The following is a 50,321-nucleotide window of genomic DNA, read 5'->3' on the forward strand; positions in this document are numbered from 1 at the left end:
CGTCGCGGGGGTGCCCTCGGCGAACCGGACCCGGAAGACCAGGTCCCGCTGTTCCCCGGCGGCGTACTCGCCGCCGTAGCCGAAGATCCGGACCTTGCCGTCCTCCTGGCCGACCTCGACCGGGTGCCAGTAGGACCGGCCGTCGACGGTGGTGGCGAAGTACTCCACCTCGATCTGGCCCGCCCGGATCCCGGGGCCCTGCGAGACGAGGTCGACGCCGAGGTAGAACTCGTTCGTGCCGGGGCGACCGGAGTTGTCCACCTTCAGGGTCAGCGGATGCCACGCGTCGCCGCCGGCCTTGAACCCGCCCTGGGGCAGCCCGGCGAGGCTGAGCGCGGGGGCCTTGGCGGCCTGCTGCTCGCGAGTGGTCTTCGAGGTGTACGAGGCCGTCTCGGAGTCGACGTCCGTGTGGTTGGTGCCCGTGACCTGGATGCGGAGCGGGGCCGCGGCGGCCTCGGCCGCCACGCGTACGCGCACCGGGATCTGGATGGACTTGTCCTGCGCGACCGGTATCCCGGCCAGCACGTCGAACACTGCGGTCTGCGGGCCCGGGCCGGCCTTCCGCTCGGCGGCCTGCCAAGCGCCGGCGTAGCGGTGCTCGACCTCGATGTGCGCGCCCTTGACGGGGGTGGCGGTGCCGGAGAAGAACAGCCCGAGGTCGTAGCTCGACAGGTTCTTCCCGCCGCTGTTGTCCATGCGCAAGGTGAGTTCGGTCCACTCCCCGCCCGCCTTGAAACCGTCCTCCGGCAGGCCGTCGAGCGCCAGCTTCGGCCCGTTGTAGACCGTCTGTGAGCCCGAGGCCTCGCCCTTCGGGTCGCTGTCCGGGGTGGTCACCGCCGGGTTCTTGACCTCGTCGGCCACCGCCGGGGTGGCCATGAGGACGCTGGGACCGACCACTGCCGCGGCGGCCACGACGGCCATGCGCTTGAGCTTCACGTGTGCTGCTTCCCCTTCGTGCGGCCCCGGGCGCGCGAGGGCGCATCCCCCCAAAGCCTGGTCACCCGTCATTTTCGAACAGGCTGAGACTAATTCAGCGGTTCAAGGCTCCAGAACCGTCCGGCGTCACGGATCGACGCCCGGCCGCGGCCTCGGAACAGCGCATACCCACCACAGTCCCCGGATTCCGGACAGCGGGTCCGCCACCGGGGCCCCGGCGGCGGCCATGAGGAGGGCGCAGGCGTACACGGCCCGGGCGGGCGCGTACACGGCCCGGGCGGGCAAGCGCAGAGTCCGGCCGAGGTCCGCGAGCAGCCGGCGACCCGCAGCGGGTGGTGCCCACCGCGGGTGGTGTCCGCAGCGGCTCCCGTGTCGCAGGTGCCCTACGGCACAGGGCGCGGCGGCGGCGTCCCCTGCTCCTGCCGGCCGGCCCGCGCCGGCCGGAACACGGCCACGGCCACCCCTTCCGCCGCCTCGCGGAAGGTGACCTCCAGCCCCATCCCGATCCGCAGGTCGGCGGGTGCGCAGTCGACGACCTCGGTCATCATCCGGGGGCCTTCCGCCAGGTCGACCACCGCCGCCGCGTACGGGACGCGCGCACCGAAGGGCGGCAGGTCGTTGCGGTGGATCACCGACCAGGTGTAGAGGGTCGCCCGGCCGGCGGCCGTCTCCCAGGTCACGCGGTCCTCGCCGGCCCAGCAGAACGGGCAGAACTCCCGCGGGTAGTGGTGCGCCCGTCCGCAGTCCGCGCAGCGGCGCAGCAGGAGGCGGCCCTCGGCCGCCGCGTCCCAGTAGGGGCGGGTGAACTCGTCGGCCTCGGGGAGGTCGTACCGCACGCCGGTCACAGGAAGAGTCCGAGCACGGCGTCGAGGGACCAGGCCTGCCAGGACATGGCCATCAGGGCGACCAGCGAGATGAGCCCCATCATCGCGTTCTGCCCCTGCTCCGCCCAGTCGTGGATCATCAGGACGAGGTAGAGCAGGTTCAGCAGCAGTCCGGCGGCCAGGGCGACGGGGGTGAGGAAGCCGAGGACGAGGCCGAGCCCGAGGGCGAGTTCCGCGTACACGACGACGTACGCCATGAGCCGGGGACGCGGCTGCACGATGCGCTCGAAGCCGCCCTTGACGAAGCCCCAGCGGTGCTTGCCCGCGACGTCGGCGGCCCAGGCGATGCCGGTGCCGCGTTCGAACCAGCCCTTCTTGTCCTTGTGCCGCCAGCTCTCCAGCCACCACAGGCCGAGTCCTATCCGGAGCACGGCGAGCCATTCGGCCCCGCTGAGCCAGACGGTCTGCATCGGCAGCCTCCACCCTCGCACGCTTGATCTGACGGTACGTCAGTTCAGCGGATCCGGGACGATCACGCAAGGCCCCGGCATGCGCGAAGGGCGCGGAACCCCGCCGCCGACGGCCACCGTGATCGATCCGCAATCGATTCCCTCCTTGACCGAGACCCATCAACGCTGCGTGGCGATACGATCACTCCTCATGTCCGGACTCCCCACACCACTCGACCTGACCACCCAGCCCCGCCCCGTGTACGTCATCGGCGCGGGCCCGGCCGGCCTCGCCGCGGCCGCCGCACTGCGCGCCCGAGGCGTCCGCGCGGTGGTCGTGGAGAAGTCCGACGCGGTCGGCACGTCCTGGCGCCGCCACTACGACCGGCTCCACCTGCACACCACGCGCCGGCTCTCCGCCCTTCCCGGCCTGGCCATGCCGCGGCGGTTCGGGCGCTGGGTCTCGCGCGACGACCTGGTGCGGTACCTGGAGAAGTACGCCGAGGTCCACGAGCTGGAGCTGGTCACGGGCGTCGAGGTGACCCGGATCGAGCCCGCGGCCGACGGCGACGGGTGGACCCTGCACGCCACCGGCGGGCGGATCATGGCGGCCGGCGCCGTCGTCGTCGCCACCGGCTTCAACCACACCCCCGCCCTGCCCGACCTCCCGGGCCGCGAGGCGTACACCGGGCGGCTGCTGCACGCCGCCGACTACCGCAACCCCGAGCCGTACGCGGACCAGGACGTCCTGGTCGTCGGCGTGGGCAACACCGGCGCCGAGATAGCCGTCGACCTCGCCGAGGGCGGGGCGGCGCGGGTCCGGCTGGCCGTCCGCACCACTCCGCACATCGTGCGCCGCTCGACCGCGGGCTGGCCGGCGCAGCGCACCGGGATCCTGGTGCGGCGGCTGCCCGTACGGCTCGTGGACCGGCTGGGCGCGCTCGTCGCGAAGGCCTCGGTGCCGGACCTGTCGGCGTACGGGCTCCCGCGCCCGGCCACCGGCCTGTACAGCAGGGTCCGGGAGGGGGCCATCCCGGTGCAGGACGTCGGCCTGATCGAGGCGGTCCGCGCCGGCCGCGTCGAACCGGTCGCCGCCGTCCAGGCCTTCGACGGCGCGGAGGTGGTGCTCGCGGACGGCTCGCGGATCACCCCGGACGCCGTGATCGCGGCCACCGGTTACCGGCGCGCCCTGGAGGGGCTGGTCGGCGACCTGGGCGTACTCGACGAGCGCGGGCGGCCCCGTACGCACGGCGCGCAGACCCTGGAGCAGGCTCCCGGCCTGTACTTCACCGGCTTCACCAACCCCATCAGCGGGATGCTGCGGGAAGTGGCCCTGGACGCCGCGAAGATCGCCAAGGCAGAGTCCCGCCGGATGCGCACGCCGGCCTGAACCGCGCTCTGGACCCGCCCGGACGGGATCTGACACCGTTCATCACATCTCCTCCACCAGCTTTCCTGCGCAGCCCTGTTCCTGACGACACGTCAGTTCAGTAATCTGACTACACGTCAGTTATTGAGGTTCCATCGAGGTTCATCGAGCAGGAGCGGGCGGAACGATGCTTGGATCTACTCACGGCACCCTCACCACCGACTTCCGCGCACGGGTCGAGGCCTGCGGGGAGACTCCCAGGACGGCCGTCCACTCGACGGCGGCGCCGTCCACCGAGGACGCGGTCCCGCTCGACGTCAGCGGACGGCCCCTGCACGCCGACGTGCCCGACCTGGACCGGTTCTTCCGACCCGAGTCGGTCGCCGTCATCGGCGCCTCCGACGCCGACGGCAGACCGAACACCGGCATCACCCGCCAGCTCATCGCCTGGGCCGAGCGCGTCGGCGCGCGCATCCACCCGGTGCACCCGACCCGCGGGACCGTCTTCGGCCTGCCGTGCGCGCCCACGGTCTCCGACCTGCCCGAACAGGTCGACCTCGCCGTCCTCCTGGTCGCCGACCCGCTCCCCGTCATCGAGGAACTGGCCGGGACCAAGGTGAAGTTCGCCGTCGCCTTCGCCTCCGGCTTCGCCGAGACCGGCGACGAGGGCGCCGCCGCCCAGGCCCGGCTCACGGCCGCCGTGGGCCGCTCGGGGCTGCGCCTGCTGGGCCCCAACACGAACCTCAACGCCTTCGAGAGGTTCCGCGAGGACCTGGACGGACCGGCCATCGCCCTCATCACCCAGTCGGGCCACCAGGGCCGGCCCCTCTACACCCTCCAGGAGCTGGGCATCCGCCTCTCCCACTGGGCGCCCACCGGCAACGAGGCGGACCTGGAGACCTCCGACTTCATCTCCTACTTCGCCGAGCAGCCCGAGGTCGGGGCCATCGCCTGTTACGTGGAGGGCCTCAAGGACGGTCGGTCCTTCCTGCTGGCCGCCGACCGTGCGGCGCGGGCCGGGGTCCCCGTCGTCGCCGTCAAGGTCGGCCGCACCGAGACCGGCGCCCGTACGGCCGCCTCCCACACCGGGAAGCTGACCGGAGCCGACACCGTCGTGGACGCCGCCATGCGGCAGTTCGGCGTCATCCGCGTCGACGGGCTGGACGAGCTCCAGGACACCGCCGCGCTGCTCGCCCGGGCCCGCAGGCCCCAGGCCGAGGGGGTCGTCGTCTACTCCATCTCCGGCGGCACCGGCGCCCACTTCTCCGACCTGGCCACGGAGGCGGGCCTGACCCTGCCCACCCTCTCGCAGGCCAAGCAGGACGAGCTCCACCAGTGGATCCCCCCGTACCTGGACGTCGCCAACCCGGTGGACAACGGGGGCCACCCCGTCGGCGACTGGCGCGGCCACAAGATCATCGACGCGATCCTGGCCGACCCGTCCGTCGGCGTCCTGATCTGCCCCATCACCGGGCCCTTCCCCCCGATGAGCGACAAGCTCGCGCAGGACCTGGTGGACGCGGCGGAGGCCACCGACAAACTGGTCTGCGTGATCTGGGGCTCCCCCGTCGGCACCGAGGACGCCTACCGCACCACCCTCCTCGGCTCCTCCCGGGTGGCCACCTTCCGCACCTTCGGCAACTGCATCACCGCCGTACGGGCCTACCTGGGCCACCACCGCTTCACCACCGGGTACCGCTCCCCCTTCGAGGACGCACCCCGCACGCCCTCGCCCTCGTACCGCAAGGCGCAGGCCCTGATGCGCCCCGGCCAGCAGCTCAGCGAACACGGGGCCAAGCAGCTGCTGCGCGCCTACGGCATCCGGGTCCCCCGCGAGCAGCTCGTCACCAGCGCGGCGGCCGCCGTCCGCGCGGCGGGCCTGGTCGGCTACCCCGTCGTCATGAAGGCCTCGGGCCCCCAGCTCGGCCACAAGACGGAACTGGGCCTGGTGAAGATCGGGCTGACCTCGGCGAGCCAGATCCGTGACGCGTACCGGGAACTGACCGACATAGCCCGTTACGAGAACGTCCCGCTCGACGGGATCCTGGTCTGCCAAATGGTCGAACGCGGGGTGGAGATGGTCGTCGGCGTCACCCGGGACCACCTCTTCGGCCCGACCGTGACGGTCGGCCTCGGCGGGGTCCTCGTGGAGGTCCTGCACGACGCGGCGGTCCGCGTGCCGCCCTTCGGGGAGGACCAGGCCCGGGCCATGCTCACGGAACTGCGCGGCCATGCGCTCCTGGAAGGCGTACGGGGAGCACCCCCGGCGGACGTCGACGCCCTCGTGGAGGTGGTCCTGCGTGTCCAGCGGATGGCCCTGGAACTGGGCGACGAACTCTCCGAACTCGACATCAACCCCCTGATGGTCCTCCCCCGCGGCCAGGGCGCGGTAGCCCTGGACGCGCTGGCCATCTGCCACTGACGCTCGCACTGGCCCAAGAACCACCCCCGGCCCAAACCCGGCCACCCCATCCCCACCGCCCCGGGCCCAAGACCGGGCCCCGCCACCCCAGCCCCGCCGCGGCGTTTGAGGCGCGGGCCCAAGACGGAGGCTCCGCCATTCCAGCCCGCCGGCGATTGAGGCGCGGGTCCAAGGCCGAGGCCCCGCGCCTCCAGCCCCGCCGGCGTTTGAGGCTCGGGGTCCCGGGCGGAACCCCGATCCTTGACCCGCGGCGGGGGCCCGGGCCGGCCCGACCACCCCAACCCGCCGACACTCGCCGCACGGCCCAAACCCAGGCCACCGCCCCTCCAGCCCCGCCGGCGATTGAGGCGCGGGGTCCGGGGCGGAGCCCCGGTCTTCGACCCGCGGCGGGGGCCGGGGCCCGGGCCGGGTTCCACAGCTCCGCGCAGCGCCACGGCACCACCCACCACCCCCGAACGGGAGTTCACCCCATGACCGGCACCCCCGAGGACGACATCCTGCACCGCACGGAGAACGGCGTCTCCTGGATCACCCTCAACCGCCCCGAGGCGATGAACGCCGTCACCTGGACCCAGCGCGACCGCATCATCGCCCTGCTCGCCGAAGCCTCCACCGACCCGGCCGTCCGCGCCGTCGTCATCACCGCCACCGGCAAGGGCTTCTGCGCGGGCGCGGACCTCCGCGGCGCCCCGGCCACGGGCGACCGGATCGCGGGCGACGTGGCCCGCATGATCCGCCTCGGCGCGCAGCGCCTGATCACGGCGGTGCTGGACTGCGAGAAGCCGGTCCTCGCCGCCGTCAACGGCACGGCCGCCGGCATCGGCGCCCACCTCGCGTTCGCCTGCGACCTGGTCGTCGCCGCCGAACCGGCCCGGTTCATCGAGGTGTTCGTACGCAGGGGCCTGGTCCCGGACGGCGGCGGCGCCTACCTGCTCCCCCGCCTGGTCGGCCCGCAGAAGGCCAAGGAGCTGATGTTCTTCGGCGACGCCGTCCCCGCCACCGAGGCCGAACGCCTGGGCCTGGTCAACAAGGTGGTCCCGGCCGACGCCCTGGAGGCGACCGCCCGCGCGTGGGCGGAGCGCCTCGCCCAGGGCCCGACCCGCGCCCTGGCGATGACCAAGCAGCTGGTCAACGCCTCCCTGGACGGCGACCGGGCGACCGCACTGGCCGCCGAGGCCACCGCTCAGGAGATCAACATGACCACGGCCGACGCGATCGAGGGCGTGGCCGGCTTCGTGGAGCGCCGTACGCCCAAGTTCTCCGGCCGCTGACCGCCCGGCCTACATCCGCGGGTCGGGCTTCAGCAGCGCGAAGACCGCGCCCGCCGGGTCCGCCAGCCAGGCGAGCCGCCCCACGTCGGGCACGTCCGCGCCGGGCATGAGGACCGACCCGCCGTTGCGCTGGGCGGCGGCGGTGGTGGCGTCGACGTCCGGCACGTTGAAGTACGGCACCCAGCGGGCCTCCTCACCCGCGCCCTCGCCCAGCGGCGCGACCCCTCCGAAGGAGCCGTCCTCCTGGTCCCCGGCGGCGACGCTCAGCACGCGGTAGGTCATCCCCGGCGCCTGCATCTCGGCGTGCCGCCAGCCGAACACCCCCTGGTAGAAGGCGATGCCCGCCTGCGGGTCGGGCACGTGGAGTTCCGCCCACACCAGGGTGTTGTCGGCGGAGGCCAGTCCCAGTCCGGCCGTCCTCCCCGGCTGCCAGCAGGCGAACTCGGCGCCCTGCGGGTCGGTGTACTGCGCGAGCCAGCCCTCCCCCATGACGTCCATGGGCTCCATCCGGACCGCACCGCCGCCCGCCCGTACGGCCTCGGTGGTCGCCTGGATGTCGGGGGTCATGAAGTGCACCATCCAGGCGGAGTGTGCGCCCTCCTCGGTGAGCGGTCCGAGGGCCGCGACGGTCTTCCCCTGGAGCTGGAAGAAGCCGTACCCACCCGCCTCGGGGCCCGCGGCGACGAAATTCCATCCGAAGAGGGCCCCGTAGAAACGCGCGGCGGCGTCGGTGTCGGGGCTGCCGAGGTCGAGCCAGTTGGGTGAGCCGGTGCTGAAGTCGGTGCCGAGCATGGGGTCCTCCGGGGTAGTGCGGGCGGTACGGGTCCGCCGGTCACGATGCCCACCCTCCGACGGGCCGGCCCGCGTACGGGCCCCCGGGGGCCGGGGTTTCACCCGTGTGGCGTCACCGGCCCCGAGGGGAGCCGGGACCGGGCGGCCCGGACGGGCAAGCGGACCATCAGGCAGCCGCACGGACGCCCGCCCGTCCAGATGCCGGACGCACGGGCGCACGCGCCACCCACCCTCCCCCACCCCTTCCTATCTGACGAACCGTCAGGTTCAATCGTCGGTGTGATGGGACACGCAGGGATGGCGGCCACCGTCGTCCGATACCTCAGATCAGCCGGCTCCCCCACGTCCGCCGCGCCGGCCCGGGACCCCCTGCTCGACGCGGCACTGCCCCGCCCCGACCTGCGGGCCGTCGGCGAGGACGAGCGCGCACCGGTGGGCGCCGCCGAGTTCCGGGCCGTCCTCGGGAACTTCGCCAGCGGGGTCACCGTCATCACCGCGCCCGCCGGCGCCGGCGAGGAGGGGCCGGCCGGCTTCGCCTGCCAGTCCTTCGCCTCGTTGTCCCTGGACCCGCCGCTGGTCACCTTCATGGTGGCCCGTACGTCGACCACCTGGCCGCGGATCGCCCGCGCCGGGGTGTTCTGCGTCAACATCCTCGGCGCCGGACAGGGCGAGCTGTGCCGGTCCTTCGCCGTCAGCGGCGCGGACAAGTTCGCCGGGGTCGGCCACCGCCCGGCCCCCGTCACCGGGTCTCCGCAGATCGACGACGTCCCCGCCTGGATCGACTGCCGGATCCACACGGTCCACACCGGCGGGGACCACCTCATCGTGGTCGGCCGGGTCGAGGCCATGGGCGCGGCCGGCGAGGGCGACCCGCTCCTCTTCCACAAGGGCCGCTTCGGACGCTTCAGCGCCTGACCGGGCCGCACCCGGCCCGGTCACCCGAAGGTTCCGCCCCGTGGTGACGAAGGGCCCCGCTTCCGCGGGACCCTCGGGTCGTCCCGGTGGTCAGAAGGTCAGTACCCCCCGGGCCACCCGCCCGTGGTGGGCGTCGTCGGCCGCCTTGGCGAAGTCCTCCACCGGGTAGACCTCCGTGACCAGTTCGTCCAGCAGCAGCCTGCCCTGCCGGTACAGCTCCGCGTACAGGGCGATGTCGCGCTGCGGGCGCGAGGACCCGTACCGGCAGCCCATGATCGTCTTGTCCAGGTACAGGGACGAGACGAGGAAGGAGGCCTCCTCCCTGAAGCCGGGCACGCCGAGCAGGACCGCCTGCCCGTGCCGGTCCAGCAGGTCGATCGCCTGCCGGATCAGCTTGACGCTGCCCACGCACTCGAAGGCGTGGTCGGCGCCCGCCGGCAGGATCTCGCGGACGGCCCCCGAGGAGTCCGCGACGGCGGAGGCGTCGATGAAGTGCGTGGCGCCGAACCGCCGGGCCACCGCCTCCTTCGCCGGGTTCGCGTCGACCGCCACGACGGTCGTGGCGCCCGCGATCCGGGCCCCCTGGAGCACGTTCAGCCCGATCCCGCCGGTGCCGATGACGACCACCGACTCGCCGCGGTCGACCTTCGCCCGGTTCAGGACCGCGCCCACGCCCGTCAGGACCCCGCAGCCGATCAGCGCCGCCGAGGTGAAGGGGATGTCCTCGGGGATCTTCACCGCCTGCACGGCCTTGACGACCGTGCGCTCCGCGAAGGCGGAGTTGGAGGCGAACTGGAAGAGCGGCTTCCCGCCGCGCGAAAAGGGCTGCGCCGGCATCCCGATCGCCTTGCGGCACATCGTCGGCCGGCCCCGGTCGCAGTCGGCGCACGCCCCGCAGTTGGCGAGGGTGGACAGGGACACGTGGTCCCCGGGCGCCACGTGCGTGACACCCGCCCCGACCGCCTCGACCACCCCCGCGCCCTCGTGCCCGAGCACGACCGGCGGCGGGAAGGGAATCGTCCCGTCGATCACGGACAGGTCGCTGTGGCACAGCCCGGCCGCCCGGACGGCCACCAGCACCTCCCCCGGCCCGGGATCGCGGATCTCCAGGTCGTCGACCACCTGGGCCTGCTTGCCGTCGAACACGACGCCTCTCACCTGGACTCCTTGGGCAGGCCGAGCACGCGCTCGGCGATGATGTTGCGCTGGATCTCGTCCGAGCCGCCGTAGATGGTGTCGGCACGGGTGAACAGGAACAGGCGCTGCGCCCCGTCGAGTCCGCGCTCGTACGGGAGGTCCGGGGCCCAGGACGCCGGTCCGGCCGTCGCCGCCGCCCCGCGGACCTCCACCGCCAGCTCGCCGAGCCGCCGGTGCCAGCCGCCCCACAGCAGCTTGGCCACGCTCGGTGCTCCCGGCCCGCCCTCGGCGCCCAGCGTGCGCAGGGCGTTCCACCGCATCGTGCGCAGCTCCGCCCACTGCCGTACGAGGCGCTCCCGCAGCGCCGGGTCCCCGGCCCGCGCGGAGCCGGCGTATGCGGCCAGGACCCTGTCCAGTTCGGCCGCGAACCCGATCTGCTGGACCAGCGTCGAGACCCCCCGCTCCAGGGCGAGCAGCCCCATGGCCACGGTCCACCCCTCCCCCTCGCCGCCGACCGCCTCCGCGGCCACCGCCCCGTCGAAGAAGACCTCGTTGAACTCCGAGGTGCCCGACATCTGCCGGATCGGCCGGACCTCGATCCGGCTCGGCTGGTCCATCGGTACGAGGAGGAAGGACAGGCCCCGGTGGCGCCGGGACCCCGGCTCGGTGCGGGCCAGGACGAAGCACCAGTCGGCGTCCTGGGCCAGCGAGGTCCACACCTTCTGCCCGGTGACCCGGTACAGCCCGTCGGCCGGGTCCCGTACGGCCGAGGTCCGGATGCCCGCGAGGTCGGAGCCGGCGCCCGGTTCGCTGTAGCCCTGGCACCACAGCTCCTCGCCCCGCGCGATGCCGGGCAGGAAGCGCTCCTGCTGCTCCCGGCTGCCGTACGCGATCAGCGTCGGCGCGAGGAGGTTCTCGCCGATGTGGCCGACCCGGCCGGGCGCGCGCAGCGCCGCGTACTCCTCGGCCCACACCACCTGCCCGGTCAGGGACAGCCGCTGCTGCCCGTACGCCCCGGCCGGGACCTCCCAGCCCTGGCCGATCCAGCCGCCGCGGCCCAGCTCACGCTCCCAGGCGCGCCGCGCGGTCACCCCTTCGTGCTCGCTGCCCGGCCCGCCGAGGCCGGCCGCCTGTGCGTACGGGCCCGCGAGGTGCTCCGTGAGCCAGGTACGGGCCCGGCCGCGCAGCTCCTCGTCCTCGGCGCCGAAGCTGAAGTCCACCGGGCCTCCTCACGCGTTGGGGCGGTCCTTGGCCGCGGCCGCCTTGGCGATGGCCTCCAGCTGCGCCAGCATCGGCATCGGGTCGGTGCCGACCGTGCCGGGCAGGAAGTCGGCGATCTTCTCGGGCGTCCAGGAGCCCTCGGCGTACCCGGCGCGCAGCTCGCGCGGCTGGGCCCAGACGGCGATCTTCGGCCCGGCGATCGTGTAGACCTGGCCGGTGATCTTCTCGCCGCCGACGGCCACGGCCTTGTCGCTGAGCAGGTAGGTCACCAGCGCCGCGACGTCCTCGGGTTCGCCGATCTCCTTGAGCTCCATGGGCACGTTCGCGGACATGCGGGTGCGGGCGACCGGTGCCACGGCGTTGGCCGTGACCCCGTACTTGGCGAGCCCGAGCGCGGCGGACCGGACGAGGGAGATGATCCCGCCCTTGGCCGCGCTGTAGTTGGCCTGGGCGACCGAGCCCTGGTGGTTGCCGCTGGTGAAGCCGATCAGCGTGCCGCTCCCCTGCCGCCGCATGACGGCGGAGGCGGCGCGGAAAACGGTGAAGGTGCCCTTGAGGTGCGTGGCGACGACGGGGTCCCACTCCTCCTCGGACATGTTGAACAGCATCCGCTCGCGCAGGATGCCGGCCACGCACACGACCCCGTCGATGCGCCCGTACCGGGCGAGGGCGGTGTCGACGATGCGCTGGCCGCCCGCCATGGTGGAGATGTCGTCCGCGACGGCAACGGCCTCCCCGCCCGCGGCGGTGATCTCCTTCGTCACGGCCTCGGCGATCTCGCTGGTGGGCTGCGCGCCCTCGATCCCGACGCCGTAGTCGTTGACGACGACCTTGGCACCCTCGGCGGCCGCGGCGAGTGCCACGGCCCGCCCGATGCCCCGGCCGGCGCCGGTGACGGCGACGACCTTGCCTGCCAAGAAGTTCCCCACGTCCGGCCCCTTCCCGCGTTTTCTGACGGACCGTTAGATTCTATGGCCAGTCAGATACGCCTGCACAAGCCCTAGTTGCGCCCCCCTTCCCGAGGAGCTGATGGAGCCATGGCCCTGCCCGAGGAGTTCCACGACATCGCCAAGCGCGTCAACAACTGGGGGCGCTGGGGCGCCGACGACGAGATCGGCACCCTGAACCTGATCACCGACGAGGTCGTACGGGCAGCCGCGCGCGAGGTCCGGACCGGCCGCCGGATCCCCCTCGCCCTGCCCCTGAAGGAGGACGGCGTACAGGCGGGCCTGATCCCCGGGCGGATCAACCCGCTGCACACGATGGTGCAGATCAACCAGGAGCTCTTCGGGCCGGGCACGGTGGCCTGCAGCGACGACGCGGTGACCATGGGCCTCCAGTCGGGCACCCACTGGGACGCGCTCACCCACGTCTCGCACTCGGGGCGGATCTACAACGGCCGCCCGGCCTCCTCGATCACCGCGCACGCCCGGGCCGAGTACAGCGGCATCGACAAGGCCGGCCACATCGTCTCGCGCGGGGTGCTGCTCGACGTGGCCCGCGCCAAGGGCCTGGACCGGCTGGCGGGCGGCCACGCGGTGACCCCGGAAGACCTCGCCGAGGCCGAGGAGTTCGGCGGGGTGACGGTCGGGCCCGGCGACATCGTCCTGGTCCGCACGGGGCAGGTCCAGGTCTACCTCGCGGGTGACAAGCACGGTTACGGCTTCCCGTCCCCCGGCCTGTCCGTGCGCACCCCCCAGTGGTTCCACGCCCGGGACGTCGCGGCGGTCGCCAACGACACCCTCACCTTCGAGATCTTCCCGCCGGAGATCGAGAACCTGTGGCTGCCGGTGCACGCGCTCGACCTGGTCGAGATGGGCATGCACCAGGGCCAGAACTGGAATCTCGAGAAGTTGTCCACAGCCTGTGCAGAAGAGCGCCGCTACTCCTTCCTGCTCTCCGCCATGCCGGAGCCCTTCGTAGGCGCGGTGGGCACCCCGGTGGCGCCGGTGGCCCTGCTCTGACCCGTCCGCGGGACCGGCGACGGGCCGCGGGCGGGGCGGAAACGGACGGGGACGGGGCCTGGCCGGCTTCCTGACCGTCGCCCTGGTCGCGGGCGCCATCTACGGCGTCTCCCAGTGGCTGGGCAACCTCTCGGACGAGCACCCCGGCGACGCGGGCGCCGGCGGCGGTCAGCTGGTGCAGGGCGACTGCGTCACCGACCAGGCCCAGGAAGTCCCCTGCGCCACGGGCGGCTCGGCCAAGGTCCTCGGCCTGGTCAAGACGGAGGCCGAGTGCCCGGCCGGCACCCTCGAACCCATGCAGCTGACCATGTCCGTGGGCCGCCCCTACGACGTGATCTGCACCGGCAAGGCGTAACCCCGCCGACGCCGACCTCCCCACCGGGCCCCGCACCGAAGGGCCCGCAGCCGCTCCGCGCCCCATGGCGGCCCCTCGCCGAAGAACATGCGGGTGGCGGCGGCGCGGGTGCACGCCCCGAGCGCGGCACCGCAGCCGCCACCCCGCGACCCGCACTCGTCAAGGCAGGCCCTTGGCGTCCCCTCGCGTCGAATCGCTCCACACCAGGGTGATCACTACGTGACGGATCGTCAACACCTCGTTAGAGGTACACGCGCGGTTCCCGCCCGGGGGTGTGAATCCGCGACGGGCCGTCCGAGGCGCAGTCGCCCGCCGTCTTCTCCGCTCGGTCGACCTCGCACCAGATCCGTTTGCCCGCGCCCTCGCGCTGCCAGCCCCAGCGGTCCGCGAGGCCGTCCACCAGCTCCAGGCCCCGGCCGCCCGTGTCGTCCCCGGCGGCCTGGCGGCGGGCCGGCGCCCGGTCGCTCGTGTCGGCGACCTCGACCCGGACGCCCGGCTCACCGAAGAGCATCCGCAGGACGGCCGGACAGCCCGTGTGCACGACGGCGTTCGTGACCAGCTCGGAGATCAGCAGGATCAGCGTCTCGGCGAGCGGTTCGTCGTCCCCTATCCCGGAACCCGCCAGCCGGGACCGTGCCCACCGGCGGGCACGGCCGACCTCGGCGGGGTCGGGTCCTACCTCCAGCTGAACCTGAAGCACCTGCACCGCTCACACCATCCGAACCGGCGGACACTTCGCCTCGCGACAGGATGGGATCACCCAGTGTGATCCCCTTGCGGAGCAGCATGGTTGACATACAGTCACGGCAACAAGCGCTTCGGGCATATTCCCGCGCGAAGGACTGGGCGTGGTGCATACTGTGCGACGCCTGCGCCGCTCAACCGCTCGCATTCGTGGGAGCGTACCGGAGCAGGCCCCCGCCTCCGGTCCGTAATGCGGCGGGGGAAGGACACGAACCGATATCAACTCTCTGTAATCGGACGTGCGTCCCGGTCCGTCCCTCCCGTACCCTCCTGTGCGCTCCCGTCACAGCGCGCTACGGCGCCGGCCCGGCCGGCCCCTACGCCCCCGCTACCCCCGCGCCGCCCCCTCCACCTCCCCGAGCAGCTCCTGCGCCAGCAGCTCCTCCGCCTCCGCCCCGGTCCGCCACTGCTCGGCCCGCACCCAGGCCCTTTTGAGGTGCAGGTGCACATCGGCCTCCCAGGTGAAGCCCATGCCGCCGTGCACCTGGAGGCAGTCCCGGGCGTTGCGCACCGCCGCCCCGTCCGCCAGCAGCTTCGCCCCGGCCGCCTCGCCCGCGTCGCCCGTCACCGCCGCCGCGTAGACCGCGGTACGGGCCACCTCCGCGCGGACCAGCATCTCCGCGCACAGGTGCTTGACCGCCTGGAAGGCTCCGATCGGCTGCCCGAACTGCTCCCGCCCCGACGCGTACCGCACCGCCAGCTCGACCGTGCGCAGCGCGCTGCCGAGCTGGAGAGCGGCCGTCAGCAGCGCCCCGGTGTCGCGGTGCGCCGCGCAGTCCCCGTACGGGGCCACCCGGTGCAGCGGTGTCAGCGGGTCCGCGGAGCGCACCGGCTCCCCGCGCGGGACCGCGCCGGCCCCCAGGACGGCGTCCGCCTCCCCGAGGTACGCCACCAGCGGGCCCCCGAGGTCGAAGGCCGTCACCACGGCCGTCCCCTCCGCGGCCCCCGGCACCGCCCCGGCGGCCAGGTGCGTGGCGACCAGCGGCCCCGGCAGCAGGGCCCGCCCGGCCTCCTCGAAGACGAGCACGGCCTCCGGCAGGCCGAGCCCGACGCCCCCGGCGGCCTCGGGCAGCCGGAGCGAGAAGAAGCCCGCCTCGCCCAGCTCGCGCCACAGCGCCCGGTCGACGACGGGCCCGCCGTCCACCGCCCCCCGCAGGGCCTCGCGCCCGTACCGGCCCGCCAGCAGGTCCCGTACGCCCGCCCGCAGATCCCGCTGCTCCTCGGTCAGCTGGAAGTGCATGGCCCTCACCGGCCCTTCGGGAGGCCGAGGATCCGCTCGGCGACGATGTTCCGCTGGATCTGCGAGGTGCCTGCCGCGATGGTGTAGGAGAGCGAGGAGAGGCGGTCCAGCGCCCACTCCTCCTCCAGCGAGAGGGAGGCGGCCCCCAGGACCTCCGCCGCCGCTTCGTACAGCTCCTGCCGGGCGTGGGAGTACGCCAGCTTGAAGACGGAGCCGCCGATGCCGGGGACCCCGCCGCAACCCTGCGACTCGCTCACGTTCCACTGCGTCAGGCGCCACAGCGCGCCGAACTCCCCGTACAGCCGCCCGAGCCGGCGCCGCAGGACCGGGTCGTCCCAGCGTCCGTTCGCCTTCGCCCGGCGGGCGAGTCCGCCCAGGGTGCGGCGGCAGGCGACGACCTCGCCGACGAAGGCGGTGCCCCGCTCGAAGGACAGGGTCACCATGGTGACGCGCCAGCCGTCGTTCTCCCCCCCGACCCGGTTGGCGACCGGGACCCGGACCTCGTCGAGGAACATCTCCGCGAACTCGGTGGAGCCGGCGAGCGTGCGCAGCGGCCGGACCGTCACCCCGGGCGCGTCCATCGGCATGGCCAGCCAGGAGATCCCGCGGTGCTTGGGGACCTCCGGGCCGGCGGGTGCGGTCCGCACCAGCAGCTCGCACCAGTCGGCGACCTCCGCGTGCGAGGTCCAGATCTTCGATCCGGTGACCACGTACGCGTCGCCGTCGCGGACGGCGCGGGTGCGCAGCGAGGCCAGGTCGGAGCCCGCGTCCGGTTCGCTGAAGCCCTGGCACCACACCTCGTCGCCCCGCAGGACCGGCGGCAGCCAGCGCGCCCGCTGCTCCGCCGTCCCCTCGGCGGCGACGGTGGGGCCGGCGTGCAGGAGTCCGACGAAGTTCGCGCCGACGTACGGGGCCCCCGCGCGCTCGGTCTCCTCCAGGTAGATCAGGTGCTGGGTCGGGGTGGCCCCCCGCCCGCCCGCGTCGACGGGCCAGTGCAGGCCCGCGTACCCGGCGTCGTACAGGCGGCGCTGCCAGCCGAGGTCGTAGGACCGCCGCCCCGGCCAGTCGTCCGGGGAGGGCCGGGCGGGCAGCTCGGGCAGCACCTCGGCGAGCCAGGCCCGCAGCCGGGCCCGGAAGTCCTGTTCCTCCTCGGTGTAGGTCAGGTCCATCAGCGGCCCTGGACCCGGTCCCGGTCGAGGGGCAGGCCGAGCATGCGGATGGCGTTGCCGCGCATCAGCTTGTAGACCGTCTCGTCGTCGAGGCCCTTGACGTGGTCCAGGGCGACCTCCTTGGTGTGCGGGAAGGTCGAGTCCACGTGCGGGTAGTCCGTCTCGAAGGTGGCGTTGTCCCGGCCCACCACGTCGAGCGAGGCGATCCCGTGCTTGTCGCGGAAGAAGCAGCAGAACATCTGCCGGTAGTAGTACGTGGACGGCGGCTCGGGGATCAGGTCGCGGACGCCGCCCCAGGCGCGGTGCTCCTGCCAGACGTCGTCGGCGCGCTCCAGGGCGTACGGGATCCAGCCCATCTGGCCTTCGCTGTAGGCCAGCTTGAGCGTCGGGAACTTCACCAGCACCCCGCTGAACAGGAAGTCCATCATCGAGGCCATGGCGTTGTTGAAGCTGAGCGAGGCCTGCACGGCGGGCGGCGCGTCGGGGGAGGCGGCGGGCATCTGGGAGCTGGACCCGATGTGCATGTTGACGACCGTGCCGGTCTCCTGGCAGACGGCGAAGAAGGGGTCCCAGTAGCCGGAGTGGATCGAGGGAAGTCCGAGGCAGGTCGGGATCTCGGAGAAGGTGACCGCGCGGACCCCGCGGGCCGCGTTGCGCCGGATCTCGGCGACGGCCAGGTCGATGTCCCACAGCGGGATGATGCACAGCGGGATGAGCCGGCCGCCGCTGTCGCCGCACCACTCCTCGACCATCCAGTCGTTGTAGGCGCGCACGCAGGCGAGGGCCACCTCCTTGTCGTGGGCCTCGGCGAAGGTCTGCCCGCAGAAGCGCGGGAAGGTCGGGAAGCACAGGGAGGCCTCGACGTGGTTGAGGTCCATGTCGAGGAGGCGCGCCTTGGGGTCCCAGCAGCCGCGGCGCATCTCCTCGCGGGTGATGCCCTCCAGGGTCATGTCGTCGCGGTCGAAGCCGACGGCGGCGATGTTGCGCTTGTACGGGAACTTCAGGTCCTCGTAGATCCACCAGTCGGTCGGCGGGCCGTCGGGGTCCATGGAGATGACGTACTTGCCCCCGGTGTACTCCAGCTCGCCGATGCCCGCGGTCAGGGCCCTGGGACCGCGGTCGCGGTATTTGGCGGGCAGCCAGACGTCGAAGAGGTGGGCGGGTTCGATCACGTGGTCGTCGACGCTGATGATCCGAGGCAATTCCAGTTCCATGACCGTCTCCTCTTATCTGATGGATCGTCAGAAACAAGCTAGCCCCGCCGCCTCTGGACCGGCAAGCGTCGGCGCCCTACGCTCTCCGCTTGATCTGACTATCCGTCAGCACATCGGCCAAGGGGAGGTCCGGGATGACGGACACGGACACCGCGACAGAACTGAGCCGGTCCGCGACCCTGTGGGAGCTGATCGCCCGCAGGGCCGCGCTGACCCCCGGCACGACCGTCCTCATCGAGGCCTCCGAGAAGCCCTCGGCGGACCCGGCGGCGGACCGCCGCCTGACCTTCGGGGAGCTGCACGACCGCGCCGAACGCGTCGCCGCCGGCCTGTACGCCCGGGGCGTCCGCCCGGGCACGGTCGTCGCCTGGCAGCTCCCCACCCGCATCGAGACCGTGCTGCTCTCGGCCGCCCTGGCCCGCATCGGCGCCGTCCAGTCCCCCGTCATCCCCTTCTACCGGGACCGGGAGGTCGGCTTCGCGCTCCGCGAGTCCAAGGCGGAGTTCTTCGCCGTACCGGGCGTCTGGCGCGGATTCGACCACACCGCGATGGCCGCCCGCCTCGGCGCGCGCGGCGTCTTCGAGGCCTACGAGGACCTGCCCGAGGGCGACCCCACGACCCTCCCGCCGCCCCCGGCCGACGGCACGGACGTCCGGTGGATCTACTGGACCTCCGGCACGACCTCCGACCCCAAGGGCGTCCTGCACACCGACCGGTCGCTGATCGCGGGCGGCTCCTGCCTGGCCCACGCCCTGCAGCTCACCCCGGACGACGTCGGCTCGATGGCCTTCCCCTTCGCGCACATAGCGGGGCCCGACTACACCGTGATGCTGCTGCTCCACGGCTTCCCCGCCGTCCTCTTCGAGAAGTTCGCGATGCCGGACGCGCTGGACGGGTACCGCCGCCACGGGGTCACGGTCGCCGGCGGCTCCACCGCCTTCTACTCGATGTTCCTGGCCGAGCAGCGCAAGGATCCGGGCGTCCCGATCATCCCCACGCTGCGGCTGCTCGCGGGCGGCGGCGCCCCCAAACCGCCGGAGATCTACCACGCGGTCGTCCGCGAGCTGGGGTGCCAGCTGACCCACGGCTACGGCATGACCGAGGTCCCGATGATCACCATGGGCGCCCCGGACGACACCGCGGAACACCTGGCGACCACCGAGGGACGCCCGCCGGCCGGCATGTCCATCCGGATCACCGCCCCCGACGGCACCCCCCTGCCCCCGGACACCGACGGGGAGGTCCGGCTGCGGGGCGAGGCCGTCTGCCGGGGCTACCTGAACCGGGAGCCGTCCACCGAGGTCTTCGACGCCGACGGCTACCTGATCACCGGCGACCTCGGCCACCTGACGCGGAACGGGTACCTGGTCCTCACCGGACGCAGCAAGGACGTCATCATCCGCAAGGGCGAGAACATCTCCGCGAAGGAGATCGAGGACCTCCTCCACCAGCTCCCGGGCATCGCCGACGTGGCCGTCATCGGCCTCCCCGACACGGACCGCGGCGAGCGCGTCTGCGCCGTCGTCGAACAGCCCCCGGGAGCGGCCCCCCTGACCCTGCCCCAGGTGACCGCACACCTCCGCGCCCAGGGCCTGGCCACCCACAAGCTCCCGGAGCAACTGGAGCTCCTGGAGTCGCTCCCCCGCAACGAGGCCCTGCGCAAGGTCCTGAAGTACCAGCTGCGCGACCGCTACGCCGACCGCTCCTAGCCGCCGTCGGGGAAGGGGGGCACGGCCGCCCGTACGGGGTCCTTCCGGTCAGGCCGGAGAGGAGCGGGGCCGCCGGGCCACGCTCCTCTCAGCAGCGCGCCGCGGGCGGACGCGCTACGCGTCGGGGGCCTCCACCCCGCAGTAGCCCGCGAAGGCCGCCAGGATCTCCTCCTCCGAGATCCGGCCGTCGCCGTCGGTGTCCAGCGCCGCCGCCACCCGGTTGGCCAGCTCGGGCGCCGTGCCCAGGACCCGCAGCACCCGCGCGGTCGCCGGCGGCGTCGCGCCGGCGCCCTCCTCGTCCGCCACCGCGATCACGGCCCGCAGGAACGGCCGCGCGATCTCCGCGAACCGGTCCGGGTTGTCCCTGAGCCGCTTCGCCGCCCCGGTGATGAACTCCTCGCGGGACACCCGCTGGTCCCCGTCGACGTCCGCGATCCCGGCCATCCCCTGCCAGAACGCCTCGGCGCCCGCGAAGACGGCCTGGCCCTTGTCCGACCGGGCGGCGGTCCCGAATTCGGCCAGGACCGCCTTCGCGGCCGTGCTGAAGTCCTCCCGGTCGATATAGCCGGACCCGTCCTGGTCGAAGGTGGCGAATCGGGCGGCGATCTTGCGCTCGTATTCTGCGCTGTCCATATTCGGCGTTCCGCCTTCACATGTGCGGTGGGTTCAGTTCAAGACAAGGCAGGAGCGTACGGCCTTCGTGGCCTGCGCGTTAAGCGAAGCGGTCAAGGAGGTGGCCGCATCGAACCCGCGCACGGGGAGCGCGACGGGGCGCGCACACCTGTACCCATGTACCGGCGGCCGCACCACCGTTCACGCCCTGCCACGCTCCTACCACGCAGCGCACCTTTCCTGGACGAGCTTCTCCCAAAACGGGCGCGTTCCCCCATGTGCCCATTACATTCGACGAGTCGACACACGGCTGGGGGCACTGATGCCGAAGGACGTACCACCGCGCTGGGACCGCCGCATGCAGCAGCGGCTCGCCCGTGGCGAGGCCGCCGCGCTCGGGGAGCTGTACGACCGCTTCGCCTCGCTCGTGCACAGCCTGGCGCACCGCGTGCTGGGGGACGAGAAGGCCGCGGACCGGATCACCCGTGAAGTCTTCGGCTACATCTGGGAGAACCCGGACGCCTACGACCCCAAGCAGGGCTCCCTGCGCTCCTGGGTCGCCCGCATCACCCAGGGCCAGGCCGTCGCCCGGCTGCGCCAGGCCGAACTGGGCCGGGGATCGCGCGAGGAGCTGGAGCAGAAGGTGCGCAGCGCCAACGCCGCCGCCCGGGCGGACTACATCGTCACGTCCATGCCCGCCCCGCTGCGCGCCGCCCTCGAACTCGCCTACTTCAAGCGGCGCGACTACCGGCAGGCCGCCGCCGACCTGCAGATCAGCGAGGACGAGGCGCGCCGCCGGCTGCGGCTCGGCCTTCAGCTCCTGTCGACCGCCAACGCCCTCCCCCAGGAGGACACCGCCCGGCCCGGACACGGCCCTCGCGAATCTGGAACGCCCCGATGAACGGCCCCGCCCAGTCGCCCGACGACGGATACGAGCGTCCCGGCGGCCCGGCGCGCATACCGGCCCCGCGCCGGGCCGCCGACAACCTGGACCCGCAGCACGCCCCGCGGCTCCTGCCGGACCCGGACCGGGAACCGGAACCCGCGCCGCCGCCCTCGCACGCCGTCCTGAAGTCCCTGCTCGGCGCATGGGCGCTGGCCGCGTGCTCCCCCGAGGAGACGCAGGCCGTGGAGGACCACCTCACCGAGTGCGCGCCCTGCGCGGAGGAGGCGCTGCGGCTGCGCGACGCGGTCGGCCTGCTGCACCCGGAGGAGACCCTCGACCTCAAGCCGCTGCTGCGGTCGCGGGTGCTGGAGGACTGCCTGGGCAAGCGTCCGGCCCGCATCCCGGTGCCCGCCTGGGCGAACCCGTACGACACCGAGACCGCACGGCTCGACGCGCTGCTCCAGGACTTCGGGGACTCGGAGTGGCACACCCCGGTCCGCCTGAAGTGGTTCGAGGAGGAGCGGCGCCAGTCGCAGCGGACCACGGTGGCGGGGGTGATCGGGCACCTGCTGACGGTGGACGGGCTGGTCGCGACCGCGCTCGGCCTGGACGACCCGCTGGGCCCGGACGCGCCGTCCACCGGTCCGGCCGCGCGGACGGAGCACTTCTGGAACGCGTCCGCGTACCCGCCCACCCGGCAGGTCCGCGAGCCGTGGCGGGAGCAGGGCCACACCCTGGTGCGGACGGTGTCCTTCGCCGGCCGGGGCGTCGCGGAGCTCGCCGTGGACTACGGGAACTTCGCGCTGCCGCTCGGCGACGCGTTCCTGGAGCGTGCCTTCGAGTGCTGGGTGCACGCCTGGGACATCGCGGAGGCGGTGGACTACCCGTACGAGCCCCCGTCCGGCCCCCACCTGCACGGGATGATCGACCTGGCGGCCCGGCTCCTGCCGAGCGCCCTGGCCCAGCGCCGCCGCTCGGGTCTGGCGGCCCCGGCGCGCGGCCTGGTCGCGGCGGGCGCCCCCGGCCGGACCCTGCACCTGGAGATCGAGGGCGCGGGTGGCGGAGGCTGGGACATCGCCCTGGACTCCCCGGCGGCGAAGCCGTCGCCGGAGCGGACGGTCGCCGAGATCGCCCTGGACGGCCTGGAGTTCTGCCAGCTGGCCGCCGGACACATCTCCCCGGAGGAAGCCGCCGTAGGCCAGCACGGCGACCGCGAAGCCATCCGCGACGTCCTCTTCGCAGCAGCCTCCCTCAGCCACCTGTAGACCCCGCCGCCGATCGAGGCGCGGCGCCCGGCGCCGCACCTGCCCGCCCGGGCGCAACAACCGCCAGGCCCGGGCAGGGCGGGCCGGGCAGGGCCGAGGCCCACCCACCCCCGGAGGGATCAGGCGAAGACCACGGTCCGCGACCCGTTCAACAGCACCCGGTGCTCGCTGTGCCACTTCACGGCCCGCGCCAGCGCCTGGCATTCCACGTCGCGCCCGATCGCCACCAACTGGTCCGGGGTCACCCCATGCCCGACCCGCTCGACCTCCTGCTCGATGATCGGCCCCTCGTCGAGGTCCGCCGTCACGTAGTGCGCGGTCGCACCGATCAGCTTCACCCCGCGGGCATGCGCCTGGTGGTACGGCTTCGCACCCTTGAAGCTCGGCAGGAAGGAGTGGTGGATGTTGATGATCCGCCCGCTCAGTTCCTTGCACAGGGTGTCCGACAGGACCTGCATGTACCGGGCGAGCACCACCAGCTCGACGTTCTCGGCGCGCACGAGCTCCAGCAGCTGGGCCTCCGCCGCGGCCTTCGTGTCCTTCGTCACCGGGATGTGCACGAACGGGATGTCGTACGAACCCACCAGCTCGGCGAAGTCGGTGTGGTTGGAGACCACGGCCGCGATCTCGACGGGCAGGGCCCCGATCCGCGACCGGAACAGCAGGTCGTTCAGGCAGTGGCCGAACTTCGACACCATGAGCACGATGCGCATGCGCTCGTCGGAGCGGTGGATCTGCCAGTCCATCTTGAAGGAGTCGCCGATCGCGGCGAAGCTCGCGCGCAGCTTCTCCAGCGTCACGGCCGGCTCGGCCTCGAAGTGCACCCGCATGAAGAAGAGTCCGGTCTCCCGGTCTCCGAACTGCTGGCTGTCCACGATGTTGCAGCCGGTCATGAAGAGGTAACTCGACACGGCGTGCACGATGCCCTGTTTGTCGGGGCAGGACACGGTAAGGACGTACTGCGGCTGGGCCTCGGGATGCGGGTCGCTCATGACCGCATAGCCTTTCACACCGCGCGGGTCAGGATCCTCAGTACTTCCAGGGACCGCGGCCGGACGTCCGGATCCTCCCCGTCGGCCACCGCCAGCCGTACGTGCGCCTCGCGCGCCGCGCGTACCGCCTCGGGCCACGCGTGGTGCTCCAGGTAGGCGGAGACGGGGGCGTCCGGGCCGACCTGGTGCAGGATCCGCAGGACCCGGAGCACGGCGAGGTCGACCAGGGCCGCCTCCTGCGAATCGCGGAAGATCGTGCCGACGTACTTCTCGGCCGACCAGCTGTCGAGCCAGGTGTCCTCGACGAGCCGGTACACGGCGTCGGTGACGTCCCCGTACCCCTCGGCGCCGGCCAGCCAGGTGTCCTCGTGGAAGGCCGGATCGGAGAGCATGTGCAGCGCCGAGCGCACGTTGCTGCGCCAGCGCCACCACGGCATGTCGTTCAGGGGCATGCCGCCCATGGTGGAGGAGCGGCCGCCGCGGCGGGAAGAGTTCTTCGAACCTTGGGCGAATGTCACGCTTTCGATCGTACGTTCCCGTAATCCACGATCTTGAGGCGCCCGGACCCGGAGGCGCCCCCGCAATTCACCTGGGTGTCACCCGGTGTTGTGCCCCTCTCACACCTGAGTTACCTCCGGAGCGGAATGGTGCATGGACATGACCATCTCGCGCCGCGCAGCATCCCTCTCCCGCACCCTTGTGGCCACGGCGACGGGTGCGTGTCTCCTCGCAGGGTGCGGGGCGCTCCCGGGCGACTCGGGGGGCTCCGGGGGCACCATCACCGTCATGACCTTCGCGCCGGAGGAGACCAAGGCGACCAACATGCCCGGTATGCCCGGCATGGCCAAGGCCTACGAACGGTGGGTCAACTCCAGGGGCGGCATCAACGGCCACAAGCTGCGCGTGCTGACCTGCAACGAGAAGAACACCCCGACCGGCGCCGCCGACTGCGCGCGCAAGGCGATCGCCGAGAAGGCCGTCGCGGTCGTCGGCTCCTACAGCCAGCACGGCCGCGCCTTCATGGCCCCCCTGGAGGCGGAGGGCATCCCCTTCATCGGCGGCTACGGGGTCTCCTCCGAGGAGTTCCAGTCGACGCTCTCCTACCCCGTCAACGGCGGCCAGCCCGTCCTCCTCGCGGGCGCCGGGCACCAGCTGGGCAAGGCCTGCAACCAGGTGGCCCTGGTCCGCCCGGACACCCTCGCGGGCGACTCCCTGCCGGTCCTGCTCAACGCGGGGCTGAAGGCCAACAGGACGGTCGAGGCCAGCGACATCCGGGCCGCCGAGGACTCGGCGGACTTCTCGCCGCAGGCCCGCGAGGCCCTCGCCGCCGCCTCCGCCCCGAAGGACGGCAGGGATCCCAAGGACGCCAAGGAGCGCGGCTGCGTGACCGCGGTGCTGGGCGAGCGCACCGAAACCTTCTTCGACGCCTTCCGCCGGGTCGACACCCAGCGCAAGAACCCGCAGATCTCCTCCGTCCTGGGCAGCGTCAGCCAGTCCCTGGTCGACCGCACCGGCGGCCGGGAGAGCCCCTTCGAGGGCGCGTACCTGACCAGCTGGTACCCGGTCTCCTCCGACCCGCTGTGGGAGCCGATGCGCAAGGTCATCGCCGAGCACGCCTTCGGTGACGACAGTGTCGACCCGGACGACAGCGGGGCGCAGACCACCTGGATCGCCTACACCGTCCTGAGCGAGGTCGTGAAGCGCTTCAAGGCCGACGAGGACATCACCGCCCGGAAGGTCGGCCGCATGCTCAACCGGTCCGAGGCGGTCACCACCGGCGGCCTCACCCCGGACCTGGCATGGCGCTACCAGGACATGCGTGCCGTGGCCGGCTTCCCCCGCATCGTCAACGGCCGGGTCACCTTCCAGATCGTCCAGTCCGGCCGCCTCGTGGCCCAGCCCGGCGAGCAGTCCCTGGACATGACCCCGACCCTGGAACAGGCTCCCCGCGCCGCCTGACGCCGCAGGCCCCGCCGAGGCCCGGCCCCGGGGGTCATTAGATCCCGGGCGGCCGCTGGTGGGCGCCGGGCACCTCGGTGCCGTCGGGGAAGGTGACCGTCGCGAAGCAGGAGGCGGCCCAGACCTCGATGCGGCCGGGCTCGTGCGCGACCTCGAAGGGCCGGTCGCCCCAGGTGCCGTACGAGGTGACGACGAAGGCCTCGCCGGGCCGCAGCCAGTAGTTGTCGACCAGCATCGGTACGGGGTTCCCGAGCTTCCGGATGCCCTCCAGGCTGAAGTCGCCGCCGACGGCGGCCATGTTCGTGCTCAGGGTCGCCGTGACCGCTGCCACCGTCAGCGGCTCCGCCTCCGCACCCGCCCCCGACGGGGGCGCTGCGGCCCGCCGAACAGCTGGCGCCACAGGGATATCCGGCTCACAGCTGGGCCTTGTCGCGCTTGGTGAGGCCGTACTTGGCGGCGATGGTGTTCCACAGGCCCGCCGCCGACTCCTTGGCCTTGGTCGCCTCGCCGCTCGCCTTGTTCCCCGCGGCGGCGTTGTCGGTGGACCTGGCCTTGCCGTCCTTGCAGCCCTTGTCGTCGTCCACGTCCTCGGCCCAGGCCGCGTAACTGGTGTCGGCGTCCGCGGAGGACTTCCAGGCCTTGGTCAGCGAGGCGGACAGCCTGGCGTGGTCGGGGAGCTTGTCCAGCTTCAGCTCCTGGAGCCGGGTCACGAGCTCCTCGCGCTGGCGCGCCGCGGCCCGCAGGTCGCCGGCCGCCCCGTCGAGGTTCTTGCAGCTCTTGATGTCCTCGACGGCCTTGATCACCGAGGCCCGGCTGTCGTTGCTGTCCGCGAGGAGCTTGTCCAGCTGGACGGCCTGCGGACGGCCCGGGTCGACGGGGGCCTCGCCCCCGGGCGCCGCGGAGCCGCTGCCGGTCGGCGCGGGTACGGAGGACACCGCGCCCGGGTCGTTGTTCTGCGGCTTGCCGTCACCGAGCAGCGAACCGACACCGAGCCCGACGACGGCCAGCCCGATGACGACCGCGGCGACGACAGCGGGCGACACCTTGCGCGGGGCCTCCGGCGGCGGAGGCGCGAACTGCGGACGCGGCTGCGGGGGATGCGGATGCTGCGGATGCGGGTGCTGCCCGTACTGCGGGTGCTGCTGCGGTGCGGGGCGCTGGGCGCGCGGCGGACGGGGCCGCGGCGGAGGCTGCCGCAGCACCGGCTCCTGGACCGGCGGCAGCTGCTGCGTGTGCCCGGCGGCACCGTCGTCGGTCCCGCCGGAGCTGCGGAAGAGCCCGTCGAACTCGGCCGCCGGAACGGGCGGGATGTACCGCGTCGCCGCCTCGTCCTGAGCCTGAGCCGCGGGAACGGGCGGGATGTACTGCGTCGCCGCCTCACCCTGAACCGGAGCCGCCGGAACCGGCGGGATGTACTGCGTCGCCGCCTCACCCTGAACCGGACCCGCCGGAACCGGCGGGATGTACTGCGTCGCCGCCTCACCCTGAACCGGAGCCGCCGGAACGGGCGGGATGTACTGCGTCACGGCCTCGGGGAGCGGCGGGTACCCGTACCCGTGCGGGTCCCCCGGCCCCTCGTAGCCCGGCCCCACCACGTGCCCGGGCGCGGCCTGCGCCGGCGGGTACTCGTACGCGGGGCCCCCTTGTGCCTGCGGGTAGCCGTACGCGGGCCCGGCCTGCTCCGGCTGCCCCGGGTAGCCGTACGCCTGCTGACCCTGCTGACCCTGCTGCGCGGGGTGTTCCGGGTATCCGGACGCCGTCTCCGGCTGCGCCGGGTAGGCCGGGTCCGGACCCCACGGGGCCCCCGGCTGGGGGGCACCCCCCTGTCCGTTCTCCGTCACCGGGACTCCCTCTCCGATTTGCCCGAACCTACGGAACCGTCGGCTCACGCTACCCGGTCACCCGCCACCCCCGTCAGCCCCACCCACCAGGCCCCCTCGCACCGGGCCCCTCCAGCCACACCCGGGGAGTTGGATCGCCGCCACCGCACACCCCCGGCCGATTGCGCGGAGACCCGGCGGGGGGACACCCCCGCAGCACCCGGAGCCCGCGGCAGGCGTCAGGCGGCCCGTGCCTCCAGCCGCGCCCCGAACTCCCGTACCGCCGCCTCCTCCCGGTAGGGCTCCAGCCGCAGCCGGAAGTCCGCCAGGTACTCCGAGCCCCGGTCCGAGCGGAGCCCCTCCAGCAGGTCCGCCGCCTGCGCCGCCGTGTGGCAGGCCTGTTCCACCTCCCGCTGCTGGACCTGGGCCGCCGCCAGCAGCAGCAGCCCGATGGCCCGGCGGCGCGCCTTGCCCGCCGGAAGGCCCCGCAGGGCCTCCTGCGCGCGGTCGGCCGCCTCCCGCGCCTGCCCCAGGTCCCGGTGGCAGTGGGCCAGTTCGTCCGCCAGGTACGCCTCGCCGAAGTGCCGGATCCACACCGGGTCGTCGCCCGACTCCGGCTCCGCCCGCTCCAGCGCGGTCACCGCCCGCGAGGACAGCACCGCCGCGGCCCGGGAGTCGCCGAGCAGCGCGTGCCCGCGCGCCTCGGCGGCGTAGAACATGGCTTCCACCCGCGGGGTGACCTTCCCTCGGGTGCCCTCCTGAGCGGCCCGCGCCAGCTGCGCGATCTCCCGCGGGTTGCCCAGCTCGGCGGCGAGGTGGCTCATGGACGCCGCGAGCACGTAGCCCCCGTACGCCCGGTCCCCCGCGGCCTGCGCGAGGCGCAGCGCCTGGATGTAGTACCGCTGGGCCAGCCCCGGCTGGCCGGTGTCCACGGCCATGTACCCGGCGAGTTCGGTGAGCCGGGCCACGGCCGCGAACAGCGCCCGGCCCACCGGCTCCCGGTAGGAGCCGCCGATCAGCCCGGACACCACGGAGTTGAGGTAGTGGACCACGACGGGGCGCACGTGCCCGCTGCCGAAGCGGTGGTCGAGTTCGGTGAGGGCCTCCGTCGTCGCCCGTACCGCCTCCACGTCGGACATGCCGACGCGGGAGCCGCCGTTGCGGGCCACCTGCGCGTCGGCCCCGGTGATCAGCCAGTCGCGGCTCGGTTCGACCAGTGCCGAGGCGGCCACGCTGGAGCCGGCCAGGAAGTCGCGGCGGCCGACGTCGCTGCGCCACAGCTCGCAGACCTGCTCGATGGCGCCGATCACGGTCGGGGAGAACTGCAGCCCGACTCCGGAGGCCAGGTTCTTGCCGTTGGCCATGCCGATCTCGTCGATGGTGACGGTCCGGCCGAGTTTGCGCCCGAGCGCCTCGGCGATGATGCCGGGTGCCCGGCCGCGCGGCTGCTGCCCGCGCAGCCAGCGGGCCACGGAGGTCTTGTCGTAGCGCAGGTCGAGACCGTGCTCGGCCCCGCACATGTTGACCCGCCGGGCGAGCCCGGCGTTCGAGCACCCGGCTTCCTGGATGAGCGCCTGCAGCCGTTCGTTCGGCTGGCGGGCGACGAGAGGCCTGGCTGCCATGAAAACCCCCTGCTGACCGCGGGTGATCCGTTGGAATGATCACTTCCCGCCTGATGTGCGGAGAATCTTCCGCTCTGCGTCTTGTCGTTACCCAACGACCGCGCTCCGGGCTCCTACGCGCCCCCGCACGTGCATCCGTGCGCCCCGCATGCAGGATCGATGCTCCTTCCACCGGCCGGTTTACGCCCGTAACCCCGGGTGACCCGGGCAGTTGTGATGGGCGTGGAAGAGACCATCGGAGTCACGGAGACCGCACCCATCCCCAAGCAGCGCGGCGAGCAGCTGCTGGACCATGCCGTGCGGTACACGGAAGAACGGCACTGGGACGTCTTCGCCGGCACCTGGCTGGAGGTGGCGGACGGGCGCGAGCTGTGCTCCTGCGGGGCGGCGGACTGCGCGGCGCCGGGCGCCCACCCGGCCGTCAAGGACTGGGCCACGCACGCCACCGGCAGCGCGGTGCAGGTCCGCCGGGTGTGGGCGAAGCACCCGGAGGCCTCCATCCTGATGCCGACGGGCCGCACCTTCGACGCGCTGGACCTCCCGGACTCCGCGGGATTCCTGGCCCTGGCCCGGCTGGAGCGCATGCAGCGCACCATCGGGCCGGTGGCCCTCACCCCCGATCACCGGATGCTGTTCTTCGTCCTGCCGGGTGCCGGGGCGAAGATGCCCGAGCTGGTGCGCAAGCTCGGCTGGTCCCCGTCCGCGATCGACCTCGCCGCGCGCGGCGAGGGGGAGTACGTGGCCGCCCCGCCCACCCGTTTCGGCGGCCGCGGATCGGTCCAGTGGGCGCGGCGGCCCACGCCGGCGAACCGGTGGCTGCCGGACACGGAGGAGCTGATCGACGCGATCGCGTACGCGTGCGGGCGGGAGGCGGCGGCGGCCCGGACCCGCAAGGGGCTGTGACCACACGTTTTGTACCGGCAAGTTCATGACATACGTAACTGCCCAGGCCCTTCCCCGCCCTCCTATCGTGAGGAATGAACGACCAACGGGGACGTAACGAGAGGCAGGCGCATGCCGGACCAGGGTGATGCGACGGGTGGAACGCACGGAACGGGTGGCGCGCGGTCCGCGCCGTCCGCCGTGCGGGTGGAAGGTCTGTGGAAGCGGTTCGGCGAGCAGGTGGCCGTGGCCGGGATCGATCTGGACCTGCCCGCGGGCAAGTTCATCGGTCTGGTCGGTCCGAACGGCGCCGGCAAGACGACGACCCTCTCGATGGTGACCGGGCTGCTCCGCCCGGACATGGGCCGGATCCTGGTGGCCGGTCACGACGTGTGGGCGGACCCGGTCGAGGTCAAGTCCCGCATCGGCGTGCTGCCGGAGGGCCTGCGGCTCTTCGAGCGGCTGTCGGGACGCGAACTGCTCGGTTACATGGGCCGCCTGCGCGGTCTGCCGGGCGAGGAGACCGACAAGCGGGCCACCCAGCTGCTGGAGGTCCTCGACCTCGCGGGCTCGCAGCACAAGCTGGTCGTGGACTACTCGACGGGCATGCGGAAGAAGATCGGCCTGGCCGCCGCCCTGCTGCACAACCCTGAAGTCCTTTTCCTGGACGAGCCGTTCGAGGGCGTCGACCCGGTGTCGGCGCAGACCATCCGCGGGGTGCTGGAACGTTACACCGCGTCCGGTGCCACGGTGGTCTTCTCCTCCCACGTCATGGAGCTCGTCGAGTCGCTGTGCGACTGGGTGGCCGTCATGGCCGCAGGGCAGATCCGCGCCTCGGGCACGCTGGCCGACGTACGGGGCACCGCGCCCACCCTGCAGGCCGCCTTCCTCGAACTGGTCGGCGCGCACGGCCGCGACGCGGCGGGCGACTCCCTGGAGTGGCTCGGCGGGGCGGCGGCGCAGTCATGACGACCGCCACCTCCACCGCAGCCCGGAGCACCGCGCCGGTGGCCCTCACCCCGGTCTTCGTCCGGCTGAAGCTGTCCCTGCTGCGCAACGGCCTGAAGGGCTCCTCCAAGCGCAAGGCCGTGTACTTCTCCACGCTGGCCTTCACGCTGGTGGTGGCCTTCTTCGTCACCCTCGGCATGGCCATGCTGCACGGCCATGCCCGCGCCGGCACGGTCGTCGTGCTGCTCGCCGCGATCCTCGCGCTCGGCTGGGCCTTCATGCCGCTGTTCTTCCCCAGCGGGGACGAGACGCTCGACCCGAGCCGCCTCGTGATGCTGCCGCTGCGTCCGCGCCCGCTGGTACGGGCCCTGCTGGCCTCCTCCCTGGTCGGCATCGGTCCGCTGTTCACCCTGTGCCTGGCGATCGGCTCGGTGATCGCGGTCGCCCGCGGGGCGGTGGGCGCGGTGGCCGCCGTCGTGGCCGCCCCCCTGCTGCTGGTGGGCTGCGTGGCCCTCGCCCGGGCGGTGGCCACGGCCAACGTCCAGCTGCTGACCAGCCGCAAGGGCCGGGACCTGGCCCTGCTGAGCGGCCTGGTGATCGCGGTGGGCGCGCAGCTGGCCAACTTCGCCAGCCAGCGCCTGTTCGAGGTGGGCGGGCTCTCCCGGCTGGAGCCCGTCGAGGCCGTCGTCCGCTGGCTGCCGCCCGCGACCGCCGTCGGCATGGTGGACTCGGCCAGCGAGGGCGCGTACGTCCGGGCCGCCGCCCAGCTGGTGCTGACCCTCGCGGCCGTCGCCCTGCTCCTGTGGTTCTGGGAGCGCAGCCTGACCAAGCTGATGGTCACGCCGGACGGTTCGACGATCGCGGCGGCGGGGCAGAGCAAGGACCGCACCGAGAACGGCCTGTGGTCCCTGCTGCCCGCCGGACGGACCGGCGCCACCATGCAGCGCACCCTGCGGTACGCGGTGCGCGACCCGAAGACCAAGGCCTCGTGGGTGACGGCGCTGGCGATCGGCATGATCGTGCCCGTCTTCAACGCCCTGCAGGGCACCGGGTCCGTCTACCTCGCCTGCTTCGGCGCGGGCATGCTCGGCCTCCAGATGTACAACCAGTTCGGGCAGGACACCTCGGCGTTCTGGATGGTCGCGCAGACCATCTCGACCACCCGCGACGCGTACGAGGAACTGCGCGCCCGCGCCGCCGCACTGGCCCTCGTCACGGTCCCCTACACGGTCCTCGTCACGGTGGTCAGCGCCGCCCTGATCGGCAACTGGCGGTCCTTCCCCGCGGGCCTGGGCCTGTCCCTGGCCCTGCTCGGTTCGATGCTGTGCACGGGCGCGCTGTCCTCGGCCCGTTTCGCGTACTCCATCCCGACGGACGGCGCCTTCAAGAACGTCGCCCCGGGCCAGGCGGGGCTCGCCTGGATGAGCATCCTTGGCGGCATGCTGGTGTCGGCACTGATCTGCGCGCCGGTCATCGCCCTGACCATCTGGTTCAGCGTCGCCGGCTACGAGAGCGCCTTCTGGCTGCTGGTCCCGCTGGGCCTGGGCTGGGGCACCTTCGCCACCTGGGCGGGCCTGCGCCTGGCGGCGCCGGCGGTGTCCGGGAAGCTGCCGGAGATCCTGCTGGCGGTCAGCAAGGGCTGAGGCCCCGGCTTTCTCGGGCCGGGAGGGGGCGGGGACCGCACGGCGCGGACTCCGCCCCTTCCGCCCGCCCGGGGCAGGTCCGGGCGGGGGTCAGCGCGCCGCGCGCAGCCAGCCCGCGACCTCCGTCGCCCAGTAGGTGAGGATCGTGTCGGCGCCGGCCCGCTTGATGCCCAGCAGCGTCTCCAGGATCGCCCGGTCCCGTTCGATCCAGCCCTTCTCGGCCGCCGCCTCGATCATCGCGAACTCGCCGCTGATCTGGTACGCGGCCACCGGGACGTCCACCGCCTGCGCGACCCGGTACAGGATGTCGAGGTAGGGGCCCGCCGGCTTGACCATCACCATGTCGGCCCCTTCCTCCAGGTCCAGGGCCAGCTCCCGCAGGGACTCGCGGGCGTTCGCCGGGTCCTGCTGGTAGGTCTTGCGGTCGCCCTGGAGGGAGGAGGCCACCGCTTCCCGGAAGGGGCCGTAGAAGGCGGAGGAGTACTTCGCCGTGTACGCGAGGATCGAGACGTCCTCGTGCCCGGTCTCGTCCAGCGCGTCGCGGACGACGCCGACCTGGCCGTCCATCATCCCGCTGGGACCCACCACGTGGACACCCGCGTCGGCCTGGACCTGCGCCATCTCGGCGTACCGCTCCAGCGTGGCGTCGTTGTCGACCCGGCCGTGCTCGTCGAGGACCCCGCAGTGCCCGTGGTCGGTGTACTCGTCCAGACACAGGTCCGACATGATCACCAGGTCGTCCCCGACCTCGGCCTTCACGTCCCGGATCGCCAGCTGCAGGATGCCGTCCGGCTCGGTGCCCGCCGTGCCCCGCGCGTCCTTGTTCTCGTCGGCCGGCACCCCGAAGAGCATGATCCCGGAGACCCCCGCCTCCACCGCCTCCACGGCCGCCTTGCGCAGCGTGTCCCGGGTGTGCTGGACGACGCCCGGCATCGCCGAGATCGCCAGGGGCTCGCTGATGCCCTCCCGTACGAACGCCGGAAGGATCAGGTCCGAGGGGTGCAGCCGGTACTCGGCGACCATCCGCCGCATCGCCGGGGTGGTGCGCAGCCGCCGGGGCCGCGAGCCGGGGAAGGATCCGTAGGTGCTCATCTTGTCGTCGCCTCTTCGAGCATCGAGAACAGTCACGGCCAGCCTAGGGGGCACCGCGCCCCCGGCCCCGCCCGCCCACGGTCCCGCGCCGCGCGCGCCACGCCCCGCCGCGGACCGCGAGGGCCCCGCGCGGACGGCGAGGGGCCGGGCGCGCACCGCGCCCGGCCCCTCGTCACTCCTGCTGCCCCACCGCTCAGGTGGTGCGGCGCCGACGCGCCCCCGGCCGCCGCTCGCTCGGCCGGAACACCGTCTCGCCGGCCTCCTTGGCCGCCTCGCGGCGCGCCGCGCCGTACTCGGCGAGGGCCTCCGCCAGCTTCGACACCGAAGGCTCCGGCGACAGCACGTCCACGCGCAGCCCGTGCTCCTCCGCCGTCTTGGCCGTCGCCGGCCCGATGCACGCGATGACGGTCACATTGTGCGGCTTCCCCGCGATCCCGACGAGGTTGCGGACGGTGCTCGACGAGGTGAACATGACGGCGTCGAAACCGCCGCCCTTGATCGCCTCCCGGGTGTCCGCCGGCGGCGGCGACGCGCGCACGGTCCGGTAGGCCGTGACGTCGTCGACCTCCCACCCGAGCTCGATCAGCCCGGCGACGAGCGTCTCGGTCGCGATGTCCGCCCGCGGCAGGAACACGCGGTCGATCGGGTCGAAGACCGGGTCGTACGGGGGCCAGTCCTCCAGCAGCCCGGCCGCGGACTGCTCCCCGCTCGGCACCAGGTCCGGCTTCACGCCGAACTCCACGAGGGAGGCGGCGGTCTGCTCGCCCACCGCGGCGACCTTGATCCCCGCGAAGGCCCGCGCGTCGAGCCCGTACTCCTCGAACTTCTCGCGGACGGCCTTGACCGCGTTGACCGAGGTGAAGGCGATCCACTCGTACCGGCCGGTGACCAGGCCCTTCACGGCCCGCTCCATCTGCTGCGGGGTGCGCGGCGGCTCCACGGCGATGGTCGGCACCTCGTGCGGCACCGCACCGTACGAACGCAGCTGGTCGGAGAGCGAGGCGGCCTGCTCCTTGGTGCGCGGTACGAGCACCCGCCAGCCGAACAGCGGCTTCGACTCGAACCAGGCCAGCTCCTCGCGCCGCGCGGCGGCGCTGTGCTCACCGACCACGGCTATGACCGGCCGCGCGCCCTCGGGCGAGGGGAGCACCTTGCCCTGCTTGAACACCTGGGCGATCGTGCCCAGGGTGGCGCACCAGGTGCGCTGGCGCGTGGTCGTACCGGCCACCGTCACGGTCAGCGGGGTGTCGGGCTTGCGCCCGGCGCCCACCAGCTCGGCGGCGGCACTCGAGACGGTCTCCAGCGTCGCGGAGACGACGAGTATCCCGTCGCTCGCTCCCACCTCGGTCCAGCAGCGCGCCGAGGCGTTCTTCGCGTCCACGAACCGCACGCCGTTGTCGTCGCCGTGCTTGTCGCGCAACGGCACACCCGCGTACGCGGGCACGCCCACGGCGGTGGGGATGCCCGGCACCACCTCGAAGGGGATGCCCTCGGTGGCGCAGGCGAGCATCTCCTCGGCCGCGTTCCCGTCCAGCCCGGGGTCGCCGGTGACGGCACGGACGACCCGCCTGCCGGAGCGTGCGGCCTCCATGACAAGATTGGCGGCGTCCCGGATCACCGGAACCCCGGCGGCGGCTGACACTTCGTCAGCGACCGTCAGCTGTGGCGTGTCGACAGCCGCGCGCGCATGCGTGCGCACGACTTCGAGCACCTCGGGCTCCGCGATCAGTACGTCCGCGGCCGCGAGCGCCTCCACGGCGCGCAGCGTCAGCAGACCCGGGTCGCCGGGGCCGGCACCGAGGAAGGTGACGTGTCCGTGGCCGGCGACGGCCGGAAAAGCGGAGGTGGTCGGACGTGTGGGGTTCAAAGCGATCGCTCCCCCATCAGACCGGCCGCGCCCTTGGCCAGCATCTCGTCCGCGAGTTCGCGGCCGAGCGCCATGGCCTCGTCGTACGACTGGGGCACGGGACCGGTGGTGGACAGCTGCACCAGCGTCGAGCCGTCGAGCGTGCCGACGACGCCGCGCAGGCGCATTTCATTGACAATCTGCCCGTCGGCGAGGGGGTCCCCCCACTCGAGCGGAGCCGAGAGTGGGAGAAGGTCGGCGAACGCCCCCACGGGTGCGCTGCAGCCGGCCTCCAGGGCGGCGAGCAGGGAACGCTCGGCGGTCACGGCGGCCCGGGTGCAGGGGTCGTCGAGTTCGCCGAGCGCGGCGATCAGGTCCGCGTCGGACGCGAGGCACTCCACGGCCAGGGCTCCCTGGCCGGGAGCCGGCAGGACGCCGTCGACCGGCAGCAGCTCGGTCGCCTCGTCGCCGCGGCCGATGCGGTTCAGGCCGGCGGCCGCCAGGACGACGGCGTCGAGCTCGCCGTCCCGTACGAAGCCGATGCGGGTGTCGACGTTGCCCCGGATCGCCACGGTCTCGATCCGCTTGCCGAGGGACAGCGCCAGGTGGTTCAGCTGTGCCACGCGGCGCGGCGAACCGGTACCGATCCGGGCGCCCTCGGGCAGCTGCTCGAAGGTGAGGCCGTCCCGGGCGACCAGCGCGTCCCGCGGGTCCTCGCGCAGCGGCACGGCCGCGATCACGAGGTCGTCGGGCTGGCCGGTCGGCAGGTCCTTCAGCGAGTGCACGGCGAAATCCACCTCGCCGCGCAGCAGCGCGTCGCGCAGGGCGGTGACGAACACACCGGTCCCGCCGATCTGCGCGAGGTGCTCCCGCGACACGTCGCCGTAGGTCGTGATCTCCACGAGCTCGACGGGACGGCCGGTGACCGCCCGTACCGCGTCGGCGACATGGCCTGACTGGGACATGGCCAGCTTGCTGCGCCGCGTGCCGAGCCGGAGGGGCTGGTCGAGACGTGGATTCATGATGCCCGTCCTGAGTCGTCGTTCTTGTCGGCCGCGTCGGCCCTGCTGACGGAGGCCACCGTCAGGGGGTCCAGATCGAAGAGTTCGCGCAGCGCGTCCGCGTACCCGGCGCCGCCGGGCTCGCTGGCGAGCTGCTTGACGCGCACGGTCGGCGCGTGGAGGAGTTTGTCGACGACGCGGCGCACGGTCTGGGTGACCTCGGCCCGCTGCCGGTCGTCGAGGTCGGGGACCCGCCCGTCGAGCCGCGCCACCTCCATGGCCACGACCTCGGCGGCCATGGCCCGCAGGGCCACGACGGTCGGCGTGATGTGCGCCGCCCGCTGGGCCGCGCCGAAGGCGGCCACCTCCCCGGCGACTATCGCGCGTACGGCGTCGACGTCGGCCGCCATCGGGGCGTCGGCGGACGCCTCCGCGAGCGATTCGATGTCCACCAGCCGCACGCCGGGGATCCGGTGCACGGCCGCGTCGATGTCCCGGGGCATGGCCAGGTCCAGCAGCGCGAGGCGTACGGCGGCGCCGTCCGCCTGGGTACGGGTGCTGCGCCGGGGCTGCCGCTGCGCGGCGGCCTCGCCCTGATCGGCCCAGGTGCCGTGCAGTTCGAGGGAGTTGGCGTCGACCCCGGTGAGTGCGGACCGGCCCTCGGGCCCCACAGGACATCCGTCGCCCTCGACGGGGGCGGCGATGGTCCGTGCGGCGCCCGCGTCGGTGAGCCGGCCGCCGTCCCGCGCGGCGGCGGCGAGCCTGGCGACGACATCGGCCGAAACAAGCCCGTCCGCAGCCGGATCCTGCCCCGCCAGGGGGCCCGTCCCGGCGGTGGCCGGGGAAGTCTGAGGCGCGGGAATCCGGGGGCGGGGCTCCTGGGGCGTGGCCCCGGCCTCGTCCCACCCGGCCCGTGCAGGCGACACCGCGGCGAGCACCTCGTCGGCGGTCAGCACCAGCCCGGTCGCCCCGGTGCAGGACACCACGACGTCGACTCGGGTCAGCTCCTGCGCGACTCCGGACATGGCGACGGCGGAGGCCGCCACCCCGGTGCCCGAGGCAACCAGAATCTCGGCAAGGCGCTCCGCCCGGTCCGCGGTCCGGTTGGCGACCACGATCTCGGCCACCCCGACCCGCGCCAGCGTCGCCGCCGCCAGCGAGGACATCGACCCGGCGCCGATGACCAGCGCCCGCTTGCCCGCCGCCCAGTCGCCCACCGACAGGTGCCCGCCCGTGAGCTGCTCCAGTCCGAAGGTGACGAGGGACTGGCCCGCGCGGTCGATGCCGGTCTCCGAGTGCGCCCGCTTGCCGACCCGCAGCGCCTGCTGGAACAGGTCGTTGGTCAGCCGGCCCGCGGTGTGCTGCTCCTGGCCGAGCGCCAGGGCGTCCTTGATCTGTCCGAGGATCTGCCCTTCGCCGACGACCATCGAGTCCAGGCCGCACGCCACCGAGAACAGGTGGTGCACCGCCCGGTCCTCGTAGTGCACGTACAGGTAGGGGGTGAGCTCCTCCAGCGCCACTCCGCTGTGCTGTGCCAGCAGGGTGGACAGCTCGGCGACGCCGGCGTGGAACTTGTCCACGTCGGCGTACAGCTCGATCCGGTTGCAGGTGGCGAGCACGGCCGCCTCCGCCGCGGGTTCGGCGGCGAGGGTGTCGTGCAGCAGCTTCACCTTGGCGTCGGCGGAGAGCGAGGCGCGTTCCAGGACGCTGACGGGTGCGCTGCGGTGGCTCAGTCCCACGACGAGCAGGCTCATGCCGGCATCACCGCCGGCACGTCGCCCTCGGGACCGCCCTTGCGCGCCTCGGCGGCGGCCCGCCCGGCGGGCGGGACCACGGCGGCGGCGGGCGCGGCGCCGCCCACGGAGGAGCCGCCGGCGGCAGCGGCGGCGGCCGCTTCCTCGCCGGCCTTGCGCTGCTCGTGGAAGGCGAGGATCTGGAGCTCGATGGAGAGGTCGACCTTCCGCACGTCGACGCCGTCGGGCACGGACAGCACGGTGGGCGCGAAGTTGAGGATGGAGGTGACACCCGCGGCGATCAGCCGCTCGCTGACCTGCTGCGCGGCTCCGGCCGGCGTCGCGATGACACCGATCGAGACGCCGTTCTCCTCGATGATCTTCTCCAGGTCATCGGTGTGCTGCACGGGCATCCCGGCGACGGGCTTGCCGGCCATCGCGGGGTCGGCGTCGATCAGCGCGGCCACGCGGAAGCCGCGCGACGCGAAACCGCCGTAGTTGGCGAGGGCGGCGCCGAGGTTGCCGATGCCGACGATGACGACGGGCCAGTCCTGGGTCAGTCCGAGCTCGCGGGAGATCTGGTAGACGAGGTACTCGACGTCGTAGCCGACGCCCCGGGTGCCGTAGGAGCCCAGGTACGAGAAGTCCTTGCGCAGCTTCGCGGAGTTGACTCCGGCGGCGGCTGCGAGCTCCTCGGAGGACACCGTGGGCACCGATCGCTCGGAGAGCGCGGTGAGGGCGCGCAGGTACAGCGGAAGCCGGGCGACAGTGGCCTCGGGAATACCTCGGCTGCGGGTCGCCGGTCGGTGAGTTCGGCCAGTTGCCACGATGCTCCTGCGGGATGAGCGGGGCTGCAGGCGGCCACTTGTCCCAGGACCGCCCCGTCGACAGCAGGCTATGCCTTTGTGAACGCGTGCACAAAGATTGTGTCCGCTTTGTCCGAGCAAAGTGACCGGGGTCACGCAAGTCCGGCACATATCGGCGGAACCAGCGGCACGCCGAACCCGTTCAAATCCCGAAGGGGGCAAAACCGTACACACTCCTCACAGATACGCCCCCGAGACGCCATAAATCGCCCATGATGGTAACCGGGCCGGGGGTCAGCCCTCCAATGCCCGTCGCAGCCGGTCCGGGTTCACCCTCCAGAAGGTGTGCTGCTCGCCGTCGACCAGCACCACCGGAATCTGCTCCCAGTGCAGCCGGTACAGCTCCTCGTCCTGCGAGATGTCCTTCTTCTCCCACCGCGCACCGGTCTGCGAGCAGACCTCCTCGACGACGGCCTGTGCGTCGTCGCACAGATGGCAGCCCGGCTTCCCGATCAGCGTCACCAGCCGCTCTTCGGGGCGCTTCTTTTCCTTGCGGCGCAACAGAGGAGTCATGCCCTCATTCTCGCGCGCCCTGCCGTAACAGCCACGCCCCGAAGAGTTCACGCCCCCGCATCCCATCGGTTCGGGAACTCCCGAACACAGTGGCTATGCTCGCGTCATGGCCGCTCTGGGATGGCTCACCCCCCGTAGGCGCTCCGCCACCGCGCGGAGCGTGCTGGCAGGCGAGGCCTCGGCCGAGGCCGCCCGCAAGACCGCGCTGGCCGAAGCCCCACCGCTCGCCGGGACCCGGGAAGCGGAAGCAGCCGGAGCACCGGCCGAGCCGGAGTTCCCGGTCGCCGGCGACGACCTCGCCGCCGCCTTCTTCGACCTCGACAACACCGTCATGCAGGGCGCCGCGATCTTCCACTTCGGCCGGGGCCTCTACAAGCGCGAGTTCTTCCAGCGCCGCGAGCTGGCCCGCTTCGCCTGGCAGCAGGCGTGGTTCCGCCTCGCCGGCGTCGAGGACCCCGAGCACATGCAGGACGCCCGCGACAGCGCCCTGTCCATCGTCAAGGGCCACAAGGTCTGCGAACTGACGGCCATCGGCGAGGAGATCTACGACGAGTACATGGCCGAGCGGATCTGGCCCGGCACCCGCGCCCTGGCGCAGGCCCACCTCGACGCCGGACAGAAGGTGTGGCTGGTCACCGCCGCCCCCGTGGAGACGGCCACGATCATCGCCCGCCGGCTCGGCCTGACCGGGGCGCTGGGCACCGTCGCCGAATCCGTCGACGGGGTCTACACCGGCCGCCTGGTCGGCGAACCCCTGCACGGCCCCGCGAAGGCCGAGGCGGTCCGCGCCCTGGCCGCCGCCGAGGGGCTCGACCTCACGCGCTGCGCGGCGTACAGCGATTCGCACAACGACATCCCGATGCTGTCCCTGGTCGGACATCCGTACGCGATCAATCCCGACACAAAACTGCGCAAGCATGCCCGCACCCACGACTGGCGGCTGCGCGACTATCGGACCGGCCGCAAGGCCGTGCGGGTCGGCGTCCCGGCCGCTGCCGGGGTCGGCGCGATCGCGGGCGGCGCAGCCGCAGCGATCGCCCTGAACCGCCGCCGCAAGTAGCGGCCTCAGGCCCCGCACGGACCTGCCCCTCCCCCGCCCGCACGCTGCCGGGGCCAGGGCATTCGCTCACCTCTACCCGCGCTCGGCGCGCGGCACTCCGGCATGCCCGACTCGGTCGCGGCGCCCCATGGAAGCGTCCAATCCGCGCACCCAAGTGATCACCAACCGATCACCAACTGCGACTGAATATGCCCTCGACACGCAACAGAAGTGTCGGAACCGGTGATTTGAGCAACTGGGTGTAGCGCTGCCTGTACGAAGCGTTATTCTCCTCAAACGCATGCCACCGGCCATCTGTCGCTACGACGGGTGAACGGTTCCGCACTGCACGTGATGGAAGCTCTGCCTCTGGGAGTCCCGTGTACCCACCTGTCGGGGTTGACGCCTCGGGCCTGGCTACGCTGCGCGCAACGGTCCTCGACCACCTGCGCGGCTTCGTCCCCACCGCGTACGCCGTCCCCGCCTTCGCCGCCGCGGTACCTGCCGGCCTCGGCCCGGCCGGCCCTTGCTATGCCCTGACGGACGGCGGGGCGACGGTGGGCAGACGCGGCCGCACGGGTGGAACCGCCGGCGCCGCGGGCACACAGACCACCCCCCGCCGCCCCACGGCGGACAGCGACCAGGCCCGCATGATGGACCTGGTCGAACGCGCCCAGGCCGGCGAGGCCGACGCCTTCGGCCGGCTCTACGACCAGTACAGCGACACGGTCTACCGCTACATCTACTACCGCGTCGGCGGAAAGGCGACGGCGGAGGATCTCACCAGCGAGACCTTCCTGCGCGCGCTGCGCCGCATCTCCACCTTCACCTGGCAGGGCCGCGACTTCGGCGCCTGGCTGGTGACGATCGCCCGCAACCTGGTGGCGGACCACTTCAAGTCCAGCCGCTTCCGGCTGGAGGTCACCACCGGCGAGATGCTCGACGCCAACGAGGTCGAGCGCAGCCCGGAGGACTCCGTCCTGGAGTCCCTGTCCAACGCGGCCCTGCTGGAAGCCGTACGGAAGCTCAACCCCCAGCAGCAGGAGTGCGTGACCCTGCGCTTCCTGCAGGGCCTCTCGGTCGCCGAGACGGCCAGGGTGATGGGAAAGAACGAGGGCGCCATCAAGACGCTCCAGTACCGGGCGGTCCGCACCCTGGCCCGCCTCCTCCCCGACGACGCCCGCTGACCCCTTCCGACCCGACAACACGACCTCACATTTCGGTGACCCCTCGATGACGCTGTGGTCCGATCATCCTTCGTCCGTAACCCAAGTGCCGCGACGCTCGTTGTGCGGAATGCAGGCTCCCTGTGGACAAGCCCTGCCCGAAGCCGCTCACCCGAAAGGGTGGATGTGCTCAAGGAAGGCAACCTTCCGGACACCTTGGGGAGTCGATCGTCATGACGAGAGGAGGTGCCGCCAGTGATCGCGAACGTGACTCCGCACCGGCGGGCGAACGCCTTCGCCCAGGCCCTGGAGGATCGGATCCCATCCGATCCTTCGGAACCGGACCCGGCGGCCGAGCAGTCTGAGGCACCTGCCGAACCTGCTGACCACGACCGGTTGTTGGCCTTGGCGAGCGCACTGGGCGAAATGCCGCGCCCGGTACTGGACGCAGACGTCAAAGTGGTGCAAAGAGCCCAGCTCGTTGCCGCCATGGAAGCCATGGTGCTGGAGGAAAGGGCCGGGGGCGGTGCCGCCTCGGACCCTCTGGTGCCCGAACAGCGGACCGGCCGCGGCGTCCACCGGGCGACCCCGCTCCGGAAGATGCGGCCCCGCTCCCGCTGGTCCAAGGGCATCGCAGCGGGAGGCCTCACCGTGGGTGTGGCCGCAGGGGCCTTCAGCGGAGTGGCCGCTGCCAGTTCCGACGCCCTGCCCGGTGACCACCTCTACCCCGTGAAGCGGGGCATGGAGGACCTGAAGCTCGGTCTCGCGGACGACGATTCGGACCGGGGCGAGCTCTTCCTCGACCAGGCCTCGAACCGCCTGTCCGAAGCCCGCAGGCTGATGGAACGCGGCCGGACCGGCGTCCTGGACCACGAGTCCCTGGGCGAGATCCGCCGCGCGCTGACCCGTATGAAGCACGATGCGTCGGAGGGGCACCGGCTCCTCCAGGCGGCCTACCAACGGGACGGCTCGCTCGGACCGATCCAGACCCTGTCCTCGTTCTCGCAGTCCCACCGCGATGCGTGGGGCAAGCTCCGGGACAGGCTCCCGGCGCAGCTCACGGACGTGGGCGGCGAAGTGGAGTCGGTCTTCCGGGCCATAGACGATGACGTGGCGCCGCTCCAGTCCCTGTTGCCCAAGCCCCCGGAGCAGACCCGGGGCTCCGGCTCCGGTTCCAGCGCGCCCGCCACCCCGTCCAAGCCCGGCACCCCCGGAGGCAAGCAACCCTCCGCCCCGGCTCCGGGCACCCCGTCGGGCAGCACCGCCCCGTCCCCCTCGGGCAGTACCACGCCGCCGCCCGCCGGTGGCCTCCTGGGCGGTACGGGCGACCTGCTCAACCCGCCCGCGGGACAGTCCGCGCCGCCCCCCGCGGTGACCCCGGACCAGCCCAGGCCGGAGATCACCCTCCCGCCCCTGCTCCCGGGCCTCCTGCCGGGCCTGGGGCTCAAGGCGGAGGACGCCGAGTAGCCGGCACGTGAACGCCCCGGCGAAGCTGCACGAGCAGCCTCGCCGGGGCGTTCGCCCGGGAGCCCCGCGCGAGCGGACTCCCCGGCGGACACCTCAGAAAAACACCGACCTCCGCTGCACCAGCAGCTTGTACAGCGTGTGCTGGATCTGCTCGCGCACCTGGTCCGTGAGGTTGAACATCAGCATCGGGTCCTCCGCCGCCTCCGCGGCGTACCCCTCGGTGGAGATCGGCTCGCCGAACTGGATCGTCCACTTCGTCGGCAGCGGCAGCGCCCCCAAGGGCCCCAGCCACGGGAACGTCGGCGTGATCGGGAAGTACGGGATCCCCAGCAGCCGCGCCAGCGTCTTCGCGTTGCCGATCATGGGGTAGATCTCCTCCGCCCCCACGATCGAGCAGGGCACGATCGGCGTACCCGCCCTCAGTGCCGTCGACACGAACCCGCCCCGGCCGAACCGCTGGAGCTTGTACCGGTCCCCGAACGGCTTCCCTATCCCCTTGAAGCCCTCCGGCATCACACCGACCAGCTCTCCGGCCTCCAGCAGCCGCTGCGCGTCCTCCGCGCACGCCAGGGTGTGACCCGCCTTGCGCGCCAGCTCGTTCACCACCGGCAGCATGAACACCAGGTCCGCCGCCAGCAGCCGCAGGTGCCGCTGCGCCGGGTGCTGGTCGTGCACGGCGACCTGGAGCATCAGGCCGTCCAGGGGCAGCGTCCCCGAGTGGTTCGCCACGATCAGCGCACCACCCTCCTTCGGGATGTTCTCGATGCCCTTGACCTCGACCCGGAAGTACTTGTCGTACAGCGGCCGCAGCAGGGACATCAGGACCTGGTCCGTCAGCTCCTTGTCGTAGCCGAAGTCGTCGACCTCGTACTCCCCGGTGACCCGCCGCCGCAGGAAGGCCAGTCCGCCCGCGATCCGCTGGTCCCAGCCGGCACCACCGTCCGGCTTCGGCGGGGCGGCCCCGGCGGGCGGGGCCTCCTCGACCGGTGCGACCGGCCCGGCCACCCGCACCCGCCGCCCCGTGGGCCGCCGACGCGGCCGGTCCTCGTCGAACGGAATGACCTTGGCGTCCGCCACTATCGCTGCGCTCCTTCCACCACGTCCACGTCCACGTCATCGGCGCCCACGCCGTCCACCTTCAGTACGGCGGCCAGCCGCCCCACCGCCCGCCCCATCCGCTCCGGCGGCAGCAGCCCCCGGCCCCGGCTCCGGGCGAAGTCGGCGAAGGTCTCGGCGGTCGTGTACATCGGCTCGAATCCGAGCACTTCCCGCATCTGCGTGGTCTCCACCACCCGGCCGTGCGTCAGCAGCCTCATCTGCTCGGGCGAGAAGTCGGTGACCCCGACCGCGCGCAGCGCCGATCCGGCCCAGGTCAGTGCCGGCAGCAGCAACGGCAGCGTCGGCCGGCCCAGCCGCCGCGAGCACTGCGACAGCAGCAGGACGCCGTCGCCCGCGATGTTGAAGGTCCCGCTGTTCAGGGTCCCGCGCCGCGGCTCCTGGGCCGCCAGCCGCAGTACGTCCAGCACGTCGTCCTCGTGCACGAACTGCAGCCGGGGGTCGTAGCCCAGCACCGTCGGCAGCACGGGGATCGAGAAGTACTCGGCCAGCGCGGAGTCGGCGAAGGGCCCCAGGATGTTCGCGAAGCGCAGCACGCACACCGCGACGTCCGGCCGCCTGCGGGCGAAGCCCCGTACGTATCCCTCCACCTCGGCGGCGTCCTTGGCGAAGCCGCCCGCCGGCAGGGATTTGGGTTCGGTGTTCTCGGTGAAGACGGCCGGGTCCCGCGGGGTGCCCCCGTACACGCTGGTACTGGACTTCACCACGAGCCGCCGTATCGTCGGCGACTTCTGGCAGGCTCCGAGGAGCTGCATCGTCCCGATGACGTTCGTTTCCTTCACGGTGCTGTGCGCACCGCCTGTGCCGGCACTGCCGCCGGTGACCGCCAGATGGACCACCGTGTCCACGGCGTGCTCGGCCAGCACGCGGGCGATCGACGACTGCCTGATGTCCGTACGGACGAACTCGGCCGATCCGAGCCGGTGCGGCGGCGTCACCGCATCGACGGCGATCACCCGCTCCACATCGGGATCACGCTGGATCCGGCGCACGAAGCGCCCTCCCAGCTGCCGGGCCGCCCCGGTGACGAGCACGACCTTCCCCACGAGCTCAGCGCCTCCCTCGAAGAAGTCCCCCGGCTGCACCGCAGCCCCTCCACCAGGCTGGTGGAGGGGCTGCGGAGAACACGTACAGCTACCGTTTACTTCTTGTTACGGCGCTGGACGCGGGTGCGCTTGAGCAGCTTGCGGTGCTTCTTCTTAGCCATCCGCTTGCGCCGCTTCTTGATAACAGAGCCCACGACTACCCTCGCTCACTTCTCTTCACTCGGTGCGGGGCGTCTGGGCCCACACGACCTACGTCGGCCTAGCCTACCCGCCCGAGCTCTGAGCTTGTAATCCGAGTGCTCCCACACCGTCGCGAGGGCCTCCCGAGCCTCAGTCTCAGGCCGTCTCCACCCCCACATAGGACTCTCGGAGGTACTCGTGGACCGCCTGCTCGGGCACCCGGAAGGACCGGCCCACCCGGATCGCGGGCAGATGACCACTGTGCACCAGTCGGTACACGGTCATCTTCGACACTCGCATCACCGAGGCGACCTCCGCCACGGTAAGGAACACGACCTCGTTGAGAGGCCTCTCGCCAGCAGCCATGACACACCTTGACCTTCCGCGCATGACGGGCACCGGCTTCCCCTCCGGTTACTCCTCGTCGTCGCACGCTCACTCCCAGAGTAGGGGCGCGTGATACGAGTGGGGAAGAGGAGCTACAGCCACTCCTGCCGGCCCGGCAGACTGGCCCGATCGAGCACATAGCGAGTGAGCGGCCGGTAGTAGTCCGCACGCACCGCGTCATCCAGCGGAACGGTCACGGTCACCAGCCCCTCGGCCTCCGCCACGAACGGCGCGGGATCGTCCGTGTCCGCCAGGCCGATCGCCTCCACACCCAGCTGACCTGCACCGCAGACCCACCCGTGGTCCCCCACCACCAGCTCCGGCAGTGGCCCGCCGGCCTGTGCCAGCGCCGCCAGCGCCATCCGGACCGGCAGTGGCGAGTGGGTGTGTGCGCCGGGGGCACTCCCGGGCCGCCGCGCGCCGGGCTCACGCACCAGTGCGACCCCCCGTACGTAATCGATGCTGTACGTGCGTACGCCGAACCGGGTCGCCACGTCGAGGCTCACCCCCTGCGCCGGGGTGAGCACAACACATCCCGCCGCCGACAACGCCTCGGCCAAGGCGGCGTAGAAGCCCAGGAGCCGATGCGGGTGCCCCGTCCCGAACAGCACCGGCGACCGCGCCCCGGCCGCGTCGCGCAGCCGCCCCGCGAAGGCGTCCAGCGCGGCCACCGTCCGCTCCGGATCGATCACGTCCGGCCCGCTGACGTGCGCCGGGTCCGCCGAGACCCCGCACTTGCGCGCCATCAGCCCCAGCAGATCGCCCTCGTCCCAGCTCCGCTCCGGTTCCAGCCCCAGCAGCACCCGCGGATCCCCCGCCGCGAACAGCCGGTAACTGCGCAGGCTCTCCTCCCGGGAGGTGGCGACGGTCCCGGCCAACCGGGCGGCCAGCAGATGCGCACGCAGCGCGCCGGTGCTCAACACCCTCCGATGCTGCCCGACCCCACCTGGCGGTTCATCAATTCACCGGAACAGCCCCACAGTTGGCGTAACGACGACCCGTCAGGTCAGCATTCCCCGCAACGGGAACACGGCCCGCCGCGTCGCCAGGACGGCCTGATCCGTACGGTCCGCCGGGTCGTAGCCCGCCTCCCACTCCCGCCACGACGGCGTCCGCCCGTCCGTCATCCGGGCCGGCGCCAGCTGCCGCGTCCGCGCGTACGCCTCGTGCCGCCAGGAGGCCGGTACCGCCGTCTCCGGGGCCACGGGCCGGTGCGCGGCGATCGCCACCAGGTGCGTCCACGACCGCGGCACGACGTCGACGACCGCGTAGCCGCCTCCGCCCAGCGCCAGCCACCGCCCGTCCGCGTACGCGTGCGCCAGCCGGTGACAGGCCTCCTGTACGGCCCGCTGGGCGTCCAGGGACACCGCCAGGTGGGCGAGCGGGTCCTCGAAGTGCGTATCGGCCCCGTGCTGGGTCACCAGCACCTGGGGCCGGAAGTCCGCCAACAGCTCCGGCACCGTCGCGTGGAAGGCCCGCAGCCAGCCCTCGTCGCCGGTCCCGGCGGGCAGCGCCACGTTCACCGCCGACCCCTCGGCCGCCGGCCCGCCCGTCTCCTCCGGCCAGCCGGTCTGCGGGAACAACGTCCGCGGATGCTCGTGCAGGGACACGGTCAGCACCCGGGGGTCGTCCCAGAAAGCCGCCTGTACGCCGTCCCCGTGATGGACGTCCACGTCCACGTACGCGACCCGTTCCGCACCCAGCTCCAGCAGCCGGGCGACGGCGAGGGCCGCGTCGTTGTACACGCAGAATCCGGCCGCGCCGCCCGGCATGGCGTGGTGCAGCCCGCCCGCGAAGTTCACCGCGTGCTCGGCCTCCCCGCGCCAGATCGCCTCCGCGCCCGCCACGGACTGCCCGGCGATCAGCGCGGAGGCCTCGTGCATCCCGGGGAAGGCCGGATCGTCCACGGTGCCGAGCCCGTACGAACCGTCGGCAACCCCCGGATCGGCGGACACCTCCCGCACCGCGGCCACGTAGTCGTCCCGGTGGACGAGCTTCAGCGTCGAATCACCGGCCGCACGGGCCGCCCGCACCTCCATGGCCCGGTCCAGCCCGAAGGCACGCACCAGCCCCATGGTCAGCGCCAGGCGCACCGGATCCATCGGATGGCTCGGCCCGAAGTCATACCCCGTGACCGCTTCGTCCCACATCAACAGCCCGCGCCCGCTCATGCCCGACACCGTATCGGGCCGGCTTCGGCCCGAACGAGCGGGCGTAGAACAAGGTGATCAGGACGAGGACCATCGGCACGAGCATCGCCCCCCGGTAGCTCCAGGCGTCCCCGATCCCGCCGACGAGCGGCGACCCGATCAGGAAGCCCACGTAGTTGAAGATGTTCAGCCGGGCTATCGCCGCGTCGGACGCCCCCGGACCCCGGTCCGCGAAAGCCCTCCCGGCGGCCGCGAAGGTCTGCGGCACGATCACGCACAGCCCGAGCCCCAGCAGGGTGAACCCGAGCATCCCCACCCAGGGCCCCGGCGCCGCCGCCACCACCGCGAAACCGGAGGCGGCGACCACCGCCCCGCCCCGCACCACGGCCGCGGCCCCGAACCGGCGCACGCCCAGGTCACCGACGGCCCGCCCGACGAGGGTGGTCACCATGTAGACGGTGTAGGGGACGGTCGCCAGCTGCTCGGAACTCCCCAGCACGTCCTGGAGGTACTTGGCACTCCAGTTCGCGACCGTCGAGTCCCCGATGTACGCGCACGCCATCACCAGGCACAGCGGCAGCAGCAGAGCGAACCCGCCGGGACCCAGCCCCTTCCCGACGGCCCCGTCCGGCACCCCGTCCCGGCCCGGCCGGTCCACGTAGGAGCGGCTCCCGAACAACGTCAGCGGCAGCAGCACCGCCACGGCCGGCAGGTAGCTCACGAACAGGTCCAGGCGCCAGTGCGCCCCGGCCCACGCGGCGGAGGCCCCCACGATCCCGCCGAGGCTGTACACGGCGTGGAAACCCAGCATGATGCTGCGCCCGTACGCCTGCTGGAGGCTCACCCCGAGCATGTTCATCGAGGCGTCCAGCGCCCCGACCGCCAGCCCGAACGCCCCGAGCGCCAGGGCCACGTGCCACATCCGGCTGCCGGCCCCGACCCCCAGCAGGGAGAGCAGGACCAGCGGCTGCGTCCACCGCAGTACGACACTGGGCGCCACCCGCTTCACCAGGTGCTCGGTGGCGACGCTCGACACACCCGCGAGGACCGGAACCGCCGCGAGGAAGACGGGCAGCAGGCCGTCGGATATCCCGTACCGGTCCTGGATGGCCGGGATACGGGTCACGAGCAGGGCGAAGGCGACACCCTGCGCGAAGAAGCTCAGCCCGAGGGCGCCGCGCCCCCGGCGCAGCGGCACATCATCCGTCATGGCGCGTCAGCGTAGGCCCAGGGGCTACCCGTGGGTAGAGCGATCACACGGGCAGTTGCAGGAGCCCCGGCAGCTGCATCATGTCCCCGAAGAACCCGGTGGCGTCACCGAGCCGCTCGGCGGGCAGCATCGCGGTGAACGCGAAGACGTCCATCCCCGCGGCCCGCGCCGCCTGCACCCCGAGCGGGCTGTCCTCCACGACGACGCACCGCGCGGGCTCCACACCCATCTGCCGGGCCGCGTGCAGGAAAAGGTCCGGGGCCGGCTTCCCCCGGCCCACATCGTCCGAGCTGAAGATCCACTCCTCCTCGAACCACCCGTCGAGCCCGGCCGCCCGGTGTCCGACCCTGATCCGCTCGTGACTTCCGGAGGAGGCCAGGCAGTACCCCACCCCGCTGGCGGTCAGCGCCCCCAGTACGTCTTCCACGCCGGGTACGGGTTTCAGCTCCCGCTCGAAGGCGGCGAAGGTGCGTGTGTACAGGGTCTCGTCGAACTCCGCCGGCAACTGCGCCCCCGTCCGCTCACGTACGAGGTCGTGCACCCGATGCATGGCGGACCCCATGTAGTCGCGGAGCGACTCCTCGTAGGAGGTCGGGTGCCCGATCTCCGTCAGATATCCGGCGAGGATGCTGTTGGCGAGCGGCTCACTGTCCACCAGCACGCCGTCGTTGTCGAAGATGACGAGGTCATAGCCCATACCCCAACCCTACGAGCCGTCAGCGCAGGTCCAGGGCAACCTGAGGCTGGTGAACGGACGAACACGTAGAGATTTCGACTTCTCCGCTCCCTCGCCGGCCGCCGCCAGGGGCGGCGGCACATGAGCTTCCTGGCCCGGAACGCAGAAAAGCCCCGCACCGAACCCTGAAAAGGGCTGGTGCGGGGCTTCCGCAATGATTGTTCGGCGGCGTCCTACTCTCCCACAGGGTCCCCCCTGCAGTACCATCGGCGCTGAAAGGCTTAGCTTCCGGGTTCGGAATGTAACCGGGCGTTTCCCTAACGCTATGACCACCGAAACACTATGAAGTTGACCAACCGGGCAAAAACACGGTCGTTACTTCAGAACTAACACAGTGGACGCGAGCAACTGAGGACAAGCCCTCGGCCTATTAGTACCAGTCAGCTTCACCCGTTACCGGGCTTCCACATCTG

The 50,321-nt window shown here is 72.6% G+C and carries 46 protein-coding genes, 1 rRNA gene and 1 pseudogene (1 of these 48 cut by a window edge); 16 read left to right on the forward strand and 32 right to left on the reverse strand.

What is annotated here, in order from left to right:
- From ACFWUZ_RS06335 to ACFWUZ_RS06345, 3 genes are all read right to left on the reverse strand, one after another.
- Positions 1–936, reverse strand: partial view of a hypothetical protein gene (locus ACFWUZ_RS06335; protein ID WP_384367927.1) — the 5' portion only. The gene continues 786 nt to the left of window position 1, outside the view; 936 of the gene's 1,722 nt are visible here — the first part of the coding sequence; its start codon is at positions 934–936; its stop codon lies off the left edge, out of view.
- Between the two features lie 383 nt (positions 937–1,319).
- Positions 1,320–1,781: a Zn-ribbon domain-containing OB-fold protein gene (locus ACFWUZ_RS06340; RefSeq protein ID WP_384367930.1), complete on the reverse strand. Its 462-nt coding sequence runs from the start codon at positions 1,779–1,781 to the stop codon at positions 1,320–1,322.
- Entirely contained in the window at positions 1,778–2,230 is a 453-nt protein-coding gene (locus ACFWUZ_RS06345) for a DoxX family membrane protein (protein WP_384367933.1), read from the reverse strand. Before ACFWUZ_RS06345 ends, ACFWUZ_RS06340 begins: the two co-directional genes overlap by 4 nt.
- A gap of 190 nt (positions 2,231–2,420) precedes the next feature.
- Between ACFWUZ_RS06345 and ACFWUZ_RS06350 the strand changes: the two genes are divergently transcribed.
- From ACFWUZ_RS06350 to ACFWUZ_RS06360, 3 genes are all read left to right on the forward strand, one after another.
- Positions 2,421–3,599 carry a flavin-containing monooxygenase gene (locus ACFWUZ_RS06350; RefSeq protein WP_384367936.1) on the forward strand — a complete coding sequence of 393 codons (1,179 nt, stop codon included), beginning with the start codon at positions 2,421–2,423 and terminating at the stop codon, positions 3,597–3,599.
- Between the two features lie 166 nt (positions 3,600–3,765).
- On the forward strand, positions 3,766–6,000 hold the full coding sequence (locus ACFWUZ_RS06355) for an acetate--CoA ligase family protein (protein WP_384367939.1): 2,235 nt from the start codon (positions 3,766–3,768) through the stop codon (positions 5,998–6,000).
- A 470-nt stretch (positions 6,001–6,470) separates the two neighbouring features.
- The gene (locus ACFWUZ_RS06360; protein WP_384367942.1) at positions 6,471–7,271 is read left to right on the forward strand and encodes an enoyl-CoA hydratase/isomerase family protein; all 801 of its coding nucleotides are present in this window, start codon (positions 6,471–6,473) and stop codon (positions 7,269–7,271) included.
- Between the two features lie 9 nt (positions 7,272–7,280).
- Here ACFWUZ_RS06360 and ACFWUZ_RS06365 read toward each other — a convergent pair whose 3' ends face one another.
- Positions 7,281–8,063, reverse strand: a complete 783-nt coding sequence (locus ACFWUZ_RS06365) for a VOC family protein (RefSeq protein ID WP_384367945.1) — start codon at positions 8,061–8,063, stop codon at positions 7,281–7,283.
- Between the two features lie 297 nt (positions 8,064–8,360).
- Here ACFWUZ_RS06365 and ACFWUZ_RS06370 point away from each other — a divergent pair, with 297 nt between their 5' ends.
- Positions 8,361–8,978 carry a flavin reductase family protein gene (locus tag ACFWUZ_RS06370; RefSeq protein WP_384368092.1) on the forward strand — a complete coding sequence of 206 codons (618 nt, stop codon included), beginning with the start codon at positions 8,361–8,363 and terminating at the stop codon, positions 8,976–8,978.
- A 90-nt stretch (positions 8,979–9,068) separates the two neighbouring features.
- On the opposite strand, the gene ACFWUZ_RS06375 is transcribed toward ACFWUZ_RS06370, so the two are convergent.
- The 3 genes from ACFWUZ_RS06375 to ACFWUZ_RS06385 are packed head-to-tail and all read right to left on the reverse strand — an operon-like array spanning position 9,069 to position 12,265.
- On the reverse strand, positions 9,069–10,136 hold the full coding sequence (locus tag ACFWUZ_RS06375; RefSeq protein WP_384367948.1) for a Zn-dependent alcohol dehydrogenase: 1,068 nt from the start codon (positions 10,134–10,136) through the stop codon (positions 9,069–9,071).
- Complete coding sequence (locus tag ACFWUZ_RS06380) at positions 10,133–11,335, reverse strand: acyl-CoA dehydrogenase family protein (RefSeq protein WP_384367951.1); 1,203 nt, start codon at positions 11,333–11,335, stop codon at positions 10,133–10,135. Before ACFWUZ_RS06380 ends, ACFWUZ_RS06375 begins: the two co-directional genes overlap by 4 nt.
- 9 nt (positions 11,336–11,344) lie before the next feature.
- A complete protein-coding gene (locus ACFWUZ_RS06385; RefSeq protein WP_384367954.1) occupies positions 11,345–12,265 on the reverse strand; it encodes an SDR family oxidoreductase in 921 nt (306 codons plus the stop codon).
- Between the two features lie 108 nt (positions 12,266–12,373).
- Between ACFWUZ_RS06385 and ACFWUZ_RS06390 the strand changes: the two genes are divergently transcribed.
- Positions 12,374–13,300 carry a cyclase family protein gene (locus ACFWUZ_RS06390; protein WP_384367957.1) on the forward strand — a complete coding sequence of 309 codons (927 nt, stop codon included), beginning with the start codon at positions 12,374–12,376 and terminating at the stop codon, positions 13,298–13,300.
- Between the two features lie 124 nt (positions 13,301–13,424).
- Positions 13,425–13,655: pseudogene (locus ACFWUZ_RS06395) on the forward strand (hypothetical protein); the annotation flags it as partial.
- Between the two features lie 241 nt (positions 13,656–13,896).
- Here ACFWUZ_RS06395 and ACFWUZ_RS06400 read toward each other — a convergent pair.
- From ACFWUZ_RS06400 to ACFWUZ_RS06415, 4 genes are all read right to left on the reverse strand, one after another.
- On the reverse strand, positions 13,897–14,361 hold the full coding sequence (locus ACFWUZ_RS06400) for an ATP-binding protein (RefSeq protein ID WP_384367960.1): 465 nt from the start codon (positions 14,359–14,361) through the stop codon (positions 13,897–13,899).
- A gap of 366 nt (positions 14,362–14,727) precedes the next feature.
- Entirely contained in the window at positions 14,728–15,639 is a 912-nt protein-coding gene (locus ACFWUZ_RS06405) for an acyl-CoA dehydrogenase family protein (protein WP_384367963.1), read from the reverse strand.
- 5 nt (positions 15,640–15,644) lie between these two features.
- Positions 15,645–16,808 (reverse strand): acyl-CoA dehydrogenase family protein, encoded by a 1,164-nt coding sequence (locus ACFWUZ_RS06410; RefSeq protein WP_384367966.1) that lies wholly within the window; start codon positions 16,806–16,808, stop codon positions 15,645–15,647.
- Complete coding sequence (locus ACFWUZ_RS06415; RefSeq protein ID WP_384367969.1) at positions 16,808–18,022, reverse strand: amidohydrolase family protein; 1,215 nt, start codon at positions 18,020–18,022, stop codon at positions 16,808–16,810. Before ACFWUZ_RS06415 ends, ACFWUZ_RS06410 begins: the two co-directional genes overlap by 1 nt.
- Positions 18,023–18,156: 134 nt before the next feature.
- Between ACFWUZ_RS06415 and ACFWUZ_RS06420 the strand changes: the two genes are divergently transcribed.
- A complete protein-coding gene (locus ACFWUZ_RS06420; RefSeq protein WP_384367973.1) occupies positions 18,157–19,731 on the forward strand; it encodes a class I adenylate-forming enzyme family protein in 1,575 nt (524 codons plus the stop codon).
- Between the two features lie 114 nt (positions 19,732–19,845).
- On the opposite strand, the gene ACFWUZ_RS06425 is transcribed toward ACFWUZ_RS06420, so the two are convergent.
- On the reverse strand, positions 19,846–20,364 hold the full coding sequence (locus ACFWUZ_RS06425; RefSeq protein ID WP_384367976.1) for an EF-hand domain-containing protein: 519 nt from the start codon (positions 20,362–20,364) through the stop codon (positions 19,846–19,848).
- Positions 20,365–20,665: 301 nt separating this feature from the next.
- Here ACFWUZ_RS06425 and ACFWUZ_RS06430 point away from each other — a divergent pair, with 301 nt between their 5' ends.
- Complete coding sequence (locus ACFWUZ_RS06430) at positions 20,666–21,244, forward strand: sigma-70 family RNA polymerase sigma factor (RefSeq protein WP_384367979.1); 579 nt, start codon at positions 20,666–20,668, stop codon at positions 21,242–21,244.
- Entirely contained in the window at positions 21,241–22,494 is a 1,254-nt protein-coding gene (locus ACFWUZ_RS06435) for a maleylpyruvate isomerase N-terminal domain-containing protein (RefSeq protein ID WP_384367982.1), read from the forward strand. The genes ACFWUZ_RS06430 and ACFWUZ_RS06435 overlap by 4 nt, the downstream gene beginning before the upstream one ends.
- 119 nt (positions 22,495–22,613) lie before the next feature.
- Here the strand turns inward: ACFWUZ_RS06435 and purU are convergent, their stop codons facing one another.
- Together purU and ACFWUZ_RS06445 are read right to left on the reverse strand one after the other, a co-directional pair.
- Positions 22,614–23,486, reverse strand: a complete 873-nt coding sequence (purU, locus tag ACFWUZ_RS06440) for a formyltetrahydrofolate deformylase (RefSeq protein ID WP_384367985.1) — start codon at positions 23,484–23,486, stop codon at positions 22,614–22,616.
- Between the two features lie 14 nt (positions 23,487–23,500).
- Positions 23,501–23,947, reverse strand: coding sequence for a hypothetical protein (locus ACFWUZ_RS06445; RefSeq protein ID WP_384368095.1), 447 nt, complete (start codon positions 23,945–23,947; stop codon positions 23,501–23,503).
- Between the two features lie 196 nt (positions 23,948–24,143).
- On the opposite strand from ACFWUZ_RS06445, the gene ACFWUZ_RS06450 reads away from it, so the two are divergent.
- Entirely contained in the window at positions 24,144–25,445 is a 1,302-nt protein-coding gene (locus ACFWUZ_RS06450) for an ABC transporter substrate-binding protein (protein WP_384367988.1), read from the forward strand.
- 37 nt (positions 25,446–25,482) lie between these two features.
- Here the strand turns inward: ACFWUZ_RS06450 and ACFWUZ_RS06455 are convergent, their stop codons facing one another.
- From ACFWUZ_RS06455 to ACFWUZ_RS06465, 3 genes are all read right to left on the reverse strand, one after another.
- Complete coding sequence (locus ACFWUZ_RS06455; RefSeq protein WP_384367991.1) at positions 25,483–25,776, reverse strand: hypothetical protein; 294 nt, start codon at positions 25,774–25,776, stop codon at positions 25,483–25,485.
- An 82-nt stretch (positions 25,777–25,858) separates the two neighbouring features.
- The gene (locus ACFWUZ_RS06460) at positions 25,859–27,286 is read right to left on the reverse strand and encodes a hypothetical protein (RefSeq protein WP_384367994.1); all 1,428 of its coding nucleotides are present in this window, start codon (positions 27,284–27,286) and stop codon (positions 25,859–25,861) included.
- Between the two features lie 218 nt (positions 27,287–27,504).
- Positions 27,505–28,887 (reverse strand): transcriptional regulator, encoded by a 1,383-nt coding sequence (locus ACFWUZ_RS06465; RefSeq protein WP_384367996.1) that lies wholly within the window; start codon positions 28,885–28,887, stop codon positions 27,505–27,507.
- 216 nt (positions 28,888–29,103) lie between these two features.
- Between ACFWUZ_RS06465 and ACFWUZ_RS06470 the strand changes: the two genes are divergently transcribed.
- The 3 genes from ACFWUZ_RS06470 (at position 29,104) to ACFWUZ_RS06480 (ending at position 32,360) form a co-directional block, all read left to right on the forward strand.
- Positions 29,104–29,790 carry a bifunctional DNA primase/polymerase gene (locus ACFWUZ_RS06470; protein ID WP_384367999.1) on the forward strand — a complete coding sequence of 229 codons (687 nt, stop codon included), beginning with the start codon at positions 29,104–29,106 and terminating at the stop codon, positions 29,788–29,790.
- 111 nt (positions 29,791–29,901) lie between these two features.
- Entirely contained in the window at positions 29,902–30,738 is an 837-nt protein-coding gene (locus ACFWUZ_RS06475; protein WP_384368002.1) for an ABC transporter ATP-binding protein, read from the forward strand.
- Complete coding sequence (locus ACFWUZ_RS06480; RefSeq protein WP_384368005.1) at positions 30,735–32,360, forward strand: transporter; 1,626 nt, start codon at positions 30,735–30,737, stop codon at positions 32,358–32,360. The genes ACFWUZ_RS06475 and ACFWUZ_RS06480 overlap by 4 nt, the downstream gene beginning before the upstream one ends.
- 90 nt (positions 32,361–32,450) lie before the next feature.
- Here the strand turns inward: ACFWUZ_RS06480 and hemB are convergent, their stop codons facing one another.
- From hemB to ACFWUZ_RS06510, 6 genes are all read right to left on the reverse strand, one after another.
- Positions 32,451–33,452 (reverse strand): porphobilinogen synthase, encoded by a 1,002-nt coding sequence (hemB, locus tag ACFWUZ_RS06485; protein WP_384368008.1) that lies wholly within the window; start codon positions 33,450–33,452, stop codon positions 32,451–32,453.
- 193 nt (positions 33,453–33,645) lie between these two features.
- Entirely contained in the window at positions 33,646–35,319 is a 1,674-nt protein-coding gene (locus tag ACFWUZ_RS06490) for a uroporphyrinogen-III synthase (RefSeq protein ID WP_384368011.1), read from the reverse strand.
- The gene (gene hemC, locus ACFWUZ_RS06495; protein ID WP_384368014.1) at positions 35,316–36,320 is read right to left on the reverse strand and encodes a hydroxymethylbilane synthase; all 1,005 of its coding nucleotides are present in this window, start codon (positions 36,318–36,320) and stop codon (positions 35,316–35,318) included. Before hemC ends, ACFWUZ_RS06490 begins: the two co-directional genes overlap by 4 nt.
- The gene (locus ACFWUZ_RS06500; RefSeq protein ID WP_384368017.1) at positions 36,317–38,053 is read right to left on the reverse strand and encodes a glutamyl-tRNA reductase; all 1,737 of its coding nucleotides are present in this window, start codon (positions 38,051–38,053) and stop codon (positions 36,317–36,319) included. The genes hemC and ACFWUZ_RS06500 overlap by 4 nt, the downstream gene beginning before the upstream one ends.
- Entirely contained in the window at positions 38,050–38,859 is an 810-nt protein-coding gene (locus ACFWUZ_RS06505) for a redox-sensing transcriptional repressor Rex (protein ID WP_266936047.1), read from the reverse strand. Before ACFWUZ_RS06505 ends, ACFWUZ_RS06500 begins: the two co-directional genes overlap by 4 nt.
- 273 nt (positions 38,860–39,132) lie before the next feature.
- Positions 39,133–39,411, reverse strand: a complete 279-nt coding sequence (locus ACFWUZ_RS06510) for a glutaredoxin family protein (protein ID WP_384368020.1) — start codon at positions 39,409–39,411, stop codon at positions 39,133–39,135.
- A 106-nt stretch (positions 39,412–39,517) separates the two neighbouring features.
- On the opposite strand from ACFWUZ_RS06510, the gene ACFWUZ_RS06515 reads away from it, so the two are divergent.
- The 3 genes from ACFWUZ_RS06515 to ACFWUZ_RS06525 all read left to right on the forward strand — a co-directional run bounded on the left by ACFWUZ_RS06515 (position 39,518) and on the right by ACFWUZ_RS06525 (position 43,083).
- The gene (locus ACFWUZ_RS06515; RefSeq protein ID WP_384368023.1) at positions 39,518–40,471 is read left to right on the forward strand and encodes an HAD family hydrolase; all 954 of its coding nucleotides are present in this window, start codon (positions 39,518–39,520) and stop codon (positions 40,469–40,471) included.
- 359 nt (positions 40,472–40,830) lie between these two features.
- The gene (locus tag ACFWUZ_RS06520; protein WP_384368026.1) at positions 40,831–41,637 is read left to right on the forward strand and encodes an ECF subfamily RNA polymerase sigma factor, BldN family; all 807 of its coding nucleotides are present in this window, start codon (positions 40,831–40,833) and stop codon (positions 41,635–41,637) included.
- Positions 41,638–41,871: 234 nt separating this feature from the next.
- Positions 41,872–43,083, forward strand: a complete 1,212-nt coding sequence (locus tag ACFWUZ_RS06525) for a DUF5667 domain-containing protein (RefSeq protein ID WP_384368029.1) — start codon at positions 41,872–41,874, stop codon at positions 43,081–43,083.
- A 93-nt stretch (positions 43,084–43,176) separates the two neighbouring features.
- Here ACFWUZ_RS06525 and ACFWUZ_RS06530 read toward each other — a convergent pair whose 3' ends face one another.
- From ACFWUZ_RS06530 to rrf, 9 genes are all read right to left on the reverse strand, one after another.
- Positions 43,177–44,160, reverse strand: coding sequence for a lysophospholipid acyltransferase family protein (locus tag ACFWUZ_RS06530; protein WP_384368032.1), 984 nt, complete (start codon positions 44,158–44,160; stop codon positions 43,177–43,179).
- Positions 44,160–45,245: an NAD-dependent epimerase/dehydratase family protein gene (locus tag ACFWUZ_RS06535; RefSeq protein ID WP_384368035.1), complete on the reverse strand. Its 1,086-nt coding sequence runs from the start codon at positions 45,243–45,245 to the stop codon at positions 44,160–44,162. The genes ACFWUZ_RS06530 and ACFWUZ_RS06535 overlap by 1 nt, the downstream gene beginning before the upstream one ends.
- Positions 45,246–45,340: 95 nt before the next feature.
- Positions 45,341–45,439 (reverse strand): 30S ribosomal protein bS22, encoded by a 99-nt coding sequence (locus ACFWUZ_RS06540; protein WP_003948845.1) that lies wholly within the window; start codon positions 45,437–45,439, stop codon positions 45,341–45,343.
- Between the two features lie 142 nt (positions 45,440–45,581).
- A complete protein-coding gene (locus tag ACFWUZ_RS06545) occupies positions 45,582–45,791 on the reverse strand; it encodes a helix-turn-helix domain-containing protein (RefSeq protein WP_031145511.1) in 210 nt (69 codons plus the stop codon).
- 113 nt (positions 45,792–45,904) lie between these two features.
- A complete protein-coding gene (locus ACFWUZ_RS06550; RefSeq protein ID WP_384368038.1) occupies positions 45,905–46,735 on the reverse strand; it encodes a phosphatase in 831 nt (276 codons plus the stop codon).
- 78 nt (positions 46,736–46,813) lie between these two features.
- Positions 46,814–47,983, reverse strand: a complete 1,170-nt coding sequence (locus ACFWUZ_RS06555) for an acetoin utilization protein AcuC (RefSeq protein ID WP_384368041.1) — start codon at positions 47,981–47,983, stop codon at positions 46,814–46,816.
- Positions 47,934–49,172 carry an MFS transporter gene (locus ACFWUZ_RS06560; protein ID WP_384368044.1) on the reverse strand — a complete coding sequence of 413 codons (1,239 nt, stop codon included), beginning with the start codon at positions 49,170–49,172 and terminating at the stop codon, positions 47,934–47,936. Before ACFWUZ_RS06560 ends, ACFWUZ_RS06555 begins: the two co-directional genes overlap by 50 nt.
- A 43-nt stretch (positions 49,173–49,215) precedes the next feature.
- Positions 49,216–49,869, reverse strand: coding sequence for an HAD family hydrolase (locus ACFWUZ_RS06565; protein WP_384368047.1), 654 nt, complete (start codon positions 49,867–49,869; stop codon positions 49,216–49,218).
- A 199-nt stretch (positions 49,870–50,068) separates the two neighbouring features.
- A 5S ribosomal RNA gene (gene rrf, locus ACFWUZ_RS06570) occupies positions 50,069–50,185 on the reverse strand.
- Between the last annotated feature and the right edge of the window lie 136 nt (positions 50,186–50,321).

Source organism: Streptomyces sp. NPDC058646, from assembly GCF_042716875.1.
Lineage (GTDB): Bacteria > Actinomycetota > Actinomycetes > Streptomycetales > Streptomycetaceae > Streptomyces.

What these genes read in the sequence shown, in the direction of transcription:
- ACFWUZ_RS06405 (WP_384367963.1), bottom strand. Translation starts at nt 15,639, where the DNA reads ATGCACTTCCAGCTGACCGAGGAGCAGCGGGATCTGCGGGCGGGCGTA.
- ACFWUZ_RS06515 (WP_384368023.1), top strand. Translation starts at nt 39,518, where the DNA reads ATGGCCGCTCTGGGATGGCTCACCCCCCGTAGGCGCTCCGCCACCGCG.
- ACFWUZ_RS06450 (WP_384367988.1), top strand. Translation starts at nt 24,144, where the DNA reads ATGACCATCTCGCGCCGCGCAGCATCCCTCTCCCGCACCCTTGTGGCC.
- ACFWUZ_RS06350 (WP_384367936.1), top strand. Translation starts at nt 2,421, where the DNA reads ATGTCCGGACTCCCCACACCACTCGACCTGACCACCCAGCCCCGCCCC.
- ACFWUZ_RS06435 (WP_384367982.1), top strand. Translation starts at nt 21,241, where the DNA reads ATGAACGGCCCCGCCCAGTCGCCCGACGACGGATACGAGCGTCCCGGC.
- ACFWUZ_RS06415 (WP_384367969.1), bottom strand. Translation starts at nt 18,022, where the DNA reads ATGGAACTGGAATTGCCTCGGATCATCAGCGTCGACGACCACGTGATC.
- ACFWUZ_RS06560 (WP_384368044.1), bottom strand. Translation starts at nt 49,172, where the DNA reads ATGACGGATGATGTGCCGCTGCGCCGGGGGCGCGGCGCCCTCGGGCTG.
- ACFWUZ_RS06565 (WP_384368047.1), bottom strand. Translation starts at nt 49,869, where the DNA reads ATGGGCTATGACCTCGTCATCTTCGACAACGACGGCGTGCTGGTGGAC.
- ACFWUZ_RS06365 (WP_384367945.1), bottom strand. Translation starts at nt 8,063, where the DNA reads ATGCTCGGCACCGACTTCAGCACCGGCTCACCCAACTGGCTCGACCTC.
- purU (WP_384367985.1), bottom strand. Translation starts at nt 23,486, where the DNA reads ATGAGCGACCCGCATCCCGAGGCCCAGCCGCAGTACGTCCTTACCGTG.
- ACFWUZ_RS06360 (WP_384367942.1), top strand. Translation starts at nt 6,471, where the DNA reads ATGACCGGCACCCCCGAGGACGACATCCTGCACCGCACGGAGAACGGC.
- ACFWUZ_RS06465 (WP_384367996.1), bottom strand. Translation starts at nt 28,887, where the DNA reads ATGGCAGCCAGGCCTCTCGTCGCCCGCCAGCCGAACGAACGGCTGCAG.
- ACFWUZ_RS06510 (WP_384368020.1), bottom strand. Translation starts at nt 39,411, where the DNA reads ATGACTCCTCTGTTGCGCCGCAAGGAAAAGAAGCGCCCCGAAGAGCGG.
- ACFWUZ_RS06545 (WP_031145511.1), bottom strand. Translation starts at nt 45,791, where the DNA reads ATGGCTGCTGGCGAGAGGCCTCTCAACGAGGTCGTGTTCCTTACCGTG.
- ACFWUZ_RS06355 (WP_384367939.1), top strand. Translation starts at nt 3,766, where the DNA reads ATGCTTGGATCTACTCACGGCACCCTCACCACCGACTTCCGCGCACGG.
- ACFWUZ_RS06410 (WP_384367966.1), bottom strand. Translation starts at nt 16,808, where the DNA reads ATGGACCTGACCTACACCGAGGAGGAACAGGACTTCCGGGCCCGGCTG.
- ACFWUZ_RS06555 (WP_384368041.1), bottom strand. Translation starts at nt 47,983, where the DNA reads ATGAGCGGGCGCGGGCTGTTGATGTGGGACGAAGCGGTCACGGGGTAT.
- hemC (WP_384368014.1), bottom strand. Translation starts at nt 36,320, where the DNA reads ATGAATCCACGTCTCGACCAGCCCCTCCGGCTCGGCACGCGGCGCAGC.
- ACFWUZ_RS06430 (WP_384367979.1), top strand. Translation starts at nt 20,666, where the DNA reads ATGCCGAAGGACGTACCACCGCGCTGGGACCGCCGCATGCAGCAGCGG.
- ACFWUZ_RS06480 (WP_384368005.1), top strand. Translation starts at nt 30,735, where the DNA reads ATGACGACCGCCACCTCCACCGCAGCCCGGAGCACCGCGCCGGTGGCC.
- hemB (WP_384368008.1), bottom strand. Translation starts at nt 33,452, where the DNA reads ATGAGCACCTACGGATCCTTCCCCGGCTCGCGGCCCCGGCGGCTGCGC.
- ACFWUZ_RS06500 (WP_384368017.1), bottom strand. Translation starts at nt 38,053, where the DNA reads ATGAGCCTGCTCGTCGTGGGACTGAGCCACCGCAGCGCACCCGTCAGC.
- ACFWUZ_RS06470 (WP_384367999.1), top strand. Translation starts at nt 29,104, where the DNA reads ATGGGCGTGGAAGAGACCATCGGAGTCACGGAGACCGCACCCATCCCC.
- ACFWUZ_RS06445 (WP_384368095.1), bottom strand. Translation starts at nt 23,947, where the DNA reads ATGGGCGGCATGCCCCTGAACGACATGCCGTGGTGGCGCTGGCGCAGC.
- ACFWUZ_RS06420 (WP_384367973.1), top strand. Translation starts at nt 18,157, where the DNA reads ATGACGGACACGGACACCGCGACAGAACTGAGCCGGTCCGCGACCCTG.
- ACFWUZ_RS06425 (WP_384367976.1), bottom strand. Translation starts at nt 20,364, where the DNA reads ATGGACAGCGCAGAATACGAGCGCAAGATCGCCGCCCGATTCGCCACC.
- ACFWUZ_RS06370 (WP_384368092.1), top strand. Translation starts at nt 8,361, where the DNA reads ATGGCGGCCACCGTCGTCCGATACCTCAGATCAGCCGGCTCCCCCACG.
- ACFWUZ_RS06390 (WP_384367957.1), top strand. Translation starts at nt 12,374, where the DNA reads ATGGCCCTGCCCGAGGAGTTCCACGACATCGCCAAGCGCGTCAACAAC.
- ACFWUZ_RS06345 (WP_384367933.1), bottom strand. Translation starts at nt 2,230, where the DNA reads ATGCAGACCGTCTGGCTCAGCGGGGCCGAATGGCTCGCCGTGCTCCGG.
- ACFWUZ_RS06475 (WP_384368002.1), top strand. Translation starts at nt 29,902, where the DNA reads ATGCCGGACCAGGGTGATGCGACGGGTGGAACGCACGGAACGGGTGGC.